Below are 57671 nucleotides of genomic sequence, written 5' to 3' on the forward strand. Positions count from 1 at the left end.
CCCGCAAGATCACGGTGGATGTCAAAGGCGAGATCCTGGAGCTGAAGAACACGGTCAACACGATGGTGGACCAGCTCAACTCCTTCGCCTCGGAAGTGACCCGCGTGGCCCGCGAAGTGGGCACGGAAGGCAGCCTCGGCGGACAAGCGGATGTGAAGGGGGTGGCGGGCACTTGGAAGGACCTCACCGATTCGGTGAACTCGATGGCCGGTAACCTCACCAACCAGGTGCGCGGCATCGCGAAGGTCGTGACCGCGGTGGCGAAAGGCGACCTCAACCAGAAACTGATGGTGGAAGCCAAGGGCGAGGTGGCCGAGCTCGCGGACACCATCAACAGCATGACCAGCACCCTTGCGACCTTCGCCGACCAGGTCTCGGGTGTTGCCCGCGAGGTGGGCATCGAAGGCCGTCTCGGCGGCCAGGCCCACGTGCCCGGTGCCTCTGGTACTTGGCTCGACCTGACCGACAACGTAAACCAGCTCGCGGCCAATCTGACCACCCAGCTCCGCGCGATCGCCGACGTGGCGACTGCCGTGACCAAGGGCGACCTGACCCGGAGCATTCAGGTCTCTGCCCGCGGTGAGGTGGCCTTCGTGAAGGACAACATCAACGAGATGATCCGCAACCTCCGCGACACCACATCGCGGAACGAGGAGCAGGACTGGCTCAAGACCAACCTCGCGAAATTCACCCGCATGCTGCAGGGCCAGAAGGACCTGCTCACCGTGGGCAAGCTAATCCTTTCCGAGCTCGCACCGGTGGTCTCCGCGCAGACCGGGATCTTCTACATCATGGACACGGAGGCGGCGGAGCCGGAGCTGCGCCTGCTGGCCAGCTACGCCTTCACCGAGCGCAAGAACCTTAGCAACCGCTACCGCATGGGCGAGGGCCTGGTCGGCCAGTCGGCGCTGGAAAAGCAGCCGATCCTGCTGACGAATGTGCCGGCGGATTACATCCAGATCAGCTCCGGCCTCGGCCAGGCCGCGCCGGTCAATATCATGGTCCTGCCGATCCTCTTCGAAGGGAAGGTCCGGGCGGTGGTCGAGCTGGCATCCTTCCAGGGCTTCAGCCCCACGCACGAAACCTTCCTGGTGCAGCTCGCCGAGTCGATCGGCATCGTGCTCAACACCATCAAGGCGAACACCCTCACCGAGGATCTCCTCAAGCAATCGCAGTCGCTCGCAAGCGAACTCCAGAACCGCCAGGACGAGCTGGAGCAGACCAACAAGGAGCTCCAGGACAAGGCCGCCCAGCTCGCCGATCAGAACGAGGAAGTGGAACGCAAGAACTCCGAAGTGGAGCAGGCCCGCATGGCCCTGGAAGGCAAGGCCCAGCAGCTCGCGCTCACTTCCAAGTACAAATCGGAGTTCCTCGCGAACATGTCGCACGAGCTCCGTACGCCGCTCAACAGCCTGCTCATCCTCGCCGACCAGCTCGGCGCGAACTACGACGGCAACCTCACGCCGAAGCAGGTCGACTTTGCCAAGACCATCCTCGGTTCCGGCCGCGACCTGCTGCGCCTGATCAATGACATCCTCGACCTCTCGAAGATCGAGTCGGGCAACTTCACCATCTCGGTCGCAGAGCTCCGCCTCGACGACCTCCTCGACAACCTCGACCGCACCTTCCGCCACGTCGCGAAGGAGAAGGGCCTGCAATTCGAGATCGAGACGGCTCCGGAGCTTCCCGACAGGATCCACACCGACGAGCAGCGCCTCGACCAGATCCTCAAGAACCTGGTCTCGAATGCGCTCAAGTTCACTGAGCGCGGCAGGGTCGCGATCAAGGTCTCGATCATCGAGCGCTCGAAGCTGCGCGGCTCGCTCCTGCCGCTGGATTCGCCGGAGTTGCTGGCCTTCACCGTCACGGATACCGGCATCGGCATCCCGGAGGAGAAGCAGATGGTCATCTTCGAGCCCTTCCTGCAGGCGGATGGCAGCACCAGCCGGCGCTACGGTGGCACCGGCCTCGGCCTCGCGATCAGCCGCGAGCTGGGGCGCTTGCTCGGTGGCGAGATCACCGTCGAGAGCGAGGAGGGCCGTGGCTCTTCCTTCACCTTCTTCCTGCCACTGCGCCCCGGCATGCCGGTCATCGATGTGCCCGCGGAGTCGCGCTCGGCACGGCTGCACGCGGCGGTTCTCCCCGCACCGGAAGGCGTCGAGGACGATCGCAACAGCGTCACGAGCGGTGACGCCGTGATCCTGATCGTCGAGGACAGCCGTGAGTTCGCCACCCAGTTGTTAGAGCGAGCCCACGTCGCCGGCTTCAAGGGCGTCGTCGTCTCGCGCGGCTATGCGGCGCTCTCGCTGGTGCGTGACCTGCAACCCGCGGCGATCACCCTGGATGTGAGCCTACCGGATCTCGATGGCTGGAAGGTACTCAGCCGCCTGAAGTCGGACCTCACCACCCGCCACATCCCGGTCTTCGTGATCTCGGCCGATGCCGAGCCGGAGAATGCCCTGAAGCAGGGTGCCATGCGCTACCTCGGCAAGCCACTCGAACAGCATGCGCTCGATCAGGTCTTCGACCGCGTGCGCCACCTGCGCGATGAACCCTCCGGCCGCCTGCTGGTGGTGGAGGACGACGAGACGCAGCGCAACAGCCTCAAGGAACTGCTCGCCGACACGCCTTCGATCGACGCCGTTGGCACGGCGGAAGAGGCTCTCGATGCCTTGGGCTCCTCGACCTACGATTGCGTGGTCGTCGATCTCATGCTGCCGGGCGCTTCCGGCTTCGACCTGATCGAGGACATGCGTAACCGCCACCCGCAGCTCCCGGTGATCGTGTATACCGGCAAGAGCCTCTCGCAGGACGAAGAGGAGCAGCTCAACCGCCTGACCCAGACCATCATCGTCAAGGATGTGCGCAGTCCCGAGCGGCTCTACGATCAGGCCGCGCTCTGGCTGCACCGCAAGGTCGCCGACCTGCCACCGCATGGCCGCGACATCATCCAGCGCCTGAATGACCCGAATGCCATCCTCGCCGGCCGCCGTGTGCTGATCGTGGATGACGACGTGCGGAACATCTTCGCCATGACCAGCCTGCTGGAGCGCCACTACATGGACGTGGTCTCCGCCGAGCAGGGCGCGCTCGCGCTCGAAATGCTGCGCAAGGGCAGCGAATTCGACGTGGTGCTGATGGACATCATGATGCCGGAGATGGACGGCTACGAGGTCATGAGCGCCATCCGCTCGATGTATGGCTTCAAGGACCTGCCGATCATCGCCCTGACGGCCAAGGCGATGAAGGGCGATCGCGAAAAGTGCATCGACGCGGGAGCCTCCGACTACATTTCCAAGCCGGTCGACACCGACCGCCTGCTCACCCTGCTGCGGACCTGGCTATATCGATAAATGATGGGCTTTCCCCACATCTCCCAACGCGTTGGCCTCTTCCAAGAGGTGGCGAGCATCCTCATCGTGGATGATCGCCCGGACAAACTGTTGGCGCTGGAGACGGCGCTGGAGGGTCTTCAACAGCATATCGAGACCGCCCGCTCGGGAGAGGAGGCCCTGCGCAAGCTGCTGCTCCAGGACTTCGCGGTGATCCTGCTGGATGTCAACATGCCGGGGCTCGATGGCTTCGAGACCGCGGCTCTGATCCGCCAGCGGCCGCGCTCGGAGTCCACGCCGATCATTTTCATCAGCGCGGTCAATGACACCGACAACCACGTGACTCGGGGCTACTCGCTCGGCGCGGTGGACTACATCCTCACCCCGGTGATCCCGGAGATCCTGCGCGCGAAGGTCGCCGCCTTCGTCGATCTCTTCCGCAAGACCGAGCAGGTCAAACGCCAGGCCGAAGAGCACGCCCAGCTTCTCCACGCCCAGGCCGCGCGCGCCCAGGCGGAGGCAGCGAAGGAGCGCATGGCCTTCCTCGCCGATGCCAGCAGCCTGCTGGTGGCATCGCTCGAGTATGAGCAGACCTTCGTCAATCTTGCCAAGCTGGTGGTGCCGCGCCTTGCCGAGTTCTGTCTGATCGACCGCATGAATGAGGCCGGAGGCATCGAGCAAGTCGCCGTGGCTCACAGCGATCCGGAGCAGGAAGACCAATTGCGCAAGATCCGCTACCCGGGGCCGGACGAAACCTCGCACGGAGCCTTCCGTGTCTATCAGACCGGCAAGCCTTTCGTTAGCAATCGCGTCGATGAAAAGGTCCTCGCCGATCTGGTGCCGGAGCGCGACCGCGAATTCATGGCCTCGCTTGGGATCACCAGCTTCGCCGCGGTGCCGCTGCATGCGCGTGGTCGCATCATCGGTTCGATCACGATGGTCCACACCGAGCCGGGCGCGATCTTCAATCAGGACACGCTCTGGCTTGCTGGCGAACTCGCGCATCGCACCGCGCTGGCACTCGACAATGTCGAACTCTACCGCAGGGCGAACGAAGCCCGCCAGGAGGCCGAGGCGGCGAGCCTGGCCAAGGACCACTTCATGGCGATGCTCAGCCACGAACTCCGTACCCCCCTGACCCCCGTGATCACCCACCTCGTGCGCCTCGCGGCCGAACCCGCCTTGCCGGAAAGCCTCCGGCATCCCCTTGATGTCATCCGCCGCAATGTCGAATTGGAAGCCCGCTTGATCGATGACTTGCTCGACCTGACCCGCGTCGGCACCGGCAAGGTCCATCTCGATCCTGAAGTCGTGGACGTCCACAAGCTGCTGTGCAATGCGGTGGAAATCTGCCGCAGTGACTTCGAAGCGAAGCATCTCGAGCTGAAACTTGATCTCTCGGCCAAGGATCACTTCGTGAATGCGGACCCCGCGCGCCTCCAGCAAGTCTTCTGGAATATTATCAAGAACGCGGTGAAGTTCACCGAGGCCGGCTCGCTGGAAGTCTCTTCCTCGGACGGCAAGGATGGCGGGATCCTCATCGCCATCCGCGATACCGGCGTGGGGATCGATCCCACCTTGCTGTCGCGGGCCTTCCAGCCCTTCGAGCAAGCGCAGCACGGGAAGGGTGGGGGACTTGGTCTCGGCCTGGCGATCTCGAAGACCCTCGTGGACCTGCACGGCGGGGAGATTTCCCTGCACAGCGATGGCCACGGCCTCGGCACCACGGTCAAGGTCGGGCTACCCACCGTCGCCGAACCGGTGGCGGTGGCATCTTCGGAAAAGCCGGCCGCCCGCGGCAGCGAGCGCCAGCTCCGCATCTTGCTGTTGGAAGATCACGTCGATACCAACGAATCGCTTACCCTGCTGCTGGAGATGCAGGGCCATCAGGTCACCCAGTCCTTCAACGTGGCGACAGCCTTGGAATTCGCCACCACGCGCGACTTCGATCTTCTCCTCAGCGACCTCGGCCTGCCCGATGGCAGCCCCGGCGAGGTGATGAAAGCCGTCGCCCTCCGCAATGGCACCATGGGTGTCGCCCTCAGCGGCTTCGGCATGGACAAGGATGTCGAACGCACCCGCGGCTACGGCTTCCGCCATCACCTCGTGAAGCCAGTGGATGTGGGACGCTTGGAAGAGATCCTCCACGAGGTCAGCGTCGTTCCGAAGAAGGAGCTGGCTGAGGTGAAGTGAGGGAGGCTGGTGTGGTCTCTTCTCCAGCGGGGGAGCACGGCAAGAGTGCATGAAGAGCTACTGCCGGTGTCGGGCGACCGACTTGCCAGGATGAAGCCAGCATCGGGCCTTGGCACGCGAATGGGTTTCGCGAAGGATCGCGTACATGAGCAGCCAGGCAAGGAGGCGGACGCTTATGTCCATGAAGAACGTTCTGCTACTACTTCCGGGCATTTTGGCAGTTGGCTGCGCGGGGCCGTGCTATACCCCTTCTCGGGCCGTCATGGTCCTCACCGCCCCGGTCGTCCTTCCCATGATCGCCCTCGATCCCCGCAGCTACCATGGAAAGGACGGGTATTCCATGCGCAATGCCATCCCTTACCTCGGAGACCAGAAGTTGAAAGCGATCGACCGCTTCGAGCGGGACTACATGGTTACGAAATTTTCGCTGCCTCCCGACTTCAACTTTAGCCGCGAGCGCGTCGGCATGTACGACAAGGTGACCTTCTCTCAGGCGAACGGACGGAGGCGTGTGCTCTATTTCGATACCTTTCCCAACGAAGTTGCAGCCAGCGGCGTGAAGCCGGCCAAAGAGGGCACCTGAAGCGTTACCGAGGAAGCTGCCCTTGCGCATTCCTCCTCAATCCCACTTCAACTCCACCTCGGGCTTCGGACTCGGCTTTGCCGTCGGGACGCCCAATTGCTTGGAGATCGAGTCGTAGTAGTGGTTCGTTCCCCGCTCCCTGGCCTGCTCGCGCATGTCCTGCACCTGATTGTGCTTCTCGATCGCCACCGCCAGCGCCATCTGATGCGCATGCTCCGGCGTTGCCCCTTCCGCGATCGCGTTGCGGTAGTTCAAATCATAGGAATGATTGAAGGGGTTCTTGATGTCGTGCTTCGTCAAGATACTCGCGCAGGAGGAAAACAAGCACGACACGACAAGAGCGGAGGCAAACGCTTTCATGAGAGGATTCAAGGAAGGCAGCTAGGGACTTATCATCATAACCCACAGCTCACGCATGAGTCGCGCGGCTCTCGGGAAAAAGTCGTTCAAGGTCCCTTGTAATACTGCGCCGAGGCCCACAACGCCTTGCGGTGCGCCGTCTCCTCATTGTCCCCCTCGGCAAGCGAGTTCCGATAAGTCATCTCGTAGACCCGTTCATGGGACTTCCCGTTGATCTCATTCCGCATCAGCGAAACGAAGGTCGTGCACGAACAAAGCGAAGCGGCGAGCGAACACAGGAGGAGGCTTCTCATGGGGAGCTGGGATCTCCCGGTAAACCGCACATCATCCCAAAGGTCGCGCTACAACACGATCTCACCCCGAATCACAAGAGCGGGGCTGCGCCTCCTCTCCTCCAAACCCTCTGATGGGTGACCGGAGGATCAGTGACTCACTCCCAGCGGTCCCCGGCAAACATGCACAAAGGCCGGCGGGAAATTCAGTGGCACCAAGGTGGTCCGCACGCTGCGGAAACGCTTCTTCAAATCCCCGACCAGCCGCAGCGAATACATGAAGGTCACAAAGACCCCATCCGGAGCCAAGGCCCCTGCCGCTTCATCCAGAATCCCGTTCCGCAAGCTCGGCGGGAAATTCGAAAACGGCAGCCCGGAGATGATCCCATCCAGCGGCGGGATTCCTCGTTGCGCCAGGATCTCGCGCAGATGCAGCGCATCCGGGTGAAAGCTCAGCTCGGGGAACTGCGCGTGCAGCCGCTGCCGCATCGCGTCGTCCTTCTCGAAGATCAGCACCTCCGCGTCCGGCCGGTACATCTCATCGATCCGGCGGGTGAAAACCCCGGTGCCCGCACCCAGCTCGGCCACATGGCGCGCCCGCGGCCAGTCCACCGGCTTGACCATTTCCCGCGTCAGATACTCGGAGCTGGGCAGCACGCTGCCGGTCTTGAGCGGTGCGCGCAGGAACTTGCGGAAAAACATCACATGCTCCTCAAAGGCCTCCCCGGAGTCTACGCGGATCCTGGATGCCCGGCCCGGGTGTTTCAGGACGGGGTGGGCATGGGTCTCGCGGCTCGGATGCTGGCGCTGCATGCGAATGGGAAAAATATGCGGAGGCGGACGGAAATCGGAAAGTGCGGACTGTGGCGGCGAGGGCCGGATCGGTCAACCCCATCCCCCCAATCGTGGGGGTTTGGCCATTCATCTTGACCCTCAGGCTCCGAATGGCGACGAAATCGTTTCCTATGAGCAAGTTCCGGTTTTTCGGCCCCTCCGCCCGTGCCGCCGCCGCCCTCGCCGGGCTGGCGCTCGCCGCCCCCGCTTTTTCCCAAACCGCCGCGCCTGCGGCCCCCGCATCCGCGATCAAGCCGGGCGCAATCTGGCCGGACACCGAGGGCAAGCCGGTGAACGCCCACGGCGGCGGCGTCCTGTTCCACGAGGGTACCTACTACTGGTATGGCGAGATCAAGCAGGGGAAGACCTACCTGCCCGACTGCAACAAGTCCTGGGGCGGCACCCGGGTGGATGTCACCGGGGTCTCCTGCTATTCCTCCAAGGATCTCCTCACCTGGAAAAACGAGGGCAACGCCCTCCCGGCGGTGAGCGATCCGGACAGCGACCTGCACACCCAGAAGGTGCTGGAGCGCCCGAAGGTGATCTACAATGCGAAGACCAAGAAGTTCGTGATGTGGTTCCACGCCGATAGCATGAACTACGCCGCCGCCCGCTGCGGGGTGGCCGTGTCCGATAACCCCGCCGGGCCCTTCAAGTACCTCCGCAGCTTCCGCCCGGATGCGGGAGCCTGGCCACTCAATGCCACCGAGGAGGAGAAGGCCAATCCGAAGCTCCCCTTCGTGCGCGACCATGAGGTCGGGCAGATGGCCCGCGATATGACCGTCTTCGCCGATGACGATGGCAAGGCCTACCTCTTCACCGCCTCCGAGGAGAATGCAACCATGCACGTCTCGGAGCTGACGGATGACTACCTCGGCACCACCGGCAAGTGGACCCTGATCTTCCCCGGCCGCGAGATGGAAGCGCCCGCCGTCTTCAAGCACGAGGGCAAGTACTACATCATCGCCTCCGGCTGCACCGCCTGGGCGCCGAATGCCGCGCGCTCCGCTGTCGCCGACAATATCTTCGGCCCTTGGAAGGAACTCGGCAACCCCGCCCGCGGCGCCAAGGCCGACATCACCTTCCAATCGCAGGGCACCTACGTCCAGCCGGTCGCGGGCAAGCCCGGCAAGTTCATCTTCATGGCCGACCGCTGGCTCAAGGATGATCTCCCCGATTCCCGTTACATCTGGCTCCCCATCACCTTCGAGGAAGGCAAGCCAGTCCTTCACTGGGCGGATGAGTGGAAGGTGGATTGAAGCCGCGCTACGTCCAAAAACGAATGCCGGGGATCGCATACGATCCCCGGCGACCCGTTTATTTTGGTTTCTCGTAACCCAGGAAAGGTTCTCTCAGTCGATCAATTCAAGCTCACGCGGTAGAAGATCCGCACGCCGGCAGGCGGTGCGGGATCGGTATAGGTGGTGGTCCCTGCGGTGCCCGGATAGGCCGCCTGCAAGGTCGTCCAGCCTCCCGCACCTAGCGTGGTGCTGCGCTCGATCTTGAATGTTGTCCCAGTCGTGCTCGGCCAGGTGATCGAGCCATTGGTATTCCGCACCGCCGTGAAGCGTGACTTCCCGTCATTCGGGATCAGCCCGAGGCGGAATTCCGTGAGGTTGTCCGTCCCATCGTTCTCGAAGTCACCAGTCGCTGTCTGGCCGAGCCCGCCGAAGTAGGTGGTCTCCCAAGCGTCCGCCATGCCGTCGCTATCGCTATCCCCGCCGCTGAGCGGGTTGTTCAGGTTCTCGGCCTTGGCATCCACGTAGATGTTGTCGATCAGGATCTGTCCGTCGGCGGCCTCGAACTTCAGGAAGGCCAGTGACAGCAGCGCATTGGCCGCCGCTCCATTGCGGAAGCCATAGGGGCCGCCCACCGTGGTCAGCTCGATCTTGCCGGTCTGGCCGAGCGGGCTCTCTATGTAGACCTTCACCGTGTCGGTCGCGTTGTTCGCCACCATCCAGATATTGACCCACTGCTGCGGCGGCAGGTCGTAGTTGGTATCCGGTGTGGCGGCGCCATTGCGCACGCGGATGTTCCCGGTCAGCGGCGCGAGCTGTGCCTCGAAGTCCCCCGGGCCTGTGGGCACGCTCATGTCGCTGAGACCAAGGCTGCGATCGATCGCCACCGTATCGCAATACATCTGGAAGAAGAGTGTGCCGGTATTGCCATTCAGGATCTGCAGCGCGGAGGCGCCCAGCGACTTGCTCAGGTTCCCCGAGAGCCACAGGCCCTCGTTGTCGGCATCGGTGGTATTGGCGAAGACCGTGGCCTTCGCTGGATCGCTCGCGACCCAACCGTTCACGCCATTGAAGCTCTGGCCGGCCACCATGCCCGGACCATCGAAGTCCTCCACCAGAGTGAAGCCATTCGGTTGTGCCGGAGTGCTGCCCGCGGACAGCGGATCGCTGCTATGGCTGACCTCGTAGCCATCCTCGAAGCTGTCGCCATCGGTATCGGGCGATGTCGGAGTGGTGCCGTAGCCGCTGGTCTCACCCTCATCGATGACCTCTTCCCCGTCGGAGAGACCGTCGTGATCGGTGTCAAAGACCAGCACATTGGAGAACACCGGGCCGTTGACCTCGGGACCATCGAAGCGTCCGTCATTGTCGCTGTCCTTGTCGATCGGGCTAGTCCCGGCGGTGAACTCGCCGAGGTTGTCCAAGCCATCGCCACTGCCCTCATCCAGATCCGACTCGCCGGTCTGGCTGCTGATGCCGTAGAAGGCCTTCCAGGAATCCGGCACGCTGTCATTCGTGGCACTGAAGAAGCTGGTCTTCAGGTTCGGATCGGTGCTGTGGGTGAACTCCACCAGGTTGGTATCGCGGTCGCCGTCCGGATCGGCACCGGGCGTGGCCTGGAAGCCGCCGAAGTTGGTGAACTCCCACGCATCGCCCAGCCCATCGCCATCGGCATCGCCGGGGACTGAGGCGATGTTGTTCGGCAGGCTGCCCGCAGCGAGTTCCGCGGCATTGCTGGAGCCGTCGCCATCGGCATCACCGGCACCATTCTGGGCGCTGGTGTTTCCGAAGAAGGCGACTTCCCACGCATCCGGCAGGCCGTCGGAGTCGCTGTCGAGCGTCAGGTTCGCTGCATCCGGTCCGGCGGCCTGGGCTACCGCGGCTTCGGTGGTGGACAGTGCACCGTCCCAAATACGGACCTCATCGTAGCTCGCATTGGCAGTGTTGTCCGTGGCCGAGATCGAACGGCCCAGCCAGTCGTGCAGGTCGTTGAAGGTGACCAGATGGTGTGGCACATCGAAGCTGCCCTGAATCAATCCCAGCGGGGAAGTGGATCCCGCGGGCGCGGCATACCAGTTCACCCGGGCTCCGTTGGCGACTTCACCATTCGTGTTCACACTCGGGATGATCGTCATCACGATGTGGTACTGTGTCCCCAGTGCAAAGGGTGCCAGCGTGTTCGCCTTGTTGACCAGACTCGTGTCTTTCCACTCCACCGAGTCCGCATTCGCATTCACCCCGGCGGTCCACGACATCATCAGATACTCATTGGTCGTGTTATTGTTGAAGTCGAAGATCCGGCCCCAGTTCTGCACCGAGTTCTGGGTCGCCCACAGCTCGATCGTCACCGGCGTCATTTTGCCTTGGATCAGGTTTGCACCCAGGTCGATGTAGTCGCTCTGCGTGCTCAAGCCACCGCTCAGGGTGACCGCCGTGCCGGACAGCGAGGAGCCGCCGCCTGTGGCGGGATTGGCATCGGCATCGATGATCTGGGCGTTCGAATTCCCCACCGAATCGTTGAGGTTGCCATTGAAGCTCCAGCGGTGCTTCAGCACGGCCTTCACCGGCGTCCAGTTGCTGTCGCTCGGGCTCGATCCCGCGGCCATCTCGGCGGCGTTCGAGAAGCCGTCCGAGTCGGAGTCGATATTGCCCGTTGCCAGGTTGTTGAAGTAGGCCAGCTCCCAGCCGTCGTTCAGGGTGTCATTGTCGCTGTCCGGATAGGAGCTGGAACCCAGCGGATTCGTGCCGCCGGTCTCTTCCATCTCGTTCGTGCAGAAGTCGTGGTCCGGATCGCCGTTGCCAGTCAGCACTGTCAGGTTCGGCGCGTAGTCCAGCTCCCAAGCATCTGCCAGGCCATCCGAGTCGGTATCCCCTGGATTGGAGGACGCGCTGTTCGGGAAGGAGCCGGCCGCCTGCTCGGCGAGGTTGTTGTAGCCATCGCCATCCGGATCACCGGTGCCGGTCTGGAGGGCGATCTCCGCGGGCTGCGGGTTGTCGTCGTTGTTGCCGAAGAACTGGTCTTCCCAGAAGTCGCTCAAGCCGTCGCTGTCGCTATCGCCATCCACCACCGTCATCACCACGTTGTCGATCCGCTGGTCGTTGGCAAAGGCCTTCACCCCCACGCCGATCTTCTTGCCGATCAGCGGACTGCCCGCGGGCACCTTGTAGATGATCTTGTTCGGCTTGCCCGGCGCGCTGGAAACCGTGGCCGTCGGCGCGAAGGCAACAATCGTGCCCGCTCCATCGTCATAGACCACCCACATGGTGTGGTTGCCGGTGCCCACGGAATTGCTCAGGTGGTCCCAGGTCAAGCGGATGATGTCACCCTCCTTGGCCTGGTAGGGCGTCAGGTTGTAGGCCGCGTTGTTGTTGTCGATCTCCGCGCGGCGGGTGCCGTTGCTCGGGGTCCCTGTGGCGGTGCCTCCCGCGGTCGCGGTGGACTGCCCCGTCCAGATGGTCCAGTTGTTCACGTCGCCATTCCCGTCCGTGTCCCAGTGCACCGCTGCCGCGGTTGAGCCTGTCACGCCGCCCAGCAACTCGAAGCTGCCATTGCGCTTGTTGGCACCGATCAAGGGATAGAGCTTTGGCTGGCTGCTGACATCGGTTGCGTTGCTGCCGTAGATGCTCTCATCGTAGTCGGAAAGCAGGTCGCCATCCGTGTCCACCACGTTGGGATCGGTCTTGGGCGTGCTGGTCAATTCCTGCCCATCGCTCAGGCCGTCGCCATCCGAGTCGGGATTGGTCGGGCTGGTGCGGGCATTGCCATAGGCGGTGTTTGCCGAGCCGCTATCTTCGGGTCCGTCATTGATGCCATCGCCATCGGTATCCGCCACCGTCGGGTTGGTGCCTAGCGTCTGCTCTTGCAGGTTGGTCAGCCCGTCGTTGTCGCCGTTCGTCGCGCCATCGCTGGCAGTCTGGGCCAAATTGCCGAAGTAGAAAGTCTCCCAATCATCCTTCAGTCCGTCGCCATCCGTATCAGGATTCGCCACGGCGGTCGGATCGCTGAGGTTCGCCGCGGTATTGTCGACGTAAATGTCGTCGAAATAGAGCGAGCTGGTTGCGGTCTGCGTCTTGAACTGCGCCGTGATCAGCGCCGTGGTCGTGCCATTGCGGAAATTCCAGATCCCGTCCGTCGGGAAGTATTCCGTCTGCGGCCCGTCGTCCACCTGGACGTAGTACTTGTAGTTGTCATTCGGCGTCACCGCGTTGGAGGTGGCGCTGCCGGTATTGTTGTTCACCACGATCCAGATCTTGTACCAGGTCGTGTCGAGCATGTTGTTCACCACGTTCGGCGTGACCACGCCGACATCGCGGCCGCGGAGAGCGAGCCCATTGACATTCGGCTGCACCTCGAAGGAGGCGAAGTTGTTCACGTTGGTCGTGGTCGCCGCCAGGTCGGAGAGCCCGAAGGAGATGTCGTTCGTGGTGCTCACCCGCTTCACGCGGATGAAGAAGGTCCCGGTCGAATTTTCCGCGATGCTTGCGGGCAGCGGGATCCCCGCCGCACCGCTGCCGGAATGGCGCATGATCTTGTTGATCGGATTGGCGGGGTCCACCAACACCACCGCGGAGGTGGTGTCGGTTGCCACCCAGCCGCCTTGGCCGCCGACATTGCCGAGGCTGCGGGAGTTGAAGTTATCGACCGCCGTGAAGGCGGCATGGGCTTGCCAGGCGCCACCAATCAGGATGACGGCTGTGGGTATCAGGGTAGGAGTCCTGGATTTCATGGGTTATGGACGGTTCGTGGGAGTCGCTTGCGCGAGCCGGGGGAGGGGACAAGAAGCGGACACAAGGTGCGGCCCGGGGGCGTGGCTTGCTTCTTGCCGGAATCCTGCCGGCGGGGGCTTTGGAATCCCGATGCCTGCCATCCCTTGGGGCGGATGTCGCATGGCATCAGTGCAATTCTATGCACATTAGCTGCGGGAGTTTTGATTTTGTCAAACTGGAATCTTCGCCGTCACCGCATTGGGTTGAACATTAAAGCACCAAAATACGGGCTTTGAGCGGCTGGAATCCGCGGCAAACCCACGGAAACACCTGTCGGACAGCTTGGTTGCGCATATCTTCATGATTCTGGGAAAATTCATGCACATTTTTTCCAGAGTGCTCATCCGCACAGCAGCGAAGCTTCCTTCGGCAACAAAAAAATCCGGGGACCGCTTTCGCGATCCCCGGCCTAACCCTTGGTTTTGAACCCAAACCAAAATCCAGCTCACTTCACGGCGTCACCCGCACTTGCAGGAAGCCCTTCGTCGGCGTGCCATTCGAGACACCCAGGCTGAAGGAGCGATACTCGTAGGTGATCCCGCCCTGCACCGGGGCTGCCGGCAGACCGGTCGTCACCGGTGCAACCGGAGTCACCGTGGCTGCGAAGCTGCTCAGATCAGTGCCGCCCCGAACCTGAATCGCAAAGCCATCGAAGGTAGCGGTCGAAGGCGCCGCGGTCGTGAAGGCCGGAGTTCCCGCTGGCACCGCGATGGTCACCACCAGCTCCTTCAGCGCATCCACATCCGCCTCGGTATCCGCGAGGAAGGTGTAAACCTTCGGATTGTTGCTGCCGCTGAGCGGGTTGCCGCCGAGGATGTATTCTGTGCCGTTGTCGAAGCCGTCATTGTCCGGATTCTGGGCAGCACCGTCATTCACACCCGTAGTCAGGCCGCTTGCGCTCGCCCAAGTGCTGAAGCCGCCGGGAACCGCACCCTTGCTCACCGACAAGATACCGCTGCCGGTAATCCGAGCGGTCTTGTTAGTCGCGGATGAGGACAAGCTGCCCCAGGTGCCGGCCGCTTGCTGCACCCCATCGATGAACAGGCTGTCCACCGTGTCGCTCGTGCCGTGGGTCAGGTTCAGCACACCGGCAGTCGCGATGTTCACCGCGGCCGCATCGGCCAGCACCGCTTGCGAAATGCTCAGCGTGCCCTCGCTCACCGTCGTCGTGCCCGTGTAGGTGTTCGCTGCCGTCAGTGTCCAGGTACCGCTGCCTTCCTTCGTCACGGTCACGCTGCTGGCACCGTTGGAAATAATCCCATTCGCCGCGCCATTGCCCGCTCCGCCGAGGTGCAGATTCCGCACCGTGGCGATCGAGGTGGCGATCGGTCCCGACAAGGTCAGTTGCCCGGCGTCCGATTGGATGTTGGCCTGGGCGCCACCGCCGGCAATGTCGATTGCACCGCTCAGGGTATTGCTGCCACTGACGTTCAGGATCGCCGCGCTGGCATTGTTGCGTTGGTTCAGCGAGATCGCATTCGTCAGCGTGATCCCATTCACCAGTTCCAGACGGCTGGTCGGGCCGCCCGGTGCCGCACCACCCGAGCCATCGAACAGAAGCGTGCCGCTTCCCAGCGCACCCGAGACGCTCGCCCGGATCCCGCCCGCGCCATTGGCCGTGCCGAGCTGGGTATTGCCGCTGTAGGTGTTTGCATTGCTCAGCTCCAGGATGCCCGCGCCACTCTTCGTCAGTGAGGTCACCCCCGCGCCATTCTGGATCACACCGGAGAAGCTGCTGTTGGTCGCGCCACCGCTGGTGAAGGTCGCCGCGCCCGCTGCTGAATTGGTCACCGTGCCCGCGCCGCTCAGAGCTCCCACGCTCAGGTTGATCGAGGTGCCCGCGCCATTGCTCAGGTCGAGCGTCCCGCTGAGGGCCACATTGCCACCCGTGCCGCCGACGCTGTTCGCGTTGTTCACCTGCACCGTCGCGCCGCTCGCGATGGTCGTGCCGCCGGTGAAGGTATTCGCCCGCAGCAGCTTCACTGTGCCGCTGCTCACATTCAGCGCCAGCAGCATGTCGGTGCCGCCGTTTTGCAGCACACCATCGAAGTCGTAGGTGCCGGTGGTCGTCAGGGTCGAAGTGCCCACCACCGAGTTCGTCACCGGATCGCCGCTTGAAGTGATCGAGGGCAAGGTCTGGTTGAAGCCCGCGAGGTCGAGGGTCCCCACGTTCGAGATGTCCACCGTCGATGTCGTTGGGATCGCGTTGTTCGCGCCCAGCCGGATCGTGCCGCCGCCGTTGTTGAAGATCTGCGGATAGCTGCTGCCGGTATTGCTGAAGACCACCACGCCGTTGCGCACGGAAACCGGCACCGTCGAGGTGATCACGCCGGTGATGTTCAGCACGCCGCCCGTGGAATTCGCCGCAAAGTGGCCGCCGGCGTTTGCCGCCCCGGTGATGTTGATCGGTCCGCTGTAGGTCGCGCTCGTCGATGCCGTCGGGACATACACCACCCCCTGGCCGGTGACCCCACCGCCGGTGATCGTCAGCGGATTGCTGAGGTTCACGCCGTTGTTCAGGAAGAGCTGGCCGGTGCTGATGCTGATCGCGCCGCTGCCAAGCGCTCCATTGCTGTTAGCCTGCAGCGTGCCACCGCTCAAGGTGGTGCCGCCGCTGTAGGTGTTCGTTCCGCCCAAGGCCACCGCGCCAGCGTTCTTGGTGATCGCCAGGGTCTTGCCCGCGCCGCCGTCGGTGATCGTCCCCGTGTAGGTCGAGCCACCGCCGATCGTCAGCGTCGATGCACCCGCTGCGCTGTTCGTGATGCTTCCCCCGGCACCGGCGAGGACATCCAGCGTGGTGTCAAAGCCATTCAAGTCGAAGGAACCGCCGTCGATCGTGACTTGGCCGCCCAGCGAGAAGAAAGCCCCGAGCTTCACCGTGCCGCCCGTGATCTGGGTCCCGCCGCTCGGAGCGGTCCCGGAATTTGCCAGGATCAGGGTGCCATTGCCGCTCTTCGTCAGGATGCCGGACCCGCCGATGTTCGCACCGCTGATCGTGTAAGTCTTCGCGGCATTGTTCACCAGGATCGAGGCCGGGCTCACCGCGGCTACGATGTTCACATTCGTGGAGCCCGTCGCGGTATCGTCGAAGACCACCGAATCATTGTCCGGGAAAATCTCGCGGTAAGTGGTCGGACCACCGGCCACCGCCCAGTTCGGCGTGCCCACGGAGCCGTCACCGATGTTGTCGATGTCCCAATCCGCGCCACCCTGGCCGTTCGAGACCGTGCCGCGCCAGGTGGGATTGTCGGCAGACACCAGCAGATCCAGCGAGGTGCCTGCGGTGTTGTTCACCAGCGAGGCGGTCTTGCGTGCGCCCAGATTCGGGTTGGACAAGATGAACTTGCTGAACTGCGTCCCGTTCAGCGCCGCGCCGGTGTAGTCGATCAGCTTGATCGTGCCCGAAGTCAGGCCCACCACATTGTTGGTGTTGATCAGCACGCTCGAGCCCGGCACTGCCAGCGCCCCGGCCGCATTGATCACCGGAGCCGTGGGATTCGCAAGACCGCCGAAATCCACCGCGAGGGTGGTCACATCCGCACTGCCGAAGGAAAGCGCGCCGCTGCTCAGCCGCGTCTGCGACGGGTTGATGACCTTCACCCCCAGCGCCGCGGAATCCGCGACCGTGATATTGCCGGTTGTTGCCTGGTTGCCCGGCGTGCTACCGCCGAATTCAAGCATGCCCTCGGCGATGCTGGTGGCACCCGCCATCGTCGCGGAGCCGGTCAGCGAGAGAGTGCCGGGACCGGTCTTCACCACGCCCAGGTTGCTCTCATTGGTGCCCGCCCCACCGAGGGTGAGCGCGAAAGTCCCCGAGTTCGCCAGGCCGAGGGTCGATCCCGTCGAGGCGCCGCCGACTACTGCATTCGCAGTACCCGTGCCGGAGGTGCTGACCGTGGCAAAGGACTGGTTCACCGGACCGGCACTGCCGCCCAGCACCAGCTTGCCGCTGGTGGTCCCGTTGCCCAGGGTGAGCGTCGGGCTTGCCAGCGAGCCACCAGCGATCTGCAGCACCCCGTTCTGCACCGCGGTCGTGCCGGTGTAAGTATTCACTCCGGTCAGGATCTGCGTGCCGGGGCCCTGCTTGATGATCCCAGCCGTGCCCAGCGCCAGCGAGCCGCCATAGCTCACCGGGCTCGCATTGTTGCCCGCGATCGTCAGCGTGGCCGTCGTGCCGGTCACATTGCCGCCATTGGCTCCGCCACCGGCCAGCGAGCCGATCGTCTGTGCGAAGGTCTGCAGATCCAAGCCGGCCCCCGCCGTGTCGGACAAGCTTACCGCCGAGTTGTTGCCGATCGTGGTGTTGGTCGATGCCGCGATGCGCAGGATCCCTTGGTTGATCCGGGTCGGGCCGGTGTAGCCGTCCGAGGCATTGTTGTTCAGCAGCACCACATTCGGGCCGGTCTTGATGATCCCGTAGGTGCCGGCGCGGAAGGGCGACTGGATATTGATGTCACCGGTCGCGGCGTTGAAGACGATCTCGCCATTGACCGCGTCGTTGGCGCGGAAGCGGCCGCTGCCCGTCCGCGTGATGATCAGCGTGCCCGCACCCGAGTTCATCAGGCCGTTGATGATGAAATCATTGTTGCCTGATCCCGCGAAGGTCGCGGCACCTGCACCGGTGTAGCGGATGGTGTTCACGGTCAGTACGCCGGTCCGCGTTCCTCCCAGCGAGACATCGAAGTTGCCCGTGCCGCTGGCGGTGGGAACGGCCGATACCGCACCGCTATCCGCCGGATCAAGCGCAGCGAGGAAGCCGCCGGCATCCGTGGCCCATGCGCTGCCTCCATAAGTGAGCCATGGGCCGACAATGCCGTTGGTATTGAGAAGCGGGGTGTTGACCGTGCCGGTTCCGGACACGTTCACCGTGGCTCCCGCACTGCGGATCACCGCGCCGCCGAGTGTCAGGATCCTTCCGGCAGGAATATTCCACGTGCGATGCTTGTTGTCACCCAGCGTCAGGCCCGCGTTGATCGTGAGATCCTGCGTCGCGGTGCTGAGATCGATGCCACCGGTGCCAAGCGTCAGCGTATTCGCACCAGCCACCGTCACCGCACCGCCCGGGTTCGCGATCTGGATGCCGGTCCAGCTCAGGTCCGCTCCCAGGTTCACCGAATTCGCACCAGTCACCGTAGAGCTCCACGAAGCGACATCCGCGCTGCCGGGAACCACGCCACCGGTCCAGCTCCCCGCCAGATTGAGGTCCGTGGCATTGTTGGCCTTCTGGATCACTGCCGCCGAAGCGGATGAATAAGCCAAGGCTGCCATCAACAGCGCGGCGCGGCCGGTAAAGACTGGCTGGAGCAGGGGATAGGAATTCGAAGCGGGTTTCATGGGTATAGAGGTCGTGAGAGTCGAGATGCTTGTTGCTGGGCGTGCTCCTTGCCGCCGCCGGTTTGAGGCACCCGCAGAGCGGCTTGGATCGAGTCGGATCAGAAAGAGAAGAAAGTGCCTTGGGTTGGTCGCTGCCGTGGCGTCACATGCACCGCTGGAGTGCACATCCGGCTGGGTTTCCGGCACACCTGTCGGACAACTCCTGACACTCGGAACCATCCGCCTCCGCAACACCACCCTCAACCCCCCGTGCGGGTGGTTTTGGATTGCACCACGCCGCGGGGATCCGCTGTTAGATCCGGCCCGAAACAAAAAACCGGGGACCGCCTCCGCGATCCCCGGTTGAACCCCTGTCGCATCGTTGAACCCAAACAACAACGCAACGAGAACCTACAAATCAGACCATCAAGGATTCAGCGTCACCCGATAGAAGCCCTTGTTCGCCAGAGGCGCTGGATCACTGTAACTCGTCGTCCCGGCCTGACCCGCATACGCTGCTTGCAGCACTGTCCAAGACCCCGCTGCCATCGTCTGGCTCCGCTCGATCTTGAAGGTCGTCCCGGCCACACTCGGCCACGTGATCGTGCCATTCGCCGCCCGTGTCGCTTGGAAGGCCGACTTGCCGTCATTCGGGACCAGGCCCAGCAGGAACTCCGTCAGGTTGTCGGTGCCATCCTTGTCGAAGTCACCGGCCGCCGTTTCGGTCAGACTGCCGAAGTAGGTCGTCTCCCAAGCATCATCGAGCCCGTCCGAATCGGTGTCGACAATCCCACCACCCGCACTTGTCGGATTCAAGAAGGCCGTCTGCTCATCGACGTTGCTGATCCCGTCATGGTCCGGATCGCCCGCTGCCGTCTGCGCCAGGTTGCCGAAGTAGGAGATCTCCCATGCGTCGAAGAGGCCATCGCCATCGCTGTCCGCGAAGGAGATCACATCCGGCCCGGAGACTTGGAAGAGCTCGCGCTCCACTTCGGTCAGCTTGCCATCCCAGATCCGCACCTCGTCGAAGCTCGCACTGGCGGTGCCATCGCCCGGCCAGATCGAGCGACCCAGCCAGTTGTGCACATCGTTCAGCGTCACCAGATGGTGCGGCGTGAGGAATGTTCCCTTCTGCACCCCCAGCGGATTCGCATTGCCCGCCGGTGCCGAGTACCACCTCACCTGCGTGCCATTCGTCGCCCCTTCGTTGAAGGCCGGCGTCAGCGTCATCACGATGTGATACTTCGTGCCGAGATCGTAGGCACCCGGCAGGTCCAGGGTCGTTTCCGTGGTGTCCTTGATGCCGACCCGGTTGCTGTCGACGTTCGTCCCGGCACTGAAGGCCATGAACAGATACTCGTTGGTCGTATCGTTGTTGAAGTCGAAGATGCGGCCGAACTGCTGGACCTGGTTCTGCGTTGCCCACAGTTCGATCGTCACCGGCGTCATCTTGCCTTGCAGCAGATTCGTGCCCAGATCGACATAGTCGGAGGAGGCGCGGTCACCACCGGTCATGGTCACCTCGTTGCTGCCGAGCGTCGCGTCATTCGCACCCACGTCCACGATCGTGGCATTGGAGCCGCCCACGGAATCATTCAGGTTGCCATTGAAGCTCCAGCGGTGGGTGAGCTGGGCGCGCGTCGGCGTCCATGCCGAACTAGCCGGATTCGAGCCCGCGATCATCTCGGCGAGGTTGTCGCCGCTGTCACCATCGGGGTTGCCCGTCGCCGTCTGTGTCAGATTGCCGAATTTCGCCATCTCCCAGCCGTCGGCCAGCCCATCGCCATCGCTGTCCGGCCACTGGGTGGAATCGATTGGGCTGGTCCCCGCGGTCTCTTCCTGCTCGTTGGTCGAGTAATCGCGATCCGGGTCACCGCTGCCATTCTGCGCGGTCAAGCTGCCGAAGTTCCCGATCTCCCAGGCATCCGCAAGGCCATCGCCATCGACGTCACCGGGGATCGATGCAGCCAGGATCGGGCTGGAGCCACCGCTCTCTTCCTGTTCGTTGCTGAAGCCATCACCATCGGCATCGCCGCTGCCATTCTGCAGCGCCAGCTCGGCGGGCGTCGGGTTCTCGTCGTTGTTGCCGAAGAACTGGTCTTCCCAGAAGTCGCTCAGGCCATCGCCATCGGAGTCGGCATCGATCACCGTCAGCACCACATTGTCCAGGCTCGCCCATTGTCCCTGGGAGTTCTTGAAGCCCACGCCGATCCGCTGGCCGATCGCCGGGCTGCCGGCCGGAATGGTGAAGACCATCTGCTTGTTCAGCCCGTCGGTGGAGGATTGGATCGTGCTGGTCGGGATCTGCAGGATCGCCCCGCCGGACTCATAGATGAAGTAGGCGGCCAGCGTGTTGCCACCCATCCGGTTGTAGGTCAGGCGTAGCACGTTGCTGGCCTTGGCCGCGTAGGGTGGCAGGTTGTAGAGCGCGCTGCCGTTCTGGACATAGGCCTTCATCCCGGCGGTACCGCCACCTTCCACGCCGGTGTCGGTGTAGGTGCCACCTTGCTCGGTCCAGTTCTTCCATTCGTCCACGTCGTTGCCGGCCGCATCCCAGCCGGTCGCGATCTTGGCGGTGTTGATCACGCCGCCGTTGATGGTCTCGAAGCCGCCGTTGCGCTTGCTCAGGCCGATCAGTTCATGGAGCGCAGGCACGCTGGTGTCGCTGTTGGGATTGGTCCCGTAGGCGAATTCGAGCGCGTCCGACCACGAGTCGAAGTCGGTGTCCGCTTGGTTCGGATCGGTCGGCGCATGGCCGAAGGCCACGTTGAGAGTGCCATTCACCTCGTTACCATCGGAGACCCCGTCGTCATCGGAGTCTGCGTCGGTCGGGCTGGTCCGCTGGTTGAAGAAGGCCGCGTTCTTCGAGCCGCTGTCTTCCTCGCCATCGCTCAAGCCGTCGTCGTCGGAGTCGGTGTCGCTCGGTGAGGTCCCCAGTGCCAACTCTGCCGCGTTGCTCAGGCCGTCGCCGTCGAAGTCGCTCGTGCCGCTTTGCAATGCCAGTTCCGCAGGGGTGGGGATGGCGTCGTTGTTGCCAAAGTACTGATCCTCCCAGAAGTCTCCCAGCCCGTCGCCATCGGAGTCACGGTCGGCGATGTTCAGCGCCACTTCATCCAGCCCGATCCACGATGCCGCGGAGCGCAGGCCGATGCCGATCTGCTTGCCGATCGCAGGGCTGCCCGCCGGAATCCGGAAGACCAAGTGGCCCACGCCACCTGCCGCCGTGGTGGTGGCGAGTGAGGCGTCGATCGGTACGATGCTGACTCCCGCGCTGGTATCGCTGTCGTACACCAGGTTCACCGAGAGTGTGCCGGCGGTGGCCACATGGCGCCAGGTCGCGGCATACACGTCACCTTCCTGCGCCACCACATCGGTCAGGTTGTAGACCGCGTTGCCCGCCTGCATGTAGCCGCGCTTGGTGCCATTGGTGGCAGTGCCGGAGGTTTCGGTCCCGCTGTCGCCGTTGGCAGTGGAGACCGGCCAGATCGTCCAGTAGGTCACATCGCCCGCTGCAGCGGTATCCCAGTTCGCGGCTTTAGCGGCATTCGCCGTTCCGGGAGCGGCTCCCAGCAATTCGAAGCTGCCGTTGCGGCGGGTATTGTTGATCAGGTAGAAGAGCGATGGTGCCGGCACGCTGGCCGCGGAATTCGGGTTCGCCTTGTACACCACCTCCTCGTAGTCGCTGATGGTGTCGTCATCCGTGTCGGCATCGTTCGGATTGGAGGGCGCACTGCCGAAGGCGGTGTTGAGCGAGCCGTTCTCCTCCTTGTCGGAGAGCTTGTCGCCGTCGCTGTCGGCCAAGAGCGGGTTGGTGGGAGTCCCGGGCGCGAACAGGTTCTTCGAGCCGCTGAGTTCCTCGCCGTCGGTCAAGCCGTCGCCATCGCTGTCGGCATTGTTGGGGATCGTGCCATCGGTGTATTCCTGGATGTTGGTCCGGCCATCGCTATCGGCATCACCCGCGGCGGTCTGTGCCAGATTGCCGAAGTAGGCGGTCTCCCAGCCGTCATCCATCCCGTCGCTATCCGTATCGACGAAGCGGAAGATGAACTGCGAGGGCGTGCGCGCGACATTCGAGATCCGCACCTCATCGATCTGGCCGAGCAAGCCTTCACCCGAGGTGCCGCGGCCCTCGTTGCCGATCACCAGCAGAGCATCGTCATTGAAATCCACCGAGCGCGCCGCGGTGCCGATCAGGTTGGCGGTGGCATAGAGCGGGTCCGCCTTGGTCCAATACAGCAGCACGTTCGAGCCATCGTAAACCGCCGCCACATGATACCAGTTGGCGGCATTCCAGGCATGCGGGCCGGTCGTCGGGATCGGCACCGTGAAGGTCGCGGATGAACCCACCGCATTGAACTCAAGCAGGCCACCTGCCGTGATCCGGAAGATCAGCCCGCGGTCAGCGGTCGCCCCATTGTCATCCGTGCTGATGATGTGCCGGATGCCGGAGGTGATCGAGGGCACCTTGACCATCGCTTCCAGCGTGAAGCGGTTGCCCACGCCGAAGATATTGCCGTGGTCTGCTGCCTGGTCCGCGGAGGCAGGAGCAGCATCACCCATGTCGAAGGCGTTGTTGCCATTCAGGTCCACGCCCAGGCCGAAGTCCGCGGCCGTGATGTTCGCGGAATTGCCGAAGCCGGTCAGGCCCGCCGCTCCGAGCTGCGATACGCCGGGCGCAGGCTGCGCAATGCCATCGCCCGCATAGGGATTCCCATCGAAGGGAATCGCCTTCTGGCCCGAGGTGCTCAGCGTGCTCGAATTGACCGCCGGATCGCTGAAAGGCGCGGTGGTATCGGCAGGCTCATCCAAGTGGTAGAGGTAGGTGGTATTCGCATCCGCCGCGTACGGCGCGATGCTGGCGGTGGCTTGCCACTGCGATCCGAGGAGCGCGAGCGTGGCAACCGGAAGAAGTCGGTGCGTGTTGGATTTCATGGGTTGTCTGGGGTCGGGGTCTCCGCTGCCGGCGGCCCGAATCGGGGCATCCATTGGCGGAGGCTGGGAGAAGTCGCTTGCTCCTCTGGGCCGGAGCAGGAAACAGGAGCGGCAGCACCGTCCTTGGTTTCACGGCATCTCCTCGCTATCACCCTTTCCAAAGCCCCATCGCATTCCTACCCCCCGTGCGGGTGGTTTTCCGCCACCACGGCGGAACCCAAAAACCTTCCGTGTGTTCCGCGTATTCCGTGGTTTACCGGGCGTTCAAATTTCGCGGGTTTCGCGTCCTTTCGCGGTTGAAAAATCTCCTCCTCCCAAACGCAAAAGCCCCCGAACCATCACTGGTCCGGGGGCTTCAAAATCTCTGAGCTCTAGGCTCTCCGCTTCACTGCCGCGGTGCCGGGGCAGGCGGTGCTTCCGTCCACGGCGGGATGTCCGAGAAGGTCTTCACTGCCGGTTGCTTGAACTTCTCATCCACCATCGTGATCACGATCTCGCGGCGTTCATCGCTCGCCTTCCAGCTCGCGGAGTAGGCGTTGAACCACTTGCCGTCGCCGCTCAGGAATTCCACCTTCGCGGGATACATGTTGTAGTCATCCTTCTTCGCGGACTGCGGGAAAATCGCATGCTTCAGCGGTGGGATCGGCGGGCTGGTGCTGCCGGCGACGATAAAGCGGACCTGGGTCGGCGCCAGGTTGATCGCGCGGATCGTGCCCAGCTTGAAGGAGTCCGTGTCGTCATCATAGGCCTTCACCTCGTATGGGATCTTGGAGCCCGCCTTGGCCGGCAGGAACAAGAAGAGCTGGCGGTTGCTCTTGGCCAGCGGGCCCGTCGCGACCGGCACCGGCTTGCCGTCCGGTCCCAGGGCCTTGCCGATGAACACGGCGTCATTCGTGGCGAAGACGCCTTCGATCACCGGCGAGATGGAGGCGGTGTAGAGCGCCACGGCCACCGGCGCATCATCGACCTTGGCGGCGGGCAGCGCCACCTCCGTCATTTCGCCGACATGCTCCAGGCAGAGCGTGCGGAATTGCACCTTGCGCGTCTGCGCATCGGCGCTGACGGCGGTGAGGCAAAGGCTGGCGACAGCCAGTAGGAGGCGGAGTGGTGGGTTCACTTTCACGGAGCGGGTCAATCTGGTGAGTTTTGTTAAGGACATCAATCGGCTGGCAAGCGCACGGGCGCAAGTACCGTCCTCGCGCGCAGGGAACTCAAATGGGTGGGGTGGGGGAAGCAAATCAGCGGCGGGGAGCCTTCGCGGGTGCTTCGGTCCACGGCGGAATATCGGAGTAGGATTTTACGGTCGGCGTGGTGCCGCCGGCTTCGAGGTAGCTCACCACGATCTCGCGGCGTTCGGCGCTGGCCTTCCAGCTGGAGGAGTAGGCCTTGATCCACTTGCCCTCCGCCTCGCTGTATTCCAGCGATACCGGATACATGTTGAATTCGTCCTTGGTCGCGGATTGCGGGAAAATCACGCTCTTCCCCGCGGCGACTTCCACCGGTGCGCCCTGCCCGAAGGTGTAGCGCACCGCGACCGGCGCCAGGTTGATCGCGCGGATCGTGCCCAGCTTGAAGCTCGTCGTGTCGTCGTCGAAGACCTGTACGTCATACGCCGTGCCGGCACCTTCCTTGGACGGCACGAAGAAAAACAGCTGCCGCGGCGACTTCGAGAGCGTCGCCCGCGCCAGGGGTTTGCTCCCCGGCTCCTTGCCGATGAAGACGGCCTCCGGCGTCGTGAAGCTTGCCTCGATCACCGGCGAGACCGATCCGGTGTAAACCGGGACCGCCAGCGGCCCGTCCTTCGGCTTGGCTCCGGCCAGGTAGACTTCGGTTGCGCCCGTGGCGTGCGCGAAGCCGAGCGTGCGGAATTGCACCTTGCGGGTGGCCTGCTGGGCAGAGGCGCTGCCCAAGCCCGCAGCGAGGAGCGCAAGCGTGGCGGACAGCAAACGAAGGGGAGGCGGTTTCATGGTTCTACCAGAGTCCGGGAGAATTGGAAAACTCCAAGCCAAAAGTAAAGAGGCCTGGACCGGCGCAGGGCCGACCCGGGCCTGAAAAGTCAGGTTTCAGACTTCGTCCTGATTCATCCAGCGGAAGGAAACCGTCTGGAAGCGGCGGCCGAAGGCGACATTCGCGGGCTGGGTCGCCACCAGTTCCGGGGAATCCGCAGAGTCCACGTAGTCGGGCACGCGTTGCACCACCGCTTCGCACCAGGCGCGGGCAGTCACCTTGCCGTCCGGATCACGGGCTTCACCGTAGGCGCGGATCTTGAAGGTATCCGAGCGCACCGTCGCGAAGCTGCCGATCGCGGTGAGCACATCCCCTTGGGAAATGTCCCCCGGGGTGCCGCTGCCGGTGCTGGTGTTCACGATCGCCGGGGCGTTCTTCCAGCCGTAGTTGGCGACATCCGCGGCGGCGATGTTCACGGCATTGCTGTTCACGATGCCGTTGATGCCGCTCTGATCGATCGCAGCCTGGAGCGCGCCCTTCTTGCCCATGTCGTCGCCAGACAGGTGGCGGTTGACGAAGTCGGACATCGAGAGGAAGGGACCGCGCTCGCGGACCTGCTTGACGATTTCCTTGGCCAGGGTTTCCACCTCGGCCGGGCTGAGCTTGCGGTAGCTGTTCCAGAGCTGGTCGCGGGCGGTTCCGCCGGAGTTGGAGCTCAGGGCCGGGCGGCGGGTGCGCAGGATCGGCACGTTGTCGCCGGTGCTTTCCACCGAGCCATTGGCCAGCGGCACCGGAGCATCGGACATCGCCGAGAGCACGGCGATCCAAGCCGACTCCGAAGTGCTATTCACATTGAAGCCACCGCGGGTCATCAGGTAGGCTGCAGACTTCAGGCCGCCGGTTTCCAGCGCGTTCGTGGCAGCGGTCCCCGGTGCCAAGCCCGGACGCAGGAAGGCCGTATTGCGGGAGTTCGGGAGCTGCGCCTTGCCGTTGAAGAAGTCATTGGCCAGATCGGTTTGGGACTTCGCCGCGCTGCCGGTGTAGCCGGTGCCTTGCAGGGTTGCCAGGGTCGAGAAGAAGTAGCGGTCCCACATCTGGTCGTTGGCCAGCCAGGAGTGGTCCAGGTAGGTCTTGCCGGCACCGGCGCTGAAGCGCGCGGAGGCGGGGGGCAGCGCCGGGTGGGCCCGTGACTCACCCACGGTGTAGGTGAAGTACGGTGGTGCGCCCATGGTGCCCACGTTGGCGTGGCGCAGTTGCGCCACCGATTGCAGCGGGGCCACCGGGATCTCGTAGTAGGTGCCGGAGGTCGAGCCGCGGGTCGCGCCGTGGCCGCCGAAGAAGAAGGCCTTCTCGCCATCCACCTCGATCGCCGCCGTGCCGGCACGCACCGGCGTCAGGATGAACTCATAAGGATTCGCGCCCTGGCTGGAGCCGGAGATGAACTCGCAAGTCGCCATCTGCACTGCCGCGCCGGTATCCGCCGCAGGCCGCGAGCGGGTGAAGGACTCCTGGGTCGTCTTGCCGCTCAGGCTGAAGATCGCGAAGGGCTTCGCCTTCTTGTAGTTCTTCACCATCGTGCCGTTCGACTCGTAGATGGTGCTGCCCGTGATCGGTGCTTCCACGGTCGGCTTGGGGAAGGTCTCCGGGAAGCTGCGGGTCTCGGGGAAGCGCGGGGAAGTGCCTTCCTCAAGCACGGTCTTCAGCTTGCCTTCATTCTGGAAGAAGACCTGGGTGGTGGCGTAGTCGAGGACCGTGCTGCCGGTCTTCAAGCGCATCGTGATCGAGAACTTGTTGTTCGGGGTGCTGGGCTGCGGCTTGGGGCCGTACTTCACCATCACGGTTTCGGTCGGCTTCATCGGGATGATGCCTTCGCCGGTGCGGGCCGTCAGCCAGGAGGCACGGGTGCCGGAGCTCGGTGCCAGCCAGTCGACATCGTAGCCCACGCCGTCACTCGGGCCGGCGATCATGCCGGGGGCCATGTTCTTGCCCTGCTGGGTCTTGTCGTTGCGCCAGTCGAACATCGTGTTGCCGTCGCCCTCGCGGTCTTGCTCCCAGGTGAAGGTCGGCGGGAAAGGCTTGCCGAAGATGCGGGTCTCGCCGGGGCCCATGACCACTTCCTTGGCCGCGGCCACGTCGCCGGTCAGGATCATCTTGAAGATCTTTTTGGAGCCGCCGCCTTCATTGCCGACGTAGAGCTGGTTGAAGGCCTTCACGTCAGAGGTTGCTGCCTGGCCGTTGATGAAGAACTGGAAGCCCATCGGCAGGTCCGCGAACTCCATCTCGATCTCGGTGAAGCGCAGCGGCACGTTGTAGGGATTGTGCAGCGTGATCACCGGCATGTACATCAGGTGCAGCATGTACGGGTAGCCGGCGGCGTTCAGTGCCGCAGCGCGGCCACCGTGCACATCACGCGCGATCAGGCTGAAAACGATGTCCACCTTTGCCAGCGTCGGCATCAGGATCGACTCGCGGAGGGTCGACATGTTCGGCTCGAAGCGCACGTCGCGCAGCGTCACGTCACTGGTCTGGGCCAGGCGGAAGTTGCGGGTCACGTAGGCCTTCAGGCCGGCCTTCGGGTTATCGTTGGCGTTGGTGCGCTGATAGAGGCGATAGTAGTGCTGGTAAGCGGCCCACAGCGGGTCGGAGTTGGTCGCACCGGTGAGCGGCGTGTTGGTGTTGGAATACACCCGGCGGGTCGAGAAGTCGCTCGGCAGCGTCGCGGTGTCGAAGAGCACGCTCAGGTCGGTCTTGAGGCCGCCGTTGGCGGTATCGGTCTGCAGCGAGTTCGAGCTGACGCTGAAGTCGTTGAAGTAGCGGTCGGAAGTCTCCTTGTCGGTGGCAGCCAGATCCACTTCGCCGGTGCTCACCAGCTTCGGCAGCTTGCCGGCGAGTTCCTCCTGCTTGCCTTCCAGGAAGTCCATGCCCTTGAGCTTGCCGGCCTTGTTGCGGGCGGGTGCACCCATCCGCGCCACGGTCTCGCCGACGGCATTCTTGCTTTGGTCGGCAGGAGCCAGGTCGATGCGGCCCTTCACGCCTTCATCGAGAGTCGTCCATGCCAGGCCTCCGGTGCTCGCCTTGCCCTTGATATTGGCCAGCGCCACCATCGGCGCGCGCACTTCGGAGGTGGTTGCGTCCTTGCCCAGGCTGCCGGGGCCCACCAGCAGTTGCTCGCTCAGGCTGCCCTTGGAGCCGCTGCTGCTGCCCTTTGGCAGGGTATTCAGATCCGGCTTGGTGGAAGGATCCGGGTTGGACATCAGGTAGCCCATGAAGCGGTCGGTGCGCTCCTTCTTGTAGTCCGGGCTATCTTGCGGCGGGCGCCAGGATTTCCAGGCACCGGTGACGCCCGGCGGGAACTTGCTGTCCACGGCATTGGCCGGAGCGGTGATCCGTTGGTCGGGGCCCGCGCTCTTCTGCAACTGGCCGATTGCGAGTGCCAGCGCCATGCGGGCATTGGCCCGCGCCACTGACAAGGAGTCGCTTTGGCCGGCGCTGCGGATCGAGACGGTCGAAAGGGTCAACAAACCCACCGCCAGGATGGTGAGCAGCACCATCAACGAGAGGGAAATCACCAGCGCAAAGCCTGGTTCCATGCGCGAAAGGGGACGCGTGGAACGATTACCGGGCTGTCGGAGCGAGAAGAGGCGAACTTTCATCGATTCGGGTTTAGAAGCGCAAATTCTAGTCAGGCGTCACGAGATCTCAAGGAAGAAAAGCTAACTTTTTCCCGTGATTCCTGCGTTAATAGGAATCTGTCAGACAACTTCCCCTAGAGGTCGCTTGGGTCAAGCCTTAGGGAGTCTGCCACCACGATGTATATTCCGGGTGCATGTATCACAACCACCCGAGTGGGTAGTACGATTGCGGGTGACTTTTTCTGAAAGATCCTCCCCACGCAGGCGGGACGCTCCCCAATTCCGCTCGGCTGGGACTGTCGGGCGAAGTCTCTCTAACAGCTCTCCAGCCGCCGCTGGCGATGCCCCGGCGGGGGAATCAAATTGTAACCGCGGCCCGCTCCCATGCGTCAGCAAGGTGAGTGGTCTGCATGGCGATTGAGGAGGCGGAGGGATACATTGCGCTTGGGATGTTCCAAGATGCCTTGGGGGCGCTGGACCAAGTTCCGGCACAGCGGCAGTGGGACTTTCAGGTGCTGCGGCGGCGGATACTCTGCCTGATCGGGCTTCAGGCGTGGAGCCGGGGTGATGGATTCGCGCTGATGCTGGCGCAGGGGGATGAGCAGGACCGTGAGATTGCGGCTGCTTTTTTCCACGAAGGGGCGGTGTGGCATGCCCGGCACACCGGGATGGCTCTCGCGCGCCACTGGGCGAATGAAGCCATCATTGCGCGCCCCGAGCAGCGGGTGCTGATGCTGGAGGACCGGCGCTTTCCTGAAGGGGTGCTTCGCGAATCTTGCGCGGCGGTCTAAGGCAGGAGCTTTGAATTGCTGGATTAACCGAGCGTGGTCGTGTCCTGAGGCACGGTGATGGAGCTATGGTCCGCGGCCTTCCGCAGCTCCTTGGTCTCGGCAATCAGAGCGCCGAAATCTTCGGCGGAAAGCAAGTGGGCGGAAACCACCGGCCCCAGGTTCTTCAGGAGCCCGGTCACCGTATCGAAGCGCTCGGATGGGATCATAAGGGTGACCCATTCTAACAACCCTGCATTAGAGACCCGTTAAAAGATGCCGTCTGGCAGGCGTGGCGTGATGGTGCTTTTTGCAACTCCCGGAAGACTGCTGCCGAGTTGCTTGCGATGCTGACGCCCTTCAATTCCCGGTCCCCAGCAACAAGGAGAACTCAGTCCGGTCGTTGCCGTTTTCGATCCGGTAGAGAATGCGGTTGATCCCTTCGCGGAAGTGCACCTTGCGGTAGCCTTCATCGGCACGCCAGGGCTTGGCACCCTTGCCGCCGCTCCAGACCAAACGGTCGTTGAGCCAGATCTTCGAGTGGTCGTCGCTGCCGATGGCGACCCAGAGGTCGGCGGCCTTTTCCAGCGTCACTTCGGCATAGGCGTAGTAGACCGCATACTGGAGATTGAAGCGGTAGCTCATCTCCTCGTTCAGACCCTCGATTTTGCGGGCCTGGTTGTAGGCGCGGAAGGGCGGCATCACATTTGGCGTGACGGATTGGAAGGACTCCCAGCCGATGCTGACGCCGTTCTTGCCGCTGTAGCTGGCATCGAGGTCGACCAAGCTCTCCGGCGGGAAGCGGGTATCAATGTTCTCGCGGTGCGGGTTGTCGAAGGGGCCGAGGATCTGCCAGTGGTCCACATAGGACCATGGCTGGGCCGGGCCGGGAGCTTGCCCGGCAGAGCCCGGGAAGGCGGGGATGCTGCTGCCCGTGGCAGGAGGTGCCGGTGGACCGCCCGGACCTCCCGGCAGCAGGATGCCAGGCTGGCGGCTGGCGGTGAGATCGAGGACCTTGGCACCGCTACCGGAGTCGTCGGTTAGGGCGGGGTCACGGTCGCGGTTGCTGGCTTGGTTGAGCATCGCGTGGCCGCTGCGGAGTATCGCGGTGATCTGGCCGCGGGCGAAGTCCCAATTGGCGGCGGAGGTGGAGCGGGCGGTGGAAGCGGTGAGGAAGGAGATCTGCGCTCGCTTGGCCGGGGGCAGCTCGCTCATTGCAAAGGCATGGCGGAGCGGAATGCGCCGGGTCATCGCCAGATCCATCGCGCGCTGGCGATGGTAGCTCGCGGCGATCGCCTGGTCCGTGAGCAGGGCGTAGTCGTAGCAGGCTTGGAGATTGTCCTCCGCGGGCATGGTGCCGGCCGGGGTGGATGCGGTGCCGAGCGCTTCTAACAGCTCCGCCTCGGGCGGAGCGCTGGCCTCCACGGCGGCGGGGGCAAGCTGCGCCTTGTGCTGGAGTTCACCGGCTTCCTTTTGCAGGGCGGCGAGTTCACCGTGAAGCTTGCGCAGGGTCAGGTCGGCCTCGGTCGCGGGCTGGGCCTGGCCGGCGAGCACGACCTCGGCATCCATCACGCGGCTGCGGAGCTTCTCGAGATTCTTCTGCGCATCGGCGAGCTGCTTCTCGTCGGACTTCAGTTGCTCCTTGAGGGTGGCCTGCTCGGACTGGACTACGGCGCGCTGGGATTCGAGGGCGGTGGCATCCGTGGGGCTGGCGCTTTTCAGCGCGGCTTCCAGGCGGTCGGCCATGGCATTCAGCGTGGCGAGGCGCAGATTCAGCTCCTCGATCTCGCCGGGCTTTTCCGCGATGCGGTTTTCTGCACGGGTGAAATGATAGGTGACGTGCTCATACTGCCCCTCGTCCGGCGTGCGCTGCCGTGAGCCGCGCGCGACATCCCGTGCCTCATCGAGTTTCTTGAGCGCTTCGCCGACGCGGGCCTGGGCATCGATGGCCGCCTGCTGGGCGCGGGCTGCCGCGGCCTGCTTGTCCCCGCAGAGCGAGAGGATGCCCATGATCTCCTCCTGGCGGGCGGCGATGGTGACGAGGCGCTGGCGGGTGAGCTGGTGTGCGGCGTAGAGGCGATCGAAGCTGGCGTTCGAGCGCATCGCCACGAAGCGGTCGAGATCGCTGGTGGAAGAGTCGAGTACCGCAGCGATCTCCGCCTGGGCCTTGGCGGTCTCGGCCTGCAGGCTGCTGGCATCGGCCATGGCATGACTGGCACCGCGGCTCGCGTAGGCCAGGAATTGCGCCCGGGTGTTGGCTTCCAGTCCTTCCATGCCGCGGCGGAGCTCCGCCAGCTCGCGCAGCTTGTCGCCCAAGGGTTCCGCATTGTTGGCGGCTTGTTCCGACAGGGGCAGGCCACCCTGGCTGGGGTCGCTGCTCCGGCTCTGCAGCAGGATCGCCCCGATCAGCAGTCCGCCGCACACGACGAGCCCTGCCACCCATCCACGGTCGATGGTGGCGGCGGGGCGCTCGGGGCTGGCGCAATCGGTCTTTCCGCAGGGCGGCACGGCAGGCGGTGGATGGGTGATAATAGTGGCGGGCTGGCCCAGCTTGATCCGACGGGTCTGCGGACAGGTCCAAGGCAGGCTCCCGTAAGAATGGAAGGAAGCGCCCGCCCCCTGCAACTCACAACCCCCCGTGCGGGGGGTTTTCAAGAGAGAAGCAGCGGTGGAGGCTTTCCGCTACGGCACTTGCCAGCCTGAAGCCCGACCCGATACTCCACGGAACCTTGCGGAAACCCTTCGCCCAGCGCCTGAGTTCTCTGCCCGCCCGAGCGATCCTGTTGCTCGCCGGCTGGCTGGCGATGTCTGCCCCGGGAGCGGGTGCGGCGCAGTCAGGCGGATACCTCAATCACTTCTGGCAGACGGCGGAGGGGATGCCGAGCAATGTGGTCTCCGGGATGGCGCGGGATGCGGCGGGCTTCCTGTGGATCGGAACCGGAGCGGGGGTGGCGCGCTTCGATGGCAACCGCTTCGAGCTTCACTCGCTGGCGGAAGGATTGCCGGACACGCAGGTACACACGCTCTACCTGGACCGCGCGGGGCGCCTGTGGGTGGGCACGCGGCGGGGCGCGGCCTATCGCCAGAATGGCAAGTGGACGACGGTGCCGGACATGCCGCTGGAATCGGTCTTCTCGATCGGCGAGGGGCCGGATGGTGCGGTGTGGCTGGGGATGTATCGCGGCTGCTACCGCTGGAACCACGGCCATGCGAAGAAGATCGATCTGGGAGAGATCCCGGCGGACACGCGCTCCTTTCTGGATGATGGCTACGGCGGAGTGTGGATCCTAACAGCCGGGCACCTGTGCCGCTGGTATCCGGACCAGCCGGAGAAGGCCGTCTCCGTGGCGGGACCGTGGAATGGGCATGACCTGCGCGATCTGGCGCGCGATGCGAAGGGGCGGATGGTGATCTGTGGCACCGGCCTGCTGCTGCGCGAGGATGACGATGGCGAATGGGAGAATCTGGGTGAGTCGATGCCGGAGGGGAATGCGGGTGCGAACATGGCCTGCACCACCACCCCGGATGGCACGCTGTGGGTGGCGACGCGCGACCGCGGGCTGATGTGCCTGGACAGTGAAGACGCCTGGACGACGCTGAACTCCGCAAAGGGTGAGGTCTCTCTGGATGATGTGCGCGCGCTGCTGGTGGATGAGGATGGGCTGGTGTGGGCGGGCACGAATGGTGGCGGCCTGAACTTGCTGCGACGGCGGCCCTTTGACAGCTATGGCTCCGCGGAGGGGCTGGGGCGGACGGTGACTTCCTCGCTGGTGATCGACCGCGATGGCGGGGTGTGGGCGGGGACGGATGGCGGAGGCATTCTCAAATTCCGCGGCGGGCGCTTCGTGCCCGGCTTTCCGAATCTGAAGCTGCCGGAGAACGGTCTGATTTGGTCGCTGTGTGGGGGAGGTGACGGCAGCCTGTGGGCGGGGACTTATCGCGATGGCTTGTTGCGGATCCGCGAGGGTGGCTTCGAGACGGTGGATCTGGGCGATGGGACGGCGGAGTCGATCTCCGCGCTGTATGAGGGGCAGGGCGGGCGTCTGTTAGTCGGGACTCATGACCGCGGGGTGTGGTGCTGGCAGGCGGGGAAGACGAATTTCATCGGCGGTCCGCAGGGTGACCAGACGAGCATCCATGACATCCTGGAAGACCGCGCGGGCAACATCTGGGTGGCGGCGGGCTCGCAGGGGCTGTGGCGCAGGACGGGAGAGGCATGGCAGCGGGTGGGGGAGGAGCCGGGCAAGGATGTACTGAATCCGGGTGTGCTGTTAGAAGGTAGCGGCGGGGAGCTGTGGATCGGCACGCTGGGGCAGGGGCTGGTGCGATACCAGGATGGCAAGCTGGAGCGCTGGACCACGGAGCAAGGGCTGGCGAGCGACATCGTGGTGCAGATTCTGGAGGACGATAGCCACAACCTGTGGATCGGCACGGACTCGGGATTGCAGCGGCTGTCGCGTGAGGAGCTGGTGCCGGGCAGTCGCTTCAGCGGGGTGCGGCTGGGCCGTGAGGATGGGCTGCCGACGCCGCAATTCAGCGGTGAGCATGGCAATCTCTGCGTGCGGGCGAAGGATGGCAGCCTGTGGTTTTCACTGGCGTCCGGCGCGATTCATCTCGATCCGCGGAAGTTCTCGAAGGCGCCGCGCGCGCCGTTGGTGTCGATCGAGTCCGCGGCGACGGATCGTGGCTTGCTGTGGCAGAAGGAAGGCTCGCTGCGCCAGGATGAGATCGAGGTGGAGCCGGGCTCGGGCACGCTGAAGATCCGCGTGGCTTCGCCGGAATTCGTGGCGCCCGAGCGGGTGCGGATCCGCTACCGGATGGACGGGCTGGAAAGCGAATGGCAGGAAAGCGATGGCGGGCGGGTGGTGAGCTATGCCTCGCTGCCACCGGGGAGCTACACTTTTGAAACCGCGGTGGCGGGGCGCGATGGCACCTGGAGCAAGCAGCCGGTATCGATCCCGGTGGAGATCAAGCCCTTCTTCCACCAGACCCTGGCCTTCCGGATCATCAGCTTCAGCCTTGGCCTGGTGCTGCTGGGCTTCGGGGTGCGGGCCTGGTCGCTGCGGCGGATCCGCAAGCGGATGGCGCTGCTCTATCAGGAGCAGCGGGTGGAGCGTGAGCGAGCACGGATCGCGAGTGATCTGCACGATGATCTGGGCGCGAGCCTGACGGAGGTGAACTTCCTGGGAACAATGGTGGCGGATGCGGTGCCGGAGGGGCCGCTGCGGCAGCGGATCTCGGGCATCGTGGAGCGGGTGCAGCGGATGGCGAAGTCGCTGGATGAGATCGTGTGGACGGTGAATCCGGCGAACGACACGCTGAGCTCGACGGCGAACTATCTGTGCTCCCGCACGCAGGAGAGCCTGGGTGCGGCGGGTATCCGCTGCCGGCTCTCGGTCGATGAAGCCTTGCCGAAGATGGTGCTGGATTCCGATGTCCGCCACCAGCTGCTGCTCGCCGTGAATGAAGCGGTGAACAACGTGATGAAGCATTCCGGATCGGCGGAGTGCCATCTGGGTCTCGCGGTCCGCAACGGCGTGCTGGAGATCGTGGTCGAGGATTTCGGCCGTGGCTTTGATCCCGCGGCGGCGCTGGTCTCCGGCGATGGCAACGGCCTCGCGAACTTCCGTCGGCGGATGCAGTCGGTCGGCGGCTCATGCCAGATCAGCAGCACGCCCGGCAGCGGCAGCGGAACCCGCGTCGAATTGACAGTCCCTCTATCATCAAGCACCCTCTAGAACCCATGCCATCGATCGCCATTGTAGAAGACAACCACGTGGTCCGCGGTTGTCTCGAAGAACTGGTCAACACCATCCCGAATTGCGAGTGCGTGGGCACTTTCGCCTCGGCGGAGGAGGGGCTGAAGATGATCCCCACGCTCAAGCCGGACCTGGTGATGATGGACATTCACCTGCCGAATCTCACCGGTATCGAGTGCGCCTCGAAGCTGAAGGCAATCCTGCCAGAGCTGCCCATTCTCATGCTCACCGTGTATGAGGATGAGGAGAAGATCTTCGAGGCCTTCAAGGCGGGGGCGAGCGGCTACATCCTGAAGCGCAGCAAGCCGGCGGAGGTGATCGAGGCGGTGAAGAGCATGCTCGATGGCGGCGCACCGATGACGAGCATCATCGCGCGCAAGGTGGTGGCGTCCTTCCGCGAGGCGGAGAAGGCGGCGAATGCGGACCTGATGTTATCGCGCCGCGAGACGGAGGTGCTGAACAGCCTTTCGAAAGGCTTTTCGAACAAGGAGATCGCGAATGAGCTGAACATTACGATCGAGACGGTGAGGTGGCACCTGAAGCAGATTTACGAGAAGCTGCACGTGCATGGAAGGACCGAGGCGGCGCTGAAGTACATGGGGATGCAGCGGGGCGGGTGAGGCGGGAGCGGCGGGTGACCATTATTATTGGAGATTTGCCGGTCCCCATCCCCTTTGGTGCAAGACTCGCTGCGGGCTTCTGGCGGATTTTCGTTAGGTTTTTCAGCAAGCTTTGACGAAGCCAAGGTTCTTTCCTAGGCTCCGACCATGATTTCGACCCTTGAACTCAGGAACTTTCGTGGACTTGAACACGTGAAGTTCGAGGAACTCGGGCGCGTGAATCTGATTGTGGGGGGAAATAACGCGGGGAAGACCTCGATTCTCGAGGCTTTGGTTCTGTTGCATGGGAATTCAACCCAGTTAACGAAATTGCCTTCGACCTTTCGGCAGGAGGTTCAGAATGACAATGTCGTCAACTTCTGGAGTATGCTCCCTCGGGACAAGAAGTGGAAGGGGTTTTGGGTTTCGGACGGGGCGTTGAATATTACTGCTCACATCAGTGACAAGGAGGTGCGGGTTAATCTTGAGAACGGGAGCAAAGCGGACAGTCTTTTCTGGTTGCAGCAGGGGGGGAAGCTGGGACTCCGAGGGTATGGCGACGGACTTTCTATACTCTCCACTGCTCAGGATCCGCCTGAGAACATTTCCGAGCTATTCAATCGAATCGCGCCGCTCAATCCGAGGAATGAAGATCGGATTCAAGATTTGATCCGCCGGTCGATCGAGCCCCGTCTGCAACGTTTGCGCTATGCAAAGCCGCTAGGTACCAAAAGCCATCTCGTCTATGCAGACGTAGGCGAGGGGGAAATGCTGCCCTTTACTCAACTCGGTCAGGCATTTTCCCGGGCCTTGCAGGTGTATTGCGAGATCTTTGCCAAATCTCCGAAGATCCTGTTGGTTGATGAAATCGAGAATGGCCTCTACTACGAAGGGCTGGAGGACTACTGGCGTGGTCTCTTGGAAGTTCTGGAGGACCAAAACGTGCAGCTCTTTGCCACAACCCACAGCCGTGAGTGCATGGAGGCTGCCCACCGTGCCGCAAAGACAAGGGACAGCTACCCGATACGCTATCTCCGGCTCGACCGACGGGTGGATGATCCCGCCAAGATTGTGGCAACGAGCTTTGGCGAGGAAGTGATGGAGAGTGCGATTCAGTTCAACAAAGAGATGCGATGAACGAAGCTCCTGCACCTGGTCTTGTAATCTGCGAAGGCAAGGAGGATCGCCTAGTCATCGAGCGCTTGGCGCGCAAAGCGGGCATTGCTGCGAATGTGGTCGCCTTCGAGGACTATGATGGAGAAGGGAACTTGCGGAGGTTTCTCCAAGTCTTGAAGGCGGAGGGCCGCTTTACCTCGGGGGAGTTGAAGCGGATTCTGGTCACGCGGGATGCTGATGATAATCCGGCGGCGGCTTGGTTTTCGCTTTCAGGGGCGGTGAATTCCACCTTCGGTCTGGCCGTTGAGTCGCCCGGGCAATGGCATCAGGTGGAAAGAGGGCCACAGATCGCAGCTTGGCTGATTCCGGCTCAAGGAAGTGCTGGGATGATTGAGACCCTTTGCATGAGGGCAGCCTCTGGGAAATCCCAAGAAGCGTTCAACTGCTTGGACCCGTTTGTGGCGTGCTTGGAGGGCTGGCGAAATACCAAGCTCCACGAGAAAGAGCGCTTCGCCTATTGGACGATCTGTGGTCAATCTGACGATCCGCGAAAGCGCCTGTCTTTGGAGCGCGCACTCGATCGTTTGGATATCGACTGGGATCACAAGGCGTTCGCCAGCTTGAGGCAGATCCTGGTGGAGGCTGCGAGCTGAAGCGGCTTCGGGACCATCAATCCGAGGAAGATTACTCCGCGCAGCGGCCTCCGATTGATAGCTGGTGCTGTCTTCTTCCCGCCCCCCATACCGGGTGGTTTTCCCGAAATGCGTTGAGATTCGCGCATTCACCCCGGTATGATCATCGGAACTCGCGTGTGTGGCCGTGCATGACCCGATGGCCGCCGGAGCTTCCTTTTCAAATCCACCGCATTCCGTATCATGACTCCTGCCAATACCATGACGATGCCGAGACCTGCCGATGAGAGTGCGGCGATGGCTGCTGCGGATGCGGCGATCCGGCCCGAGGCTGTGGCCGAGTGCCGCCAACTCTATGCCGCGGTGGAGCGCGAGCTGGCGAAGGTGATCGTGGGCCAGACGCAGGTGATCGAAGAGATCATGATCTCGATCCTGACCAAGAGTCATGCGCTGCTGGTGGGTGTGCCAGGCCTGGCAAAGACGCTGCTGATCTCGACGCTGGCGGATGCGCTGGCGCTGAGCTTTCGCCGGATCCAGTTCACGCCGGACCTGATGCCGAGCGACATCACGGGCACGGAGGTGATCCACTCGGATCCGGTGAGTGGCGAAAAGAGCTTCAAGTTCCATCCCGGGCCGCTGTTCGCGAACATCGTGCTGGCCGATGAAATCAACCGCACGCCGCCGAAGACGCAGGCGGCGATGCTGGAGGCGATGCAGGAGCGCCGCGTGACGGTCGGCGGCGTGACGCGTCCGCTGCCGGTGCCATTCTTCGTGCTGGCGACGCAGAATCCGCTGGAGCAAGAGGGCACCTATCCCTTGCCGGAGGCGCAGCTCGATCGCTTCATGTTCCTGATCCATGTCGGCTATCCGACCGAGGCGGAGGAGCTGGAGGTGATGAAGCGCGGCACCAGCAAGAGCGGTGAGCCACCACGGCCGGTGCTGGATGCGGAGGCGATCGCGCGGATGCAGGACACGGTGCGCAACATTCCCGTGGCAGATCATGTCTTCCAGTATGCGCTGAAGATCGTGCGGGCGACGCGGCCGAAGGAGGAGGGTGCAGCAGGAGATTGCGCGCGCTACCTGAGCTTCGGCGCGGGACCTCGCGCGAGCCTGGCGCTGATCATGGCGGCGAAGGCGCACGCGCTCCTGCGTGGCAGGCTTTTCGCCGGCTGCGCGGATATCGCGGCGGTGGCTCCATCGATCTTGCGGCACCGCATCGCCGTGAACTTCAGCGCGCAGAGTGAAGGCATCACGCCGGATGACATCGTGAAGCGTATCCTTGCCGCGATCCCGCCCCATGAATCCGCCTGAGTTTGATCTGCTGGATCCCGAAGCGGTGTCGCGGGGCGACGCGCTGGGCATCATGGCGCGCAAGATCGTGGAGGGCTACCGGGTGGGTGAGCACCGCTCGCCCTTCCATGGCTTCGCGATCGAGTTTGCGCAGCACCGTGAATACTCGATCGGCGACGACACCCGCCACCTCGACTGGAAGGTGATCGGCCGCTCGGACCGCTACTACATCCGCCAGTATGAGCAGGATACGAACTTCGTCACGCAACTGGTGGTCGATGGCAGTGCCTCGATGAACTACGGATCTAGTAAATTGACCAAGCTGCACTTCGCCAAGGTGCTGGCCGCCTGCCTGGCGCACGTGATCCTGCTGCAGCGCGATGCGGTGGCGCTGGCGCTGGTGGATGAAAAGGTGCAGGACTACATGCCCCGCACGGATAGCCCGGGCAGCATCCAGCAGATTATGGAGCGGCTGGCGCGCTTCCAGGGGAGTGCGAAGACTTCGCTGGGGGAATCGCTGCTGCAAGTATCGCGGGAGGCCCGCAAGCGCGGGATCACGATCATCATCAGCGATCTGCTGGATGATGAGGAGGGGCTGGCCCGCGGGCTGGAGCGCCTGACCTATGGCGGGCATGAGGTGATCGTTTTCCACACGCTGGATCCGCATGAGCTGACCTTTCCCTTCGATGGCACCTGGGAGTTCCGCAATCTGGAAGGCGCGGATCGCTTGAAGATTTCCCCCGCGGATTTCCGCAAGACCTACCTGAAGAACCTGGAAGCCTTCACCGCCCGGGTGCGCGCGACCTGCGAAAAATTCCAAGCCCACTACCTGCTGGTGGACACCGGCAAGAACCTCGCTGAAACCCTGAGCGGCTATCTCGCCTTCCGGCAGAAGGCGGCGCGTTGAGACGATGGGCTTTCTCTCTCCAGCAATGCTTGCCGGGTTGGTGGCGGTCGGGGTGCCGATCCTGATCCACCTGCTCAACAAGTTCCGCGTCCGTAGCACGGACTGGGGCGCAATGAAGCTGCTGCTCGACAGCGTGAAGCAGGACGAGCGCAAGGTGAAGCTGGATGATCTCATTCTCCTGCTGCTGCGCTGCGCGGTGGTGGTGGCCGCGGTGATTGCCTTCGCTCATCCGGTGCTGAAGGGCAGTGCGAATGGCGGCGAGGCGAGCGGCCCGGTCGCGGCGGTGGTGCTGCTGGATAATTCGGCGAGCATGGGGCAAACGGGCGGCGCGCTAAGCCGCTTCGAACAAGCGAAACAGGAGATCCGCGAGTGGCTGGATGCGTTGCATCCACGCTCGGAGGTCGCGATGATCCTCGCCTCGGATAGTCCGGTGCCCCTGGTGGCCGAGCCGATCGATGATGCGGTGCTGCTGCGCAAGGCGCTGGATGAAGCGCCGCTCAGCGACAAAGGCAGCGGGCTAATGGATTCGCTGGGGATGGCGGTCGATGCTCTGGCCGCGACCAAGGACCGGCCGAAGGAGATCCGCATCTACACCGATGGTCAGCGGCCGCTGCTGCCCGATCCCGAAGCACTGCGGCGTCTCGCCCGTGAGCACCCGGAGATCTTGATCCGGCCGATTCTTGTGGGCGCAGCTCCCGCGGCGAATCTCGGGATCGTCTCGTTGGAAGCGAGTGGTGGGATTCCTTCGCCGGGGCGCCTGTTGCGGATTCACGCCAAGGTGCTGAATGCCGGGCCCGGTGAAGCGGTGAATGTGCCACTGGAATTCAGCCTGGATGATGGCACCCCGGCGGGTTCGCTGGTGATTCCGCGGATCGCAGCGGGATCTACGGCGGAGGGCGTAATTGCCTTCAGCTTCCCGGCGGAGGGGCCGCATGCGCTGACGGCCTTGCTCCCCGCGGATGCCCTGCTGGCGGACAATCAACGCTCGCTGGCGGTGGAGGTCGCGCGGCGGAAGGATGTGGTGGTCGTGAATGCGGGGAGTGTCACGGGGGGCTTTGTCGCGAAGGCGATCGCGCCGGTCGCGGTGGAGGAGGCCGCGAAGTTCTTCCTCGCGCCGCTGCCGGCGGAGATGGACGAGCTGCCCGGGTTGCTGGCCCAGCAGGAGCTGCCCTTCGCCGTGGTGCTTTGCGAGCCGCAGGAGATCCCGGCGGCTACGGCTGATTTGTTAGATCGCTATCTCGCGAAGGGCGGCAATCTGATTGTCTTCCCCGGTGCCGGCTGGCAGGGCGGGGATGGTCTGCTGCCAGCGGCGCTTTCTGCGCCGATTGGTGAGGGCACGCCCGGCGTGACCTGGCAGGGAAGGGGACTCACGCATCCGGTCACCCGTCTCTGGAATGATGCCGCGAATGGCAATCTCGGCAGCGTGGTCTTGATGAAGCATTTCCCGCTGGATCTGCGCGCTGGCGAGGCGCTGGTCACGCTCTCCGATGGCAAGCCCGGCGTGGCGATCGGTCATCGCGGTGCAGGCAGCGTGGTGCTCTTTGCCGCGCCCTTGCAGGCGGAGTGGACGAATCTAGCGATCCACCCGGCCTTTGTGCCCTTCTTCCAGCGGCTGCTCGGCGAGCTGGATCGCGGTGCGCAGGGCGGGTTGAACCTTCGCCCCGGTGAGGTCTTCCGCAAGATCCTGAAGCCGGAGGAGAGCGGCAAGAATTTCACCCTGCACCTCCCCGGGCAGGGCGGTGAGCGCAGCGGCGGACAACTCGCCGCGAGTACGGAGGGTACCGTACTACGCTGCGAGGATACCTGGCCGCTGGGTATCTACCGGGCCTCGGTCGAGGGCGAGCCGGTGGCCGTCTTCACGGTGGGGCTTGATCCGGAGGAGTCGCGGCTGGAGCAGATTCCCGCGGCGGATCTCGCGGAGTGGACCACGGTGCCGCGAGAGGCAATCGCGGAGCCGGTCCAATCGCGCACGGTGGTGCTGAAGGATTTCCTGCCGCTGCTTCTTTGGATTCTCGTAGGGCTCGCGTTGGTGGAGTGCGGGATGGCGTATCGCGTGACCATGGCCCGTTAGAATGATGCATGCGAACCCACCATTCCTGATTCTGGCCGATGCCGCGCGCTCCTGGAGCCTGAGCTACGATGGGCTCGCGCCTGCGTGGGCCTTCCTTGTCTTTCTGGTGCTCGCGGTGGCGGCTGGCTTTGCTTACCTGCGGATCCGGGATCGCGCGCCGCGCGGCGATCTCTTCGGCATGGCGGCGATCCGGCTCCTGATCTGCGCGCTGCTTGCCGCGCTGCTCACCCTGCCCGTGCTGCGGCTCAGCGAGAGCAAGGCGGTGCGCCAGCCCTGGGCGGTGCTGGTGGATGCCTCGCAGAGCATGGCACTGCCGGACCGCCGTGAGTCCCCGGAGGATCTCAAGCGCGCCGCCATCGCCGCGGGCGTGGCGCAGGCGGATGAGAAGATCGCGGGCATGAGCCGGGCGCAGATCGTCGATGCGCTCGCTTCCAACAAGAAGCTGAACCTCTGGCCGCGGATCGGCGAACAAGCGGAACTCGAATTCTACACCTTCGGCGAGAACCTCACACGCGAGGCTGGCAATGCCTTCCCCGCCATCGATCCGAAGCAGCAGCAGACCTCGCTCGGCGATGCGCTCAACCGCGTGCTCAAGGACCCGCGCTCCCTCGGTGGCGTGATCGTGGTCAGCGATGGCGGCAACAATCACGGCGCTCCGCCGGTCGAGGCCGCGCGCCTCGCGAAGGAACGCAAGCTGCCGCTCTTCCTTTACGGCGTCGGCGTCTCGTCCCCGCCGGACATCGAGGTGCGCTCACTGGATCATCCCAGCCTCGCCTTCGTCGGCGAGCGCCTGGAAGCCCGCGCCCGCATCGCCATGCGCGGCTTGGAAGGCAAGACGCTCAAGGTATCCCTCAAGCTCGACGGCGCGGAGATGGGCGAGAGTGAGCTCAGCTTCAGTGGTGACGGTGAGCAGGAAGTCTCCTTCGATGTCGTTCCCCCGAAAGCCGGCGACCTGAAGCTGGAGGTCTCCGTGCCGGCCGATCCGCAGGAGGTCAGCGGCGAGAACAACCACTTCGAGTCGATGCTTCGCGTGACCGATCGCAAGTTCGACGTGCTCTTGATCGAGCAGGAGCCGCGCTGGGACTTCCGCTACCTGTTAGACTACCTCCAGCGTGATCCTCGCCTCAAGGTCCGCTGCGCGATGATCGATGGCGAGCCGGGGCTTTCACAGGGCTCCGAGTCCACCTTCCTGCCCGCGGTGCCGAGCACCCGCGAGGGCATCTTCGCCTCGCAAGTGCTGATCCTCGGCGATGTGAAGCCCGCCGACCTCGGCCGCCAGCGCATGGAGATGATCGCGGAGTGGGTGGAGGCTGGCGGCGGCATCATCTTCCTTGCCGGCTCAAACTTCAATCCCGCCGCCTATGCCGGCACCCCGCTGGAAGCCTTGCTGCCGGTGATCGCGGAACCCATGCGCGCCGGGGCCGCCCGCCAGCGCCGCGAGCCCGCGCCCTTCGCGCTTGAGCTCACGCCCGCAGGCCGTCGCTCGCCCTTCCTGCGCATGGCCGCGGAGGATGCCGAGAACCAGCGGATCTGGGAAAACTTCGCGGGCGTGCGCTGGGTCGCGCCGGTGCTGCGCGCGAAGCCGGGTGCCGAGGTGCTGTTGGTGGATTCGCGGGCTTCCACCGCTGGCCGCTTCGGCAAAATGCCGGTCTTCGCGATGCAGGGCTACGGCTCCGGCAAGTGCGTTTACTTCGGCACCGATGAGACCTACCGCTGGCGCAGCAAGACCGGCGAGAAATACTACTCGATCCTCTGGGGCCAGATCATGCAGTCGCTTTCACTGCAGTTGTTAGAGAAGGCCTCGGCACTGACCCAGATGAAAACCGACCGCGTGCAGTACCGCAGCGGCGAGCGCGTGGTGATCTCCGGCAAGGCTTACGAGGCCGGCTACGCACCGCTGATGGTTCCCAGCCTGGAAGCCAGCGTCGAAGTGGATGGTCACAGCGAGCCGCTGGTCCTCACCGCCATCGACAAGAATTCCTTCCGCGGCGAGTTCGTGCCGAAGACTCCTGGCAAATACCGCTTCCAGACCGCCCGCGACCCGGAGGGCGTGATCGACTTCGAAGTCGTGGACGCGAATGAAGAGAAGCTCCAGACCTCGCTGAATGACACCCTGCTGAAAGAGATGGCCACGGCCGCGGGTGGCAAGTTCATCCGTGAGGAGGATCTTGATGGGATGCCTGCGATGATTTCCGCCGCCGCGAGCCGCGTGGATGTCCATCGCAAGGTCGAGCTCTATAGCTCTCCAGCGTTGCTTTCCGTGCTGATCGCCCTCTTTGCCGGTGAATGGTATTGGCGCCGCAGCCGCCGCTTGAAGTGACGATGATGAAGAACCACCAGCAGATCCTGAGCGATGCGCTCGACGGTGTCCGCCGTCGCCACCTCGCGCTGTGTGTGGCGGAGTTCCCCGTCATCGCGATCGCGGCGGTGGCAGGGGCCTGGCTGCTGCAGGGGCTGGCGGATTATCTCCTGCATTTGCCGTGGGCCGCGCGTTGTGGGCTGCTGTTGGTCGATTTCCTTGTGGTGGGCTGGCTGCTGCGGCGGCGTGTGTTTTTACCTTGGAGTCGGCGGCTCGATCGGCGGGCTGCGGCCTTGTTAGTCGAGCGGGCGCGGCCGGACTTTGGCTCGGCGCTGATCTCCTCGGTGCAGTTGGCGGATGCCGCTCCACCGGAGCAGCGCCTCCTCGTCGAGCAAATGATCGCCGATACCGCGGCGAAGATCGGCGATGCGGATCTCGCCAGGCAGGTCATCTCCGCCGCGCCGCTGAAGTCGCGCCTGCTGTGGATGGCCGTGCCGCTGGGACTCGCCTGCCTCGCCTTCGCCCTGTCTCGCCCGGCCTCCGATCTCCTGCTGCGCCGCCTCTTCCTCTCGCAGGAGAACTTCCCGGCCCGCACCCGGGTGCTTGTGACGAGCGGCGATCTGGAAATCACCGAAGGTGGCACCCTCAGCCTGAAGGCCCGCGCCGAGGGCGTCGTTCCTGCTACGGGGACTCTCGTAGTCAGCCACCCGGGCAAGGAGCCCGAGCTCATCGCCCTCGCGCCCGCCGGCGATCTCTTCAGCCGCGATCTCACGAATATCCGCGAGCCCTTCTCCTATCACTTCGAGCTGAATGACGGCAGCAGCGCGGAGCAGCAGGTGAAGGTCCGCTACCTGCCCGCCCTGCGCGATCTCGTCTTCACCCAGGCCTATCCGGTCTACACCGGTCTGCCGGATCAAGTCCTCGCGCCGACCGCGTTGAAGCTGCTGGAGGGCTCCGCGCTGCGCATCGCGGGCCAAGCCTCCGAGGCGCTGAAGAGCGGCTACATCGAGTGGGACAACCAGCAGCGCTTCCCCTTCTTGCCCAACATCGCCGATCCCACTCGCTTCGAGGCCGCCTTTCCCGTGCCGGGCACTGGCCTGAAGTTCTTCACCATCCACCTCGAAGCTGTGGATGGCGATCGCTCCGCCGACCAGCCGCCCTACCGCGTCGAGCTGGTCGTCGACAAACCGCCCGCGATCACGCTCTCGAAGCCCGCCGAGGAGAACCTCACCGCGGTGATGAATGCCAGGCTGCCGCTGATCTTCGAGGCGAAGGATGATTTCGGCCTCGGCTCGGTCACACTGGTCTACCGCATCTCCCGCCCGCTGGCGAATGGCGAGCTGCACGAGTCGGAGGCCGGCAAGTTCGATCTCGGCGGCGCGGGGCAGACCCGTTTCGCAGGCTCCTTCCTCTGGGAGCTCGGCCGCATCACCCCGCCGGTCGCCACCGGCAGCAGCATCACCTTCTGGATCGAGGTGCAGGACAACAACGGCATCGCTGGTCCGGCGGTGGCACGAACTACGACGCGCACCGTAAAGATCGTCTCGGAGGAAGAGAAGCGGCTCGAACTCCTCCAGCTCCTCTCCGCGAAGTCCGCCGAACTCGAGCAGCTTTACCAGCAGCAGCGCACGCTCAACCAGGACACTGAAGCCTCGCTCCGATGAAACGCCATCTTTTGCTCATCGCCCTGCTCGCGGTGCCCGCTCATGCGGAGCCCGCGAAGGGCAAAGCCTCGGCCTATCAAGGCAGCGTCGCGCAGGAGCAACTGCGTCTCGCCACCGCGGAGCTGGAAACGCAGCTCGCCGAGATCGCCACCGAGTATGGCCAGTATCGTGCGGCGGAGAAGGAGGTCGCGCAGGTTCACCGTGGCATCCAGACCTTGCAGGATGTGACCTCCAGACAGATGCCGGAAGTCAGCGCCCTGCTGCTCGCCGCCAGCCGATCCAACAGCACGGATCAACTTCAGGACGGCCTGCGCAGCGCGGATGAACGCCAGAAGCAGATCCAAGTGAAGTTGCGCGAGGTGGCCGACCAACTATCGCGCCAGGCCGCTGCCGGTGCGATGCGCGAGCGCTTGGAGCAGCTTCTCAATCGCCAGACCACCAATCTCCGCAAGACCCTCGACCTGGCAAAGGATGGCCAGGTGGATTCCCATCAACTCGCCGCCCGCAAGACCGAGCAGGCGAATCTCGAACAGGAGATCAAGCTTGCCACCGAATCGCTGCGCCAGCTCGCGCAAGGCAGCGAGGTCGCCCCGGAGCTCAAGAGTGCGTCCAGCACCGCCGAGCAAGCAGGCCTTGAGAATCAGGCCAAGGAAGCGGCGGGCGCACTGGACGCGAACCTTGCAGATGCCGCCGCCAAGCAGCAGAGCGTGCGCGATACCCTTCAGTCGATGACAGCCGCGCTCGATGCAGCCCGCCCGCCGGAAGAGCGCGCCTGGGAGCTGGCCGCGGAGATGGCGCAGCTCGCTGCCAAGGAGCAGGAGAACTCGAACAAGACCCGCGGGACCGTCGATCCGGAGCAGGCAAAGGACCGCCGCAGCGAGCAATCCGAAGTCACCGATAAGCTGGATGCCATGCAGCCCCGCGTCGCCGCACTCGATCCGGCGCTGGGCGAGCAGATGCAGCAAGCCAATGCGACTTCACGCGACTTGGCGGAGCAATCGACCAAGGAAGCCTTCTCCAGCAACCCGCAGTTCCGCGAGCAGCAGGCGAAGTCCCAGCGCGACTTCTCCCAGCAGCTGGCCGCGATGGGCACGAAGCTCCAGGAGAAAGCGATGGCCGCGCAAAACGCGGAGATGATGGCCAACATGAGTCCACAGGAGCAGGCCCTGCGTGATGCGATCAACAAGCTCACCGAGGCCCGCGCCCAATCCGACGATGCCTACAAGGCCGCGCGCGATGAAAAGGCCTTCGCCGAGCCGTTGACCCAGACCGATGCCGGTGTCGCTGCCGCGCGTGCCGCCCTTCAACAAGCTGCCGGGCCCGAGATCGAGGCGGCGGTGAAGAAGGACCTCAATGACGTGCAGGAGCGCTCGATCGAGGCGCGCAAGGGTCGTGCCGAGCACCACATCTATCGCATCCGCGAGGGCATCGACCGCTCGCTGGCCTCGCTGCAGAACATCATGAACCAGATGGCGCTCGCGAACATGGACCAGCAGCAGCCCGGCGAGTCCACCGGCCAAGGCGAAGGCGAGGGCGGCCTGGGCAAGGCAGCGGGGAAGGGTGGCCCCGTCTTCAATGCCACCGCCGCCGCGAGCAAGGCGCAGCGCGATGCGGTTTCCCTGCTCCAGCAAGAGAAGGTCGCCCCGGAGTATGAGCCGATGGTGAAGGAATACATCAAGAAGCTGGCCGAACCATGAGTGAACGATCTGCCAAAGCGCCACTGGGTGCGCCGACTTTAGTCGGCCTCGGAACATTCGGTGCTGCTGCGCACCCGCAAAAGCCTGTGGAGTGCGGTGGCACGACACCGCTTTGGCTTGGTGTTGGTGACTTTGCGGAAAACGGCCACGGATTGCTGGTGAGCGAAGTTTCCGGCAGGCGCTTCATTGACGCTGCCGAGAACGGACACGAACTGGAAGAGACCAAGCTCCCCCGCAGCCAAAGCGGTGTCGTGCCACCGCACTCCACAAGCAGCCGCCCCCGGTCTCACCGCCCGCAGCAGGGTCCCTGCCTCGCCATCATCGCATCGCTCCTATCATTCCTCACCCCCCTCCACGCCCAAGACGAATCCGTCTTCGGCTCGCGCGAGAAATCCGATGGCACGCTTCTCGGGATCTTCTACGACCTGAAGCAAAACCAGAAGCGCCAGGCGCTGCCGAACAACATCGATCACCTCAAGACCATGGGTGAGTTCCTGGACAGCGGCTGGGACGAGAGCACGCTCAGCTCCTACTTCCGCGCCACCAAGCCGATCTATGCCACCCAGGTCATCATCCCCACCGTGGGTGCCGATACCGCACCCGCCGCCTTCGGTCTTGCCGGCATCGTGAAGCCCTCGCAGTGGTTAGTCATCTACAAGGGCCAGGTCTCCCCGCCGGAAGATGGCACCTATCGCTTCGTCGGTGTGGCCGATGACGTCCTGGCCGTCGGCGTGAATGGCAAAACCGTGCTGGTCTCGAACTTCGGCGCGCATCGCAACTACAGCCGCTGGACCGAGCCCTCGCCCAATGAGGCGATCAAGGTCTGGGCCGGCACGCTCAAGCGCGGCAACTGGTTCACCTGCCGCAAGGGCGAGATCATCGACCTCGATATCCTCATCGGCGAGATCCCCGGCAATCTCTTCGGCGCATGGCTCATGATCGAGAAGCAGGGCCGCAGCTATCCCACGGTGAATGATCCGAAGTACGGCGTTCAGCCAGTGCTGCCGCTCTTCCAGGTGAAGAAGAGAGCCGTGGCAAATCCACCGGGACCGCAGTCGATTCCCTTCAGTAGCGATTCAGAGCCGTGGATCTGCCACCCGTAGGGGGCTCACTCCACCCGCTGCCAGCCTAACAAATTCGGGCCGTTGTAAACCGGATAGAAAAACCACGGCAGGCTGTCGTCAGACATCCCCGGCGGAACGAATTCCTGCATCCCCGCTTGTTTCCACGGCGTGTCACCCTTCATCACCCAGTCGCCGATCTCGCAGTGGGCCAGGTCGGGTTTGTGATCCTCGGGACGGTTCGGTTGACTCATGGACGGGACATTGTTGAGTTGAGGAGAGCGAACGGCACGGGGCGGAAGAGAGGGGCTGGGGCCACTTGATCCAAGCAATCAATCGCGTAATTGTCGTGTTAAGGACTGTTAATCTGCTCTTGCAAGGGGATGCCCTGACGCTGCTTGTCGATCAAACACCCTACGCCGGCCTCCATGCGCAGCGTTTCCACCGCATCGCGCTGCTCGACCGCCTGACGCTCCAAGTCATTGAAATCGATGCCCTGCCACTCCGGCACCCGTGGCTGCAGTCTCCCCAGCATCAGCCACAGCAGGCGCTTGCCTTGGATCCCCAAGGCCAGCATCTCAATCGCCTCGAAGTGCCCCAACTCGTTCGCGTCCAGCCCCTCCCATCTCAACTTCAGATGGCTCGCCTTGGCGGTGATGGCACCGAGGGTGTCCGCCAGCGCAGTCGTGTCTTGCCCGAGTTTCTCTAACAGCCTTTTCAAAAGGCCGCGGTCATCCTCCACCTTCTGCTTCAGCTTCTGGAAGAAGAGGCGCTTTTCCTCCTCCTCAGCACGATCCGCGAGGGTCTGGATCACCTTGATCGCGCCGCCGGCTCCGGCGAGGTGATCGTTCAGGTAGCGCACGAGTTCTTGGTCCATATCGCATTATCCTCCGGTTTTAAGGTTGGAATCGCTCACATCCTTGCTCTCGGGTGAGCCGTTTTGCCGCAGGAAAATGCTCAGCACCACGATCGACAGCACTGCCAGGAATTCGCTTTGCCAGTTCTGGAAGGACTGGAACCAGAACTCCGCACCGCCCAGGAATTCCCCGAGACTGGCGGCTGGCTTGCCATGCTCGGCCAGTTCTTCATTGAACTCCACCAGCCCTCCCGCGGCGTGGATCGCGAATGAGATCGCGAAGAGCGCGAGGAAGGCCACGGACAGTGAGTTCCGGTAGATCCATGAGGCTCCGCTCGTCTTGCGCTTCACCCTGAGTTCCTCCGCCTTGTCTGGATCGTTAGACTCCGCCGAGCCTCGCTGGAACAGGTACGTTGTTAGAACCACATAGGCACCCATCTGCAGGAACTCGCTCTCCCAATTCTCCCCGGTGGCCTGCCAGAAGTGGCCGCTGCGGAGGTAGGAAGTGAACTCCATCGCGGGCTTTCCATGATCCTCTTGCTCCTCGTTGTGCAGCTTGAAGCCACTCCATGCCTGTGCGAACCAAAAGCCCAGGAAAAGGCTCACCAGCACCAGCGACAGGCTGTTGTCGTGAAGAAATTTCCTCACCACCGTCCTCCCTCCACGGTGCTTGCACCCAAGAGCCCGGCGCCCACCGACTCGAGATTCGCCAGCACCAGTTCCTCCTCATCCGCGATGCCAGCCAAGGCATCGCCATCCTCGGTGAAGCCGCTCGACAAGGCGAGGTCCGAGCTGAAGCGGTAGGCCGCGATCTCATAATGTTTGATCCGCCCACAGTGGGCGACAAGCATCAGATCCCGGACCTCATCGCTTTCCACTTCGGAGAGGTGACTGTTTCCGCCGTCGATGAGTCCTTTCATGGCCTTGCACTCATCGCCGCGGGGATCCCAGCCATGCCGCTCGCAGATGTTCTCCACGGTTTGGCGCTGTTCGGTGCAGTACTTGCGGTCGTTGCGCAGCAGTGCCGCCAAGGTTCGGTTGCCCGCCTGATCGGCGAGTCCCGGCAGGGTGTTCTCGACCAGGGTTTCGAAGCTGTGGATTTCCCGCAGTTGATCCCACAGCAGGTCAGTGGAATTCCGGATTTTCATGGGCCTTGAGAGGGGTTGTTCCGGTGATCTTATCGCAGGAGGGATGCCGGGTACCGTGGGTCAAGGCGTATCAAGGAGTTCCGCTTCCCGGTGGGGTTTCTGCGCAGCCTCGACCTTTGCAATCTGCCACCTTTTGTTTGCAAAGCGTGTGCTGCGATCGGTGCGGCCCACTGGATGGATCCCTCCCTCTCTCAACGACGGGATTGTTGACCGGCTGGGATTCGCAACAGAAAAGACATGGCTAGCAAGTTCCGGCAGGAGAAATACAGCACCATGACACCCGCATCGAAGCTGATCATCTTGGAGGGCCCTTCCGGTTCGGGGAAATCTTCGCTCGCCGCCGCTTTGCAGGAGAGTCTGCTACCCGGCATCTGGCTGGGCTTTTCCATGGACACGCTCATCTACACCCTGCCTCCAAGCGTCCTCCACAGATGCAATACGGCTAACGACTGGTCGGGCGTGGACGGCAGGGCGATCGGTGCCGCAGCCCTTGCTTGCTTGAGGGCTCTGGTCGAGTGCGGGAACAAGGTCATTTTTGATCTGTGCATCCCGAGCCGGCAATATGCCGACACTTTTCAAGCCGGCATCCAGGACCTCTCTCCGGTCAAGGTGGGCGTGCGCTGCGATTGGCAGGAGATTGAGCGCCGCACGCGTCATCGTGCCGATCGCAGCATCGAGGAGGCCGAGCGGACCTTCAAGCATCAGCACCCATTCCCAGACTACGATTTCATGATCGATACGACAGGAATTGGCCCTGATGCCGCTGCCATGGAGTGCCTGGCTTCCTTTCGCCACCTCTTGGATGGCCCCGGACCCACAGGAAGCGCCCCGCAAGCCGATGCCGAACAAGGTGGCGGCAACTCCCCAGTTTAGGCTGCCAAGCTTCCATTTGCAATCACTCCGCGTCCGGGCATCATCCCCGCGCCCCGCCCCATGAGTCTCGCCTTTCTCCACACCGCCGATTGGCAGCTCGGGAAGCCCTTTGCCTCGGTGGCGGATGAGGCCAAGCGCCACCGCCTCCAACAGGAGCGCATCCACGCGATCGAGCGGTTGGCCGGGCCCATCAGTGAAAGCGGCGCTGCCTTCGTGCTGGTGGCTGGTGACCTCTTTGATTCTTCCCAAGCCACCAAGGCAACCGTATCCGCGGCCTGCCAGGCGATCGGCTCGCTCAAGGTGCCGGTCATTGCGATTCCCGGGAATCACGACCACGGCGGAGCGGGCAGCGTCTGGGATCAGGAATTCTTCCGCCGCGAGCGCGATGCCCTGGCACCGAACTTCCAGATCCTGCTCAAGCCGGAGCCGGTGGTAGTCGCAAGCGCGATCCTCTTTCCCGCGCCTCTGCTGCGCCGCCATGAAGCCGGCGACCCCAGTGCCTGGATCCGCACGGCGCTCGATGACCCGGCCTTGCCCGCGGACTTGCCACGGATCGTGCTTGCGCACGGCACAGTGCAGGGCTTCGGCACGGCTGAGCTCGATGAAGACGAGCTGCCATCCACAGCGAACCTGATCGATCTCTCACGTCTGCCCGCGCACTCGGTGGACTACATCGCACTCGGTGACTGGCATGGCACCAAGCAAGTCGGGCCGAAGGCGTGGTATAGCGGCACTCCGGAGATCGATCGCTTCCCGCGTGGCGAGGGCAATCGCCCCGGGTACATCCTCAAGGTCACCGTCGCTCGCGGCACTCTGCCGCAGGTGGAGGAATGGCGCAGCGCGAAATTCGAGTGGCGCGAGCTCGGCTACCGCTTCACCGAGGACTCCGGCCTGGATCTGCTCAAGGGGCAGCTCGATGAGTTGCTCGGCAGCCGCAGCGGCGATCACCTTCTTCAGCTCCGGCTGGATGGCTCGCTCGGCATCGCCGCCGCGGGACGCCTGGAGGAATTGTTAGAAACTCTCGACGCCCGCCTGCTCCGCCTGAAGCTCTATCATAGCGTGACCGTTGCTCCCAGCGAGGAAGAAGCCGCAGCTCTCACCCGTCGTGCCGGCGATCCGCTGATCGTTTCGGTGGCCAGCCAGCTCGCGGTCGAGGCGCTGGGCGATGATGAAGAGGCCGCGATTGCCCGTCTGGCCCTGCGTGAACTCTACGGCGCCCTCACCTGACCATGCGCCTGCTTTCCCTCACCGTCCGCAACTACCGCATCCACCGCGAGACCACGGTGGCCTTCGACCGCGCGCGCACGCTGTTAGGCGGTGCCAACCAGAGTGGCAAAAGCACCCTGGTGGAAGCCGCGCACCGGGCGCTTTTCTTGCGCGCGAAGACCGGCGGCAGCCTGCAGCAGGAGATGGTCTCCAAGCTCCATCACGATGCGCCGGAAGTGATCCTCTCCTTCGAGGCCGCCGGCGCAGAGTGGCAGGTGGAGAAGAAATTCGCTGGCACCAAGGGCAGCACCCGCCTGACCGGGCCCGGCGGCCTGGCGCTGAAGGACGATGAAGCGGAGACCAAGCTCTCCGAGTTGCTCAAGAGCGATATCGCCGGCGGTCGCGGTGCCGCGGGACAACTGCCGACCCTGTGGTCCCATCTCTGGGTCTGGCAGGGGAGTTCCGGTGATGATCCGGGAGAGCATGCCGGTCGTCACAAGGACACCCTCGTGCGGCGGCTCCAGCAAGACGGCGTGGCCGCGGTCATGCAGTCCGGGCTCGATCAACAGGTGCGCGACCGGATCGCGGCGGAGTACCTGGAACTTTTCACGGCCAGCACCGGCAAGTTGAAGGCCTCATCCCGGGCCGAAATCGCCCGGGATCGCCATGAGAAGGCCCGGGTCGAGCAGGAGCGCGCCGCGGGCGTCATGGAGCGCATGGAGTCCGCCGTGGCGGATCATGCCAGCGCCGCCCAACAGCTCGCGACCGCCGAGGCCGCGCTGCCCGGACTGCAAGAGCAACTCCAGGCGGTGGAAGAAAAGCTCAAGCAAGTCGCCGAGCTCAAGCAGCAGGAAGAAAAGGCCCTGCGGGTATGGGAAACGGCGGCAGCGGCGCTGAAGTCGATCCTCGATCAGGACACTCGCATCCGGGAATTGCAGCAGCAGATCGCGGCGGCGAAGGAAGCCTTGCAGCCGATGGAAACCGCGGAGGCGCGCTTGGTCACAGAAGATCAGTCGGCCGCAAATCTGGCACGCGAGGCGGAGCAAACGCTGCGGGCGAAGACGGACGCGATCCGCTTGGCGCGGCAGCGGCATGACTTGGCGGTGGCGCTGGTGGATGCCGGCGAGAAGGAGGAAGCGCGCGTGCGTCTGGCGGAACGGGCCAAGGAAGCCGAAGCCCTGAGCGGCGAGCGGAATGAGCTGTTAGAAAAGTGGTCGAAGCTGCCGGCGCTGACGGCGCAGGAAATCCGGAACTTGCGCAAGCTCGACCAGGATGCCGGACAGGCGCTGGCGGCACTGCGCGCGATCGCCACCGGCATCGAACTGGTGGCAGGGGGGAAGGAACTTTTGTTAGATGGCATGCCCTTGCCGGTAGGCGAGCTGCGGATCCTGACGGATACCGCCGAGCTGACGACCGCCGATGGCACGCGCTTGAGGATCCGCCCGGGTGGCGGGACCTCGCTGGCGGATGCGAAGTCGCAGGGCGAAACGGCGGTGCGGGCCTTTGCCGATGCCCTGCAACGCCATGCGCTGGCGGATCTGGATGCGGCGGTGGCGGCCTTCGAGCAGCGGCAGAATCTGGAGCAGCAGGGCACGCAGGTGCAGGCGCGCTGGAAGGCGATGGGCGGGGAAACTCTGGCCGCGGAGCTGAGCAAGGCGACCTCCGCGGCAAGCGTCGCCAAGGCCGAACTGGAGCGCCGCCGCGCTGCGCTGGGGGAGGAGAAGGAAGCTGTTAGCCTGGCCGCGGCGAAGGAGGAACTCCACACGGCGGAGCAGGCGGAAACGACCGCACGCAAGGGCGAGGAGCAATTCCGCACCCGGCGTGAGGCGGCCGCGAAGTCTCTTGAAGAGCAACGGCAACGTCTGACCCGTGACAAGCAAGCGCTGCGGGACCTGGAGACCAAGCTCAAGGTGATCGAGGATAGCCACGGCGAGCCCGCGGCGCGTGAGGCGGCCCTCTCTCAAGCGCGCACCGCAGAGCGCGAGACGGGCCTTCAGCTCGCTGCCCTGCGCCAAGGCTTGAAGGATCTGGCACCGGAGCTGTTAGCCGGGGACAAGGAACGCTTCGGGCGCGCGATCACACAACAGGAGACCAGCCGCCGCAATGCCCAGGACCGGGCTCTAACGGCCGGGACCCTGTTGCGCTTGGACGGCAGCAGCGATCCACAGGCGGACCTCCTGCATGCCACCGCGCGGGTGGAATCGACGCGGCAGGCCTATGAGTCGGAACTGCGGCGGGCGAAGGCGATCGAGAAGCTGCACAAGCTCTTCGCCTCCTCGGGCGAGGCGATCGACCGCAGCCTGGTGCAGCCGCTGGCAGATCGGATTTCCGGATACGTGCAGTGCCTCTACGGACCGGCGGCCACGGTGCAGATGACCCTGGCGGAGGATGGCAAGGCCGGGCTGGAGTTGCTCTGCCCGGGGATGCCGGCTTTCGGCTTCGGCACGCTGAGCGGCGGCACGCGCGAGCAGGTGGCGGCAGCGCTGCGCCTGGCCATGGCGGAGATCCTGGCGGCGGATCACGATGGCTGCCTCCCGGTAGTCTTCGACGATGCCTTCGCCTACGTGGACCCGGAGCGGATACAGGTCCTCCAGCGGATGCTGGACCTGGCGGCCGCGCGGGGCTTGCAGGTGATCGTCTTTGCCTGCAATCCCGGGGATTACTCAGGCCTCGGTGCAGTGGAGACCAGGATCTAGAAAGACAGGGTGCCGAGTGATCCGTGAGCGGTGATCAGTGGAACAATCGGCGCGGCGCGAATCCAAGGGCATGTAGTCCCGCCTTCAGGCGGACGAAGCAGCTCTTGCGGCGGATCCCACCCAGAGCCTCCCAGAGATGCCAGTCCTCACGCAGGCCTTCCAATGTCTGCAAAAATCCACACAAGGGCGCTCCCATAACCTGCGGCTCCGCCGCCTTGGACTGCGGCAAGCCACTTGCCGCTTTCCGGCAGGCAACCCTGTTGCCGTGAAGCGACCGATCAAGCCGTCCTCACCTCATGCCCCCGGTCAGGCATCTCCTCATGGCTTGCCGCTCCGATCCGCCCTTGGCCCCGGCGGCTCAGGCTTCTGGTAAAAAACCATCCCTATCCCAGCAGGCTACACCCAGTCCAAGCCCGCTCCGTCGCGCGCACAAATCCCAGCATTCCCCGGGGGCTGAGGGCGAGGACAGCTCTTCCAGTCCTTCGTCCGCCTGAAGGCGGGACTACTTACCCTTGAAAGCGGAGCTCCGTGGTTGGGTTCGCTCGACTGCCCAAGCCGGCCAAAGCGCGACCTACCCAGTGGGCTGCGGTGGGGCGGACCGATTCGCGGGCGGGTGACGTAATTTTTCCTGAAGGCGGAGGAATGTCGTGCTAGATGGGGGATGCCTGTCCATTCACTCCTCACTCGTTCGTTCGTTTACTGCCATGAAGTATATTCCAAATATCGTCGGGGGCCTCTTGGGCTTCCTCTTTGTCGGGTCCGCGATCGCTTTCTTCATGATGAAGCCGGGCGACATGCCGCCGCCGGCGAATGAGGAGGTGAAGCACTTCATGGCCGCGTTTGCACCGACGGGCTACATGGTCTTTGTGAAGGTGTTCGAAATCCTCGGCGGGATCCTGGTGGCGATTCCGAAGACCCGGAACTTCGGGCTCTTGGCACTGGGGCCGATCATCCTGAACATCCTCGCCTTCCACGCTTTCGTGCAGAAGGACATCCTGGACCCGAAGTCCCTGCCGATGCTCGCGATCATGGGCCTGATGGCGCTCTACCTCCTGTTCGCCGGGCGGAAGAACTTCGCGGCGCTCAAGAATTGAGGCCTGGTGCCGCTGATTTCACAAAGGGCGCAGTAATTCGGCTGCGCCCGCAGGCTGGACTACCGGCGAGGACCTGTCCATGGTGGCGGGTATGAACTCGAAAACCGCGTGGTGGATCGGGGGCCAATTGCTGTCGCTGGCGGTGATCGGCGGGCTGTGGAGTGAGCTGCGGGATTTGAAAGGCCGGGTGGGACAGGAGCGGGAGCCGGGTGGTGGTGATGGTCCTTCTCCCGCGAAGCATGGTGCGGCGCGGGTGTCGGCTTCCGACGCTTCGGGGGAAGGTGCCGCGGCACGCTCCGGCGTATCTCCAGAGCGACGGGCGGCGGCGGAGAAGGCGAAGTCAGGACCGGCGGTGTCACAGACGGGTGGCAGGCCACGCGTGGAGTCGACACCGGATGGCGGGGTGGTCTTCCGCTGGCCGGGCGGTGGTCGCAGTCTGGCGCTGACGCCGGAGGAGTTGACGGGATTTGAGCAGGACATCCGGGCGGCGCGGATGGAGCCCTTCATCAAGAAGCCGGGCGGGCCTTCATGGA

The 57671-nt window shown here is 63.8% G+C and carries 36 protein-coding genes (1 of these 36 running past the window's edge); 21 read left to right on the forward strand and 15 right to left on the reverse strand.

From position 1 onward, the window contains the following. The 3 genes from BV071_RS25160 to BV071_RS25170 form a co-directional block, all read left to right on the forward strand. The coding region (locus tag BV071_RS25160) for a response regulator (RefSeq protein ID WP_035613142.1) at positions 1 to 3353 on the forward strand (3353 nt) is incomplete at its 5' end. Further along, positions 3354 to 5525, forward strand: coding sequence for a response regulator (locus BV071_RS33655; RefSeq protein ID WP_052573884.1), 2172 nt, complete (start codon positions 3354 to 3356; stop codon positions 5523 to 5525). Between the two features lie 181 nt (positions 5526 to 5706). Continuing rightward, entirely contained in the window at positions 5707 to 6108 is a 402-nt protein-coding gene (locus BV071_RS25170) for a hypothetical protein (protein ID WP_265594858.1), read from the forward strand. A gap of 36 nt (positions 6109 to 6144) precedes the next feature. Here BV071_RS25170 and BV071_RS25175 read toward each other — a convergent pair whose 3' ends face one another. The 3 genes from BV071_RS25175 to BV071_RS25180 all read right to left on the reverse strand — a co-directional run bounded on the left by BV071_RS25175 (position 6145) and on the right by BV071_RS25180 (position 7553). Beyond that, a complete protein-coding gene (locus BV071_RS25175; protein WP_265594859.1) occupies positions 6145 to 6468 on the reverse strand; it encodes a hypothetical protein in 324 nt (107 codons plus the stop codon). Positions 6469 to 6554: 86 nt separating this feature from the next. Continuing rightward, positions 6555 to 6761 carry a hypothetical protein gene (locus tag BV071_RS35730; protein WP_265594860.1) on the reverse strand — a complete coding sequence of 69 codons (207 nt, stop codon included), beginning with the start codon at positions 6759 to 6761 and terminating at the stop codon, positions 6555 to 6557. 129 nt (positions 6762 to 6890) lie between these two features. Next, complete coding sequence (locus BV071_RS25180) at positions 6891 to 7553, reverse strand: hypothetical protein (RefSeq protein ID WP_265594861.1); 663 nt, start codon at positions 7551 to 7553, stop codon at positions 6891 to 6893. 152 nt (positions 7554 to 7705) lie between these two features. Here BV071_RS25180 and BV071_RS25185 point away from each other — a divergent pair, with 152 nt between their 5' ends. Continuing rightward, positions 7706 to 8833: a glycoside hydrolase family 43 protein gene (locus BV071_RS25185; protein WP_052573885.1), complete on the forward strand. Its 1128-nt coding sequence runs from the start codon at positions 7706 to 7708 to the stop codon at positions 8831 to 8833. Between the two features lie 101 nt (positions 8834 to 8934). On the opposite strand, the gene BV071_RS25190 is transcribed toward BV071_RS25185, so the two are convergent. From BV071_RS25190 to BV071_RS25215, 6 genes are all read right to left on the reverse strand, one after another. Next, entirely contained in the window at positions 8935 to 13539 is a 4605-nt protein-coding gene (locus BV071_RS25190; protein WP_035613148.1) for a hypothetical protein, read from the reverse strand. Between the two features lie 490 nt (positions 13540 to 14029). Beyond that, positions 14030 to 18913: an autotransporter-associated beta strand repeat-containing protein gene (locus BV071_RS25195; RefSeq protein ID WP_035613150.1), complete on the reverse strand. Its 4884-nt coding sequence runs from the start codon at positions 18911 to 18913 to the stop codon at positions 14030 to 14032. A 405-nt stretch (positions 18914 to 19318) separates the two neighbouring features. Next, on the reverse strand, positions 19319 to 23824 hold the full coding sequence (locus BV071_RS25200) for a LamG-like jellyroll fold domain-containing protein (protein ID WP_035613151.1): 4506 nt from the start codon (positions 23822 to 23824) through the stop codon (positions 19319 to 19321). 385 nt (positions 23825 to 24209) lie between these two features. Next, complete coding sequence (locus tag BV071_RS25205) at positions 24210 to 24941, reverse strand: hypothetical protein (protein WP_265594862.1); 732 nt, start codon at positions 24939 to 24941, stop codon at positions 24210 to 24212. 121 nt (positions 24942 to 25062) lie between these two features. Further along, positions 25063 to 25791, reverse strand: a complete 729-nt coding sequence (locus BV071_RS25210) for a hypothetical protein (protein ID WP_265594863.1) — start codon at positions 25789 to 25791, stop codon at positions 25063 to 25065. Positions 25792 to 25887: 96 nt separating this feature from the next. Next, positions 25888 to 29361, reverse strand: coding sequence for a hypothetical protein (locus BV071_RS25215; protein WP_035613162.1), 3474 nt, complete (start codon positions 29359 to 29361; stop codon positions 25888 to 25890). A 506-nt stretch (positions 29362 to 29867) separates the two neighbouring features. Between BV071_RS25215 and BV071_RS25220 the strand changes: the two genes are divergently transcribed. Then, positions 29868 to 30194: a hypothetical protein gene (locus BV071_RS25220; protein WP_265594864.1), complete on the forward strand. Its 327-nt coding sequence runs from the start codon at positions 29868 to 29870 to the stop codon at positions 30192 to 30194. A 23-nt stretch (positions 30195 to 30217) separates the two neighbouring features. Here BV071_RS25220 and BV071_RS25225 read toward each other — a convergent pair whose 3' ends face one another. Then, positions 30218 to 30400 (reverse strand): hypothetical protein, encoded by a 183-nt coding sequence (locus BV071_RS25225; protein ID WP_035613169.1) that lies wholly within the window; start codon positions 30398 to 30400, stop codon positions 30218 to 30220. Between the two features lie 130 nt (positions 30401 to 30530). Further along, on the reverse strand, positions 30531 to 32678 hold the full coding sequence (locus tag BV071_RS25230; protein ID WP_265594865.1) for a hypothetical protein: 2148 nt from the start codon (positions 32676 to 32678) through the stop codon (positions 30531 to 30533). A 221-nt stretch (positions 32679 to 32899) separates the two neighbouring features. Here BV071_RS25230 and BV071_RS25235 point away from each other — a divergent pair, with 221 nt between their 5' ends. The 11 genes from BV071_RS25235 to BV071_RS25285 all read left to right on the forward strand — a co-directional run bounded on the left by BV071_RS25235 (position 32900) and on the right by BV071_RS25285 (position 49307). Further along, complete coding sequence (locus BV071_RS25235; RefSeq protein WP_035613175.1) at positions 32900 to 35908, forward strand: sensor histidine kinase; 3009 nt, start codon at positions 32900 to 32902, stop codon at positions 35906 to 35908. Between the two features lie 5 nt (positions 35909 to 35913). After that, positions 35914 to 36549, forward strand: a complete 636-nt coding sequence (locus BV071_RS25240; RefSeq protein WP_035613178.1) for a response regulator transcription factor — start codon at positions 35914 to 35916, stop codon at positions 36547 to 36549. 147 nt (positions 36550 to 36696) lie between these two features. Then, entirely contained in the window at positions 36697 to 37665 is a 969-nt protein-coding gene (locus tag BV071_RS25245) for an AAA family ATPase (protein ID WP_035613181.1), read from the forward strand. Next, positions 37662 to 38297 carry a DUF3226 domain-containing protein gene (locus tag BV071_RS25250; protein ID WP_035613185.1) on the forward strand — a complete coding sequence of 212 codons (636 nt, stop codon included), beginning with the start codon at positions 37662 to 37664 and terminating at the stop codon, positions 38295 to 38297. The genes BV071_RS25245 and BV071_RS25250 overlap by 4 nt, the downstream gene beginning before the upstream one ends. Before the next feature lie 222 nt (positions 38298 to 38519). Continuing rightward, a complete protein-coding gene (locus BV071_RS25255) occupies positions 38520 to 39587 on the forward strand; it encodes a MoxR family ATPase (RefSeq protein WP_265594867.1) in 1068 nt (355 codons plus the stop codon). Beyond that, entirely contained in the window at positions 39574 to 40473 is a 900-nt protein-coding gene (locus BV071_RS25260; RefSeq protein ID WP_035613187.1) for a DUF58 domain-containing protein, read from the forward strand. Before BV071_RS25255 ends, BV071_RS25260 begins: the two co-directional genes overlap by 14 nt. 4 nt (positions 40474 to 40477) lie before the next feature. Further along, the gene (locus tag BV071_RS25265) at positions 40478 to 42544 is read left to right on the forward strand and encodes a BatA domain-containing protein (protein WP_075091005.1); all 2067 of its coding nucleotides are present in this window, start codon (positions 40478 to 40480) and stop codon (positions 42542 to 42544) included. A gap of 1 nt (position 42545) precedes the next feature. Further along, entirely contained in the window at positions 42546 to 44864 is a 2319-nt protein-coding gene (locus tag BV071_RS25270; RefSeq protein ID WP_035613193.1) for a hypothetical protein, read from the forward strand. Next, positions 44831 to 46507: a DUF4175 family protein gene (locus BV071_RS25275; protein WP_265594868.1), complete on the forward strand. Its 1677-nt coding sequence runs from the start codon at positions 44831 to 44833 to the stop codon at positions 46505 to 46507. The genes BV071_RS25270 and BV071_RS25275 overlap by 34 nt, the downstream gene beginning before the upstream one ends. After that, positions 46504 to 48204: a hypothetical protein gene (locus BV071_RS25280; RefSeq protein ID WP_035613199.1), complete on the forward strand. Its 1701-nt coding sequence runs from the start codon at positions 46504 to 46506 to the stop codon at positions 48202 to 48204. The genes BV071_RS25275 and BV071_RS25280 overlap by 4 nt, the downstream gene beginning before the upstream one ends. Next, the gene (locus BV071_RS25285; RefSeq protein WP_081886230.1) at positions 48201 to 49307 is read left to right on the forward strand and encodes a PA14 domain-containing protein; all 1107 of its coding nucleotides are present in this window, start codon (positions 48201 to 48203) and stop codon (positions 49305 to 49307) included. The genes BV071_RS25280 and BV071_RS25285 overlap by 4 nt, the downstream gene beginning before the upstream one ends. Before the next feature lie 5 nt (positions 49308 to 49312). On the opposite strand, the gene BV071_RS25290 is transcribed toward BV071_RS25285, so the two are convergent. The 4 genes from BV071_RS25290 to BV071_RS25305 all read right to left on the reverse strand — a co-directional run bounded on the left by BV071_RS25290 (position 49313) and on the right by BV071_RS25305 (position 51269). Continuing rightward, entirely contained in the window at positions 49313 to 49519 is a 207-nt protein-coding gene (locus tag BV071_RS25290) for a hypothetical protein (RefSeq protein ID WP_035613204.1), read from the reverse strand. 98 nt (positions 49520 to 49617) lie between these two features. Then, a complete protein-coding gene (locus BV071_RS25295) occupies positions 49618 to 50142 on the reverse strand; it encodes a hypothetical protein (protein ID WP_035613207.1) in 525 nt (174 codons plus the stop codon). A 6-nt stretch (positions 50143 to 50148) separates the two neighbouring features. Next, positions 50149 to 50769: a DUF6766 family protein gene (locus tag BV071_RS25300; RefSeq protein ID WP_035613364.1), complete on the reverse strand. Its 621-nt coding sequence runs from the start codon at positions 50767 to 50769 to the stop codon at positions 50149 to 50151. Further along, a complete protein-coding gene (locus BV071_RS25305) occupies positions 50766 to 51269 on the reverse strand; it encodes a DUF892 family protein (RefSeq protein ID WP_035613209.1) in 504 nt (167 codons plus the stop codon). The genes BV071_RS25300 and BV071_RS25305 overlap by 4 nt, the downstream gene beginning before the upstream one ends. Before the next feature lie 237 nt (positions 51270 to 51506). Between BV071_RS25305 and BV071_RS25310 the strand changes: the two genes are divergently transcribed. From BV071_RS25310 to BV071_RS25330, 5 genes are all read left to right on the forward strand, one after another. After that, a complete protein-coding gene (locus tag BV071_RS25310; RefSeq protein WP_052573886.1) occupies positions 51507 to 52142 on the forward strand; it encodes an AAA family ATPase in 636 nt (211 codons plus the stop codon). Positions 52143 to 52202: 60 nt separating this feature from the next. Next, positions 52203 to 53369, forward strand: a complete 1167-nt coding sequence (locus tag BV071_RS25315; protein ID WP_035613212.1) for a DNA repair exonuclease — start codon at positions 52203 to 52205, stop codon at positions 53367 to 53369. Between the two features lie 2 nt (positions 53370 to 53371). After that, positions 53372 to 56044, forward strand: a complete 2673-nt coding sequence (locus BV071_RS25320) for an AAA family ATPase (RefSeq protein ID WP_035613215.1) — start codon at positions 53372 to 53374, stop codon at positions 56042 to 56044. A 704-nt stretch (positions 56045 to 56748) separates the two neighbouring features. Continuing rightward, on the forward strand, positions 56749 to 57138 hold the full coding sequence (locus BV071_RS25325) for a hypothetical protein (RefSeq protein ID WP_052573887.1): 390 nt from the start codon (positions 56749 to 56751) through the stop codon (positions 57136 to 57138). A 91-nt stretch (positions 57139 to 57229) separates the two neighbouring features. After that, a protein-coding gene (locus BV071_RS25330; protein WP_035613218.1) for a hypothetical protein crosses the window boundary here: on the forward strand, positions 57230 to 57671 show its beginning. Its footprint extends 500 nt past the window's final position; the window shows 442 of its 942 coding nt (coding positions 1–442); the start codon lies at positions 57230 to 57232; its stop codon lies beyond the right edge, outside the window.

The organism is Haloferula sp. BvORR071 (genome assembly GCF_000739615.1).
GTDB lineage: Bacteria > Verrucomicrobiota > Verrucomicrobiia > Verrucomicrobiales > Akkermansiaceae > Haloferula.

Excerpts from the sequence above, each read along its gene's own strand:
- BV071_RS33655 (WP_052573884.1), top strand. The coding sequence starts at position 3,354 with ATGATGGGCTTTCCCCACATCTCCCAACGCGTTGGCCTCTTCCAAGAG.
- BV071_RS25170 (WP_265594858.1), top strand. The coding sequence starts at position 5,707 with ATGAAGAACGTTCTGCTACTACTTCCGGGCATTTTGGCAGTTGGCTGC.
- BV071_RS25175 (WP_265594859.1), bottom strand. The coding sequence starts at position 6,468 with ATGAAAGCGTTTGCCTCCGCTCTTGTCGTGTCGTGCTTGTTTTCCTCC.
- BV071_RS35730 (WP_265594860.1), bottom strand. The coding sequence starts at position 6,761 with ATGAGAAGCCTCCTCCTGTGTTCGCTCGCCGCTTCGCTTTGTTCGTGC.
- BV071_RS25180 (WP_265594861.1), bottom strand. The coding sequence starts at position 7,553 with ATGCAGCGCCAGCATCCGAGCCGCGAGACCCATGCCCACCCCGTCCTG.
- BV071_RS25185 (WP_052573885.1), top strand. The coding sequence starts at position 7,706 with ATGAGCAAGTTCCGGTTTTTCGGCCCCTCCGCCCGTGCCGCCGCCGCC.
- BV071_RS25190 (WP_035613148.1), bottom strand. The coding sequence starts at position 13,539 with ATGAAATCCAGGACTCCTACCCTGATACCCACAGCCGTCATCCTGATT.
- BV071_RS25195 (WP_035613150.1), bottom strand. The coding sequence starts at position 18,913 with ATGAAACCCGCTTCGAATTCCTATCCCCTGCTCCAGCCAGTCTTTACC.
- BV071_RS25200 (WP_035613151.1), bottom strand. The coding sequence starts at position 23,824 with ATGAAATCCAACACGCACCGACTTCTTCCGGTTGCCACGCTCGCGCTC.
- BV071_RS25210 (WP_265594863.1), bottom strand. The coding sequence starts at position 25,791 with ATGAAACCGCCTCCCCTTCGTTTGCTGTCCGCCACGCTTGCGCTCCTC.
- BV071_RS25215 (WP_035613162.1), bottom strand. The coding sequence starts at position 29,361 with ATGGAACCAGGCTTTGCGCTGGTGATTTCCCTCTCGTTGATGGTGCTG.
- BV071_RS25225 (WP_035613169.1), bottom strand. The coding sequence starts at position 30,400 with ATGATCCCATCCGAGCGCTTCGATACGGTGACCGGGCTCCTGAAGAAC.
- BV071_RS25240 (WP_035613178.1), top strand. The coding sequence starts at position 35,914 with ATGCCATCGATCGCCATTGTAGAAGACAACCACGTGGTCCGCGGTTGT.
- BV071_RS25245 (WP_035613181.1), top strand. The coding sequence starts at position 36,697 with ATGATTTCGACCCTTGAACTCAGGAACTTTCGTGGACTTGAACACGTG.
- BV071_RS25250 (WP_035613185.1), top strand. The coding sequence starts at position 37,662 with ATGAACGAAGCTCCTGCACCTGGTCTTGTAATCTGCGAAGGCAAGGAG.
- BV071_RS25255 (WP_265594867.1), top strand. The coding sequence starts at position 38,520 with ATGACTCCTGCCAATACCATGACGATGCCGAGACCTGCCGATGAGAGT.
- BV071_RS25260 (WP_035613187.1), top strand. The coding sequence starts at position 39,574 with ATGAATCCGCCTGAGTTTGATCTGCTGGATCCCGAAGCGGTGTCGCGG.
- BV071_RS25265 (WP_075091005.1), top strand. The coding sequence starts at position 40,478 with ATGGGCTTTCTCTCTCCAGCAATGCTTGCCGGGTTGGTGGCGGTCGGG.
- BV071_RS25270 (WP_035613193.1), top strand. The coding sequence starts at position 42,546 with ATGATGCATGCGAACCCACCATTCCTGATTCTGGCCGATGCCGCGCGC.
- BV071_RS25275 (WP_265594868.1), top strand. The coding sequence starts at position 44,831 with ATGGTATTGGCGCCGCAGCCGCCGCTTGAAGTGACGATGATGAAGAAC.
- BV071_RS25280 (WP_035613199.1), top strand. The coding sequence starts at position 46,504 with ATGAAACGCCATCTTTTGCTCATCGCCCTGCTCGCGGTGCCCGCTCAT.
- BV071_RS25285 (WP_081886230.1), top strand. The coding sequence starts at position 48,201 with ATGAGTGAACGATCTGCCAAAGCGCCACTGGGTGCGCCGACTTTAGTC.
- BV071_RS25290 (WP_035613204.1), bottom strand. The coding sequence starts at position 49,519 with ATGAGTCAACCGAACCGTCCCGAGGATCACAAACCCGACCTGGCCCAC.
- BV071_RS25295 (WP_035613207.1), bottom strand. The coding sequence starts at position 50,142 with ATGGACCAAGAACTCGTGCGCTACCTGAACGATCACCTCGCCGGAGCC.
- BV071_RS25305 (WP_035613209.1), bottom strand. The coding sequence starts at position 51,269 with ATGAAAATCCGGAATTCCACTGACCTGCTGTGGGATCAACTGCGGGAA.
- BV071_RS25310 (WP_052573886.1), top strand. The coding sequence starts at position 51,507 with ATGGCTAGCAAGTTCCGGCAGGAGAAATACAGCACCATGACACCCGCA.
- BV071_RS25315 (WP_035613212.1), top strand. The coding sequence starts at position 52,203 with ATGAGTCTCGCCTTTCTCCACACCGCCGATTGGCAGCTCGGGAAGCCC.
- BV071_RS25320 (WP_035613215.1), top strand. The coding sequence starts at position 53,372 with ATGCGCCTGCTTTCCCTCACCGTCCGCAACTACCGCATCCACCGCGAG.
- BV071_RS25325 (WP_052573887.1), top strand. The coding sequence starts at position 56,749 with ATGAAGTATATTCCAAATATCGTCGGGGGCCTCTTGGGCTTCCTCTTT.